This is a genomic window from Plesiomonas sp. ISS29 (assembly GCF_056522795.1).
The window spans coordinates 2941249-2996845 of sequence record NZ_JAWRZQ010000001.1; the positions used below are offsets into that span (position 1 = coordinate 2941249).

A 55597-nucleotide genomic window follows, 5' to 3' on the forward strand; every position below is an offset into this window, starting at 1 on the left:
TAGCATCTGCATATCCAGAACCTGCTGGTAAAAGGCAACTGACGCATCGAGTGACTTTACCCGCAGCATAGAATGTAAAATCCGCATGATGACTCCTGTTTAAATGTGTGCTCTTGGTACGCGACAGATTCTACGGATTATTATTTTCACTAAAAGTGAAATATAATGAAGAAGACACTCACCAAAAGTGAACATAATGATGAACAACAGCCAACTAGCCGCTTTTTGTAAAGTCGTCGAATCAGAGAGTGTGACCTCAGCTGCGACTCAGCTATTCTGTGTTCCGTCAAATATCACAAAGAAAATCAAAGAGTTGGAAAGCGAATTTGAAGTTATGCTGTTCACTCGTGACCGCAATCGGCTACTGCTTACCCCTGAAGGGCGCACCTTTTACCAGAAAGCCAAGCAGGCGCTGCAACTCGAAGAGCAGGGGCGACGGTTGTTTACTCGTGATCAGTTACGGGGAACGTTGCACATAGGCGCGCTGGATATCGCCCTCAGCCATTACCTACCGGCGCAGATCGCTGCTTTTCGTACTCAACACCGGGATATTCAGCTAAATATCACCCCTGGCTATTCACTCGATCTCGAGTATCAACTGCTCAAGGGGGAACGCGATATCATCTTCTCTGACGGCCCGATTCAGCACCCGCAGTTACAAAGCCAACTGGCCTTCGCCGAAGAATTGGTACTCATCGGGGCTGAATCTGAACCGACACGGTTGAGCCAGCGCGATCTCTATGTGTTCACTCGCCAGTGCCATTATCGGCATCTCATCGACCGCTGGATCAGCCAGCACGCGGTCATCCCGCAAGCGGTGCTGGAGATTGAATCTTACCCGGTGATTTTTGCCTGTGTCCGTGCGGGTTTGGGTTTTGCCCTAGTGCCCAAAAGTCTGGCCGAGAGCGAACATCTAGCCTACTCAGCTCAGCTAGACAGGATCAATTGTGATATCTATGCCATCTGGCGCAGTGCCCATGCCAGCCCGCTACTACAAGATTTCATCCACTCAATCACGGCGTCCTGACACCACGATATTCAGGCAATAAAAAAAGCCCTGAACATATGTTCAGGGCTTTCTCTATATAGTGGCGGAGCGGACGGGACTCGAACCCGCGACCCCCGGCGTGACAGGCCGGTATTCTAACCGACTGAACTACCGCTCCGCGAAACTGGTTGAAGCTTACGCTTCAATTACTCTGCTCTGTTCATTGGGAAGCAAAATAACTTTAGATAACAAAACAACTTTATATAACAAAGCAATTTTAAATTAATTGGCGGAGCGGACGGGACTCGAACCCGCGACCCCCGGCGTGACAGGCCGGTATTCTAACCGACTGAACTACCGCTCCGCGAAACTGGTGTGAAGCTTTTGCTTCGATTACCCTGCTCTGTTCATGGGAAGCAGAATAATTTTAAATTAAGTGGCGGTGTGGACGGGACTCGAACCCGCGACCCCCGGCGTGACAGGCCGGTATTCTAACCAACTGAACTACCACACCGCTCAAATGCTTGCCGTCGCAAGCGGGGCGAATATTACGATTCAGACGTTACTCCGTCAACCATTTTTTCTAAAAAAAACAATGAATCGCATTATCTGATGATAAAAACAACAAAAGTGGTTACTCACATCACTTTTTCGCTGAAAAATCGCGCTGCCCCATCTGCATCTGTGCTGAGGCCTGCCGTTGCAACGCCAGCAAAGCTTTACGCCGCTGTATCCGCTTACGCCAGCGCACTCCGCCCCAGATACCCAGCGCAGTCAACAAAGCCAGCAACGAGCCGCCCATCAGCACCCACTGCATACGTTGTATCCCCTGCTGCTGTGAAAGGGAAAACGCCTGTTCCTGATCAGTCAACATTTTCTGCCACTCATCCTGATCGGCTTGTTGCTGCGCTATCAGTGCCTGCTGCTGCTCTCGCACCGCAGCATTCGTCATCACCCGAAAGCGCTGCACAGGCAATAATAACGATAACATGCGCTGATCGGGTGTCTGTAAATACACCCAAGTTTGCAAACTGTAATGCCCTAATTGCGCGCGATAAGGCAACCGTACCTGTACTTTGTACGCCTGTTTTTCTGCCTGTGCCCGATAACCGATAGTTACCGGCGCCTCAGGTAAATGCTCTTCTACCCGCGCCTGCAATGACCCCGCCACCACCTCTTTGGGATCAGCGGTCAATGTCAATACATGCTGCTGCTCGGGTACATGCACCTGCGTAAACAGCACTTTCAGTGGTAACGCTTTTACCTCAACCCACTGCCCTGTTTCCGGTAATGCCAACCCTTCTCCGGTACGCAGTTCAACCCAATAGTGCCCGGTTGGCATAGTGAGCGCCAATTGCTGGCTAAACACACCATCACCGGCCACCCTATCTAACCCTTGCCCGTTATCCTTTAAACTGCCAGCATTGATAGGCGATCCCGTCAACAATTCACGCTTTGCTTTACTGTTGTCAGGCAACGATAACCGCTCTTTTTCAGCCGGTGTTAATTCCCCTAACGGAATAAACACCACATGTAGCGCAGTATTTTCAATGAGCTCTGGTACGGCAAGCCACTGATTTTCCTGTACCAAACGAGCGGTAAATGTTAACTGTTCACGCTGATACAGCGTGGTCGGTAAACGGTCGGCTCGAATTTGAATATCCGAAAATGTTTGCACTTTTAGAACTGTTTGCCCTTCGGCCAGCACTTGCCACGGGCCGATCATTGGCGCAGTAATAGTAATCAATTCATGCGTATCAGAGCGCCACCACTGCACATTGTCTACAGGTTGGCGGGCAAACAACTTGCTGCCATCAGGCTGCACCAGTGTCAGTGGTTCAGAATTACTCTTGCGGGTGACCACAATGGTCAAATGTGCCGCATCCGTATCAAGGCGAAACCGGTTCGCCAACATGGAAGCTGATGAGGCAGATACAGAAGGCACGCTCTGCGCCAGCAATACAGCAGGAAAAAGCATCAACAGAATACAGCAAAGGCTTAAAAGCGCTTTTTTTGGGGATCTACAGCAGTACCGGTAAAGTGTCGTGCTAAATGCACCATAGTTATACTGAAATTGCCGATACTGCATACCCTCTCCCATTAGCTACGCCACAAACATGAGCCCCCTTTTTTCTCGACCAGATCCAACCGAGACTCGTGTGCTTGTACTTCATCGGCAGATGCACGGATAACCTTTAATGCCAATTCTGCAGAGATAGTGCGCTGTTTCTCTCCACCAAACTCCGCATTAGCCCCTTCTGTTTCGGCAGAAAATGCGAGCGATGTCTGCCCGCCGGTCATCAGCAAATAGACATCGGCCAAGATCTCGGCATCAAGCAATGCCCCGTGCAGTGTACGGTGGCTATTATCTATACCGTAGCGATCACACAATGCATCAAGGTTATTTCGCTTACCGGGGAATATTTTCCGCGCCATCACCAGCGTATCGGTGATCCGGCAGAAAGTATCGGTTTTGCTGATCCCGCGTTTTAGCAGACCAAACTCATAATCCATAAAGCCGATATCAAACGGCGCGTTATGAATAACCAACTCAGCACCGCGGATAAAATTCAGAAAATCATCCGCAACGGCTGCAAACATCGGTTTATCATGCAAAAAAGCATCAGTAATACCGTGAACCGCAATCGCCTCAGGATCAACCAAGCGATCGGGTTTGATATACGCGTGAAAATGCCGCCCCGTTAAACGGCGGTTCACAATCTCTACCGCACCAATCTCAATAATCTTGTGCCCTTCATAGTGCACACCCAGCTTATTCATACCGGTGGTTTCGGTATCTAGTACAACAATTCGGTTCAAATCTGTGCTCATAGCCGTATTTATGTCAGACTTCTGGTTTATGGAAACAACAACCATTCGGCACGTTGCCGCGTGATCATAATGAGTCTACCCATCATGCAAGAGATACAAAAACAGGTAGCACTGTTTACCGATGGATCATGTCTGGGCAACCCCGGCCCAGGCGGTTACGGTATTGTACTGCGTTACCGTCAGCACGAAAAATATGTGAATGCCGGATACCGGCTCACCACCAACAACCGTATGGAGCTGCTGGCCGCGATTGTCGGGCTTGAAATGCTAACCGAACCGTGTCAGGTTTCGGTGACCACTGACAGCCAGTATGTCCGCCAAGGGATCATGAGCTGGATCCATAACTGGAAAAAGCGCGGCTGGAAAACCGCTGATAAAAAGCCGGTAAAAAATGCCGACCTCTGGCAGCGCCTTGATAAAGCTGCCGCAGTACATCAAGTTGAGTGGCTATGGGTAAAAGGCCATGCCGGACACCGTGAAAACGAAATCTGCGATCAGCTGGCCCGTGAAGCGGCTGAAAACCCTACCCTTGATGATACTCAGTATCAGCCGGAGAAGTGATATTCTGGCAAGCCCCTACCGGATAGATCACCCGTGAAGGCGCTATATTGCGGGTTGATCCGTTCAGCATCAACGGGATCGTTCGTTTACGTGCCACGATCAACCGCAATCCACTGAGCGCCGGTAAATGTCCGTTGCAAAAATCGCTGAAACCGCCCGTTCCGGTGCGCCACGGGAACGGCATAAAGGCCTCAATATGAATCACCTCATAATTGAGCAAATACAGCCAGTCGGTGATTCGAAACGGGGCAAACATCCGGCATTGATAAGGAAAGCGCCGCCGCAATCGGGGTAAACAGTGCCCAACACCCAGTAAACTGAGTGGGTTACAGTCGATCATGATCAGATAGCCATCATCAATCAGCACCCGATCCACTTCCCGTAACAACGCATGCGGATCACTAGCGTAATCGAGCGTAAAGGCCAACAGTGCGGCATCAAACGTTTTTTGCAAAAAGGGTAAACAATCCACCTCAGCCACAACATTAAGATGCGGCGCTTCCGGCGCTAACGCAACCTGATGAGGTAATTGCGCCGCCGAAGTATCTAAATCAGCACTGAGCGTGCCGAGCTTAAGTAAATGCTGCCCAAAAATCTTGCCCCACCAGGGCGCAAGCTGCGTAGAAATTAACTGCCGATAACGCTCGCCCTGCAAGATCATCGACCAGCTCAGAGGCGGTAATATCACACGAGATGTACGAACAGGACGTATCACTCTATTATCCTCTGTTATGCTTGCCCGCGGTAAGGCATTACTGCAGGAAATATCAGGAGAACATACCATGTTAATCAGCATACCCGCGTTGCAGGATAATTACATCTGGCTGTTTTGTGCCGATAACAAGAATGCGATTATCGTTGACCCGGCGGTAGCAGAGCCGGTAATTGAAGCGCTGACAACGCGGCAACTCAACCTGCAGGCAATTTTTCTTACCCACCATCACCATGATCACACCGGTGGGGTTGCCACGCTCACAGCACGTTACCCTGATGCGCAAGTTTATGGCCCGCAGGAAACACAAAGCAAAGGGGCGAAAACGCTGGTGCACGATGGCGATACTGTTTCGCTGCCCGCGGTTTTACTGCCCACTATCTCGCAACCGATAACTGATTTACAGCCCACAACTGAACTGCTGTGGCAAGTAATTGGCACTCCCGGCCACACACTCGGCCACGTTTGTTACTACAATGCCGAACACGGCATTTTATTTAGCGGTGATACCCTCTTTTCAATCGGCTGCGGGCGGCTGTTTGAAGGCACAGCAGAGCAGATGTATCACTCATTACAAACACTCAGTGCCCTTCCAGCGAGCACCTTAATCTGTTGCGCACATGAATATACGCAAGCCAATTTACGTTTTGCCTGTGCCATTGAACCCGAAAATCTTGCACTGCAAGATTACCAAAAGCAGGTTGAACAGAAGCGACTGGCACAGCAACCTAGCCTTCCGGTCAGCTTAAAAACAGAAAAAGAATTAAACCCTTTTTTACGTTGTGATGATGAAAAACTGAGATCTGCACTGCAAAAAAATGAGGAAATAGGCGAAAATAGTCTATTTTTTGCACGATTACGTGCATTAAAAGACCAGTTTTAACCGATAAGGTTGTCAGCCTATGATTAGATAAGTATTATTGCACATCTTTTAATCAACAACCGACCGAGATAACATGAAGATACGAGCACTGATCCTCGTCTCTGTGTTGCTGGCCGGCTGTCAGGCGCCGCATGCGTCGACGCCGTATCCGAACACGAAGACCTCGTCAGTTCGTGAAGCTGATACCCGTCAGCCCAGTGACTCATCGTCGCGATGGGCTGATGCAGGCCTAGCACAGCAACAGGGTGTGTGGGACTACATTGGCAACGAACTCAAACTACCGATACCGAATAACGAACGGATCCGCAGTCAGAAATCACGTTATTTGCGTAATAAGAGTCATCTCCAACGTGTGACCGAGCGTTCAGAACCTTACCTTTACTGGATTGTAGAGGAAGTGAAAAAACGCAACATGCCGATTGAAATCGCATTGTTACCCATGGTGGAGAGTGCTTTTGATCCAAACGCAACCTCAAGCGCAAATGCGGCCGGCTTATGGCAGATAACACCGGCAACCGGCCGTAACTACGGGCTGGATCAAAACTGGTGGTACGATGGCCGCCGAGACATCGGTGCATCAACCCGCGCCGCACTTGATCTGCTACAACGGCTAAACAAAATGTTCGATGGCGATTGGACAATGACACTCGCTGCGTATAACGCGGGTGAAGGCCGTATCCTCAAAGCCATCAAAGCCAATAAAGCGCGCAATAAGAAAACCGATTACTGGTCACTCGATTTACCGCGCGAAACTGCGCTATATGTGCCCAAAGTGCTGGCATTGAGCGAAATTATCCGTAACGCCGACAAATATGCGCTCAAATTACCGCATATTGATAAATCAAGTGCACTGGCTCGAGTCAACGTTGGTCAGCAATTTGATATGAACTCGGCTGCACAAGTGGCTGGCATGTCGGTGGATGAGCTGCAGGCGTTAAACCCGGCCTATACCACCCGTGCAACCGCGCCTACCGGCCCGCACTACTTAATGCTGCCGAAAAAGAAAGCCAAGCAGTTCAAAAAAGCGATACAAGACAGCGAAGACATTTCACTGACAGCGGTACGGCACAAAGTTCAGTCGGGTGAAAGCATTGATATTTTGGCGCGCCGCTACAGCATTTCCGCGCTTGATATCAAACAACTCAATGATCTAAACGGTGCTGGTATCCGGCGCGGTCAGTATGTTTTGCTGCCGATTACCCGCAGCACATACGTAGCCAAAACCTCGGCCAGTGCTCAGCGTGATACCTTTGCCTCGGCAAAAACACCGAGCTCAAAGAGTACGGCATCGCAGTCTTATACCGTACGTAACGGCGATACGCTATCAACCATAGCGAACCGCCATAAAATGAGTACGCGTGACCTGGCCAAGCTCAATAATATAAGCACCAGTGGCCGCTTAAAAGCGGGACAAAAGCTCAAAGTTAACACAAGTACCGGCAAATCAGTTGAGTCAGGCAGCCTTGCCCGCTCTTATAAAGCGAAAAAAGGTGACTCACTTTCTAGTATCGCTCAAAGACATGGCGTAGGTGTTGATGATTTACTGCGCTGGAATGATATGAGCCGTAAAAGCGTACTAAAACCCGGTACAATGCTAAAAGTGAACAATTCCAAGAGCTGATACTGCCATGGCCCGCGCAATACCCGCGGGCCACGGTCTACTGACACTACTGCCTACCGGTACTACTTGCCCATAGGCAGATGAAAAGTGAATTCAGAAGCTTACTACAAGCAAATCAGGTACAGGAAAATCAGCAAGGGTAAACTAAAAGCTGAACGTCACTTCCAGCGGATTATGATCAGAGGCATCAGTTGACATCACTGATGCCTTTTCTACTTTTAACCCGCGATAAAAGACATGATCGAGCGGATATCCAAACGCTTTTTTACGCCGCCCTTGCGGGAACAGCACCTCATCTAGCCCCATCTGTTTAGCCAAAGTACGCAGCAGTGCCAGTCGGGTTACACTCCAGCTGTTAAAATCACCCGCCAAAATCACCGGCCCACGGTGCAGCGCAATCTGTGATAACACCTGATGCAACTGTTGCCGATACGCCTGTACACCCACCGTAAAGTTTACCGCATGCACATTCACCACCATCAACGATTGCCCCGTAGCAAGCGCATACACACTCACCAATGCAGACTTAGGCAACTTAAGCCATGGCTCACGCTCACGCAGCGGGCAATAATATTCGGCATTCACTGCCGACAGTGTCATCACACCGGCCATCTGGTCACGAATAGAGAACGCCGCTACCTGCGCCACTGCGGGATAGCGCTGTGTGGCATACTGCAACAACTCTGGTGTCGCCTGCGCCTCTTGTAACAATACCAGCTGCGCACCGTTCGTATAGTCTGACAACGCGGTTAACCAGTCATTACGCTGTTGCTTATAAATATTCCACACCAGCACCTTGAGCGTATTGCCGCTCAATACCGAAGCCTGATCAGCCTCATAGCGACAAGACTGTTGTATTACAGCTGAAGAGGCAGACTGGTATTGCAGCACCACGCTATCATCTGGAATATCAAACGGCCATTGCCACGCACCGAGCGCCACCAGCGAAGCGGTTGTACCAAACAGTAAACGTTTTTTACCTTTCATGCTGTCTGTCAATGACTCCTCTTGGGTCAAACCGCTGCGCAGAGCAAACGCCCATTATGCAAACTTGCGCGCGCAAGCCACTGTGTGGCATAAGCCAATAAAGTAACAAATATCACGGTAACAACCTAACCTGTGCGGGAAAATCGTGCAACTTTCTGATTATATTGCGTACAAAAATCTGCACACCTCACACATCTAAAACAACAAACAATAATCTGCTGGTATTTATCAGACAAACTTAATATGCATATCTTGTTAACGGCAATCCGCTTTTTTATTTAAAGGGATGCGAGCATGGCTACGCCACCTAACTGACGCATTTGGCGTAAGATCCAGCGCTGACGTTGCAGCACATAGCCTGAGGGTGCTTGAACCTTATACCGAATCGGATTGGGTAATACCGCGGCCAACAGCGCCGCCTCGGCAGCCGTCAGGCGGCTGGCCGGTTTGTGAAAATAGTGCCTAGCCGCAGCCTCAACACCAAAAATCCCCTGACCAAACTCGATACTGTTGAGATACACCGTCAGAATACGGTCTTTGCTCCAGAACAGCTCAATCAGCACGGTGACACCCGCCTCAAACCCCTTACGCAGCCACGAACGATCCCCCCACAAAAACACATTCTTAGCTGTTTGCTGGGAAATCGTAGAGCCACCACGCACCCGTCGGCTATGCTCATTATGTTTTAGAGCTTGTTCGATAGCCTGAAAATCAAAACCAAAACTGTCGGGGAAGCGCTGATCCTCTGCGGCAATCACCGCCAACTTCATTTGCGGTGAAATAGCATCACTGGGTACCCACCAATGGGTGATCGGGTATGCTTCTGCGCCCTCTATCCGCGCAGTAATAATCCGCTCGAGGATCACACTCGGCAGCGCCACCGGCAGCACACTGTACAAAATCACTGACGACAGCAAGATAGAAAAAACTGCCGCTATCATACGCACAGAAGCACGCTTCCCGCGCTGCCAGCAGGTTCTCGGGGCTCTTTTTTGCTCTGACATCAGCGCTGTATTCACTGTCGGTGATTGATGATTGATAATCTGTTATTGATAGTCCGTTATTTACTGCAACAAGCCACTGTCAGCACTCTTTATAAGCGCTTTGTAGCAGTACTTTGTATCCAAGCTTTGTATCAGAGCCTGCATAAATACACGGCGATCACGGCATTGCTATATAAGTGCACTTCTATAACAAGTGCATTGCCATATTAACAACATTGCTTCAATGCACTTTTACACTTCTGCCGGTAATACTTGGTTTTACTGAGCAGGCCACGGCATTACTGGTACAGCGGTTACCGCATTTTTAGGCGAACCTTCTACTACCCGATCAGAATAGGTTAAATAGATCAGTGTATTGCGTTTTGGATCATAAAAACGAACCACTTGCAGCTTTTTAAATACCAGAGACGTGCGTTTTTGGAACACTGACTCACCATCGCCCTTACCCTTTTTAATTTTATCGGATAAGACAATCGGGCCAACTTGTCGACAGGCAATCGAAGCATCAGCGGTATCCTCAGCTAACCCAAGACCACCTTTAATGCCCCCAGTTTTTGCCCGGCTAAGATAACAGGTTACACCCGCAACATCGGGATCATCAAAAGCATCCACCACAATTTTATGATCAGGGCCTAAAAACTTAAACACCGTATCAACCGAACCAATCTCTTCAGCATTGGCCGCCGCACTACCACACAATAACAAGAGTAAAACCCAGCGGTAATATTTTGTAGCCATTATTCTCTCCTTCCTTTTATGCTCAATCACCCAAAATAAAACACCACGACAGCATGCCGGCTATCGGCAAAATTAAGTTGGGTACTGCTCAGATTTATCACAAAAACAGGGTATTAAATGCATTCTGCACAACACAAGCGTATGAAAAAATGACTATCTTGTGGTTTTCTATCCCGTAATTAATAGAAACTACCCAGTAATTAATACAAAATAGTGTACAACGGCTTTGGGTTTACATTGGCTTTTATTTCTGGGGCTGTAATATAGGCTAAAGATCCGTACTTGATGCAATATAATGAGTAAATACATTTATCAGCAGAACACAGATAAATTGAAGTTACTTAATCATAGCGTATAAAACAGAGCAGAGTTGAGGAGCGCTTAATGGCCCAAGAGGCGATAGTTCGGGAGTTATTATACTGGATTGAAACCAATCTCAGTAAACCACTCTCTATCGACGATATTGCAAATCGCGCTGGCTACTCCAAATGGCATCTTCAACGCATGTTTAAAGATATCACTGGTCATGCAATGGGTGCGTATTTACGTGCCAGACGGCTAACTCGCTCGGCACATGACTTACGTGCAACCAACCGATCGATTTTAGATATCGCCCTGCACTACTGTTTTGACTCGCAGCAAACCTTCACTCGGGCATTCAAAAGCCAGTTTGGCCGAACGCCAGCACAATACCGCCGTCTTGAAGAGTGGGATTGCAGTGGTTTACAACCCCCATTATTGAATGTGCACAATAAAAAATTACCTGTACCCGAGTTTGTAGAGCTTCCTGCTATTCCATTACAGGGCAGTACCGTTACCTATTCGGTCTCTTACCGCCGCGATGGCACATTAAAACCGCGTGCTCTACTTCAGCATTGGCAGCGTTTTCGCAGTAAATTTACCGGGGAGATCCCGCCAAACTTTTTTGCGCTGATCTCAGGAAAACAGACTAAAAGTCATGATGATGAACAAGAGCTCTACTGCACCTGCGCGGTAGAGTCAGCATTCGCCCCGCAAGATGCCAAACTAACGCCGTACGAGTTTCCGGCCGGTAAATATGCAAAATTCACCTATTACGGTTCATTTCGCAATTTAACCGAGTTTATTGTGCATCTGTATTGCGATGTCATGCCGCTGTACAAGCTGACCCGCCGTAGCGGTTATGATATAGAGAAGTTCCCGACCGTGCGTGAAGATAATCTGGGTTTTGGCATTATTCGCTGTGATTACTACATTCCGATTAAAGAGATCCCAGAAGAGGCTGTCATCACCCATGGCGCGCAGCATTACGATATTGTCGAAAAACTGATCGCACTGCGCCAACAGGCCGCTGACGCGCTCTGATAACTCTATCATCTAATATCTAATTTGATTTTTACATTGTGCGGGAGCAAAACAGGCCGTTATGTTCTCGTACTCTTCAGCCATACAGGCTTGTTTTGCCATTCAGACACTGATTACAGACAGTTATTTCAGTAACTGACTCTCCAGCCACTGTTTCACCTGGGGTTGTGCGGTTTTTAAGCTGTTTGAGCCGCGGGTGATGGTAGCAATACCCGCCCCCAGCTCAGATTTTATCTCACGCTGGCTTAATGACCCGCGCAACAACTCCTGCACTATCCGCACCCGCGTACCCAGCGCATCGCGCTCATCGAGTGTCAGTAACAGTTGTAGGATCTCGGTTTCACATCCATCAGCAAAAGCCTGACGCAGCAGTTGCATAAAGCCTTGCCAGTCTTGCTCTGATTGGCTGCTGGCCAAAGCCTGATTTTGTAGGGTATTGGGCGTTATACTTGGCACTCTATTGATTCTCTCTTATCAACCCGTGTGATTCACCAACACCACCTAACCGATAAATTCCAATGAGGTGGTGTGAGTGATATCGTTAACCAATACGCTAATGCGTCATCAGTAACGCTGATTTAACTCTGCGGCAGTCAGCACGGGCAGCTGATTTTTCATCTGATAGCGATAGAATACATCATATGCCAGCACATTTTTAACGTAACCTCGGGTCTCGTTAAAAGGAATGCTTTCAATAAAAGCTATCGCATCAAGCTGACCGTTGGCATTATTCAGCCAGCGGTTTACGCGCGAAGGGCCGGCATTATAGGCCGCGGTGGCCAGAATACGGTTACGCCCAAATTGCTGATAAACCTCTTCAAGATAGGCCGTACCGAGCTGAATGTTAGTCTGCGGCTGGAATAACTGGCTCTCTTGTTGCAGCGGAATACTGTTTTTCTTGGCCGTATGCTGCGCGGTTTTCGGCATTAGTTGCATCAATCCGCGCGCGCCAACCGGTGATTGTGCTTCCGGATTCCATGCACTCTCCTGACGGGCAATCGCCATCGCATAGCTTGGGGTGATGGTTTTTGTGCGGGTAGCCAGTGTAAACAGGTTTGGATACGCCAGCGGGAAACGCTCATCTATGTGATCCCAAAGTTTAGCGCGGATAGTTCCCTGTACACTGAGATCACTCCAGCCCTGCCGACGGGCATACGCGGTTAATACCGCCTGCGTACCGGCCGGATAGTGCCCGATTAAGCTACTCCACTCACTGCGAGCAATGTTGTGTAGATCCCAGTATAGCAGTTCACGGATACGAATAATTTCAGGCCAATGGCTGACATCCTGCGTACTGACTTGCCGTGAGTCATTTTTCACTTTGTAGGGCTGTTGTAGCTGCTGGGCAGCAACCATCGGATAAAAACCGCGCCGCTCAGTCAGGCGTTTAAGATCGGCCTGTGCTTGTTGCTTTTTGCCCTGCTGTTGCAGTACACGGGCATGCCAGTATAGCCACTCATCTTTATCTTTGTCGGCAGCCGGTAAACGGGCAATCCAGCGGCCGGTGTCGGTCAGATCATTACGCGACAACGCTAACCGAATACGCCGTTCAATCAATGCTGCGCTTTGACTACGCTGCACTATCCCGTCGCGCCAGCGGATCTGTTCGGCATCAGTGGCATCCATCATGCGGATAGCGACAGCGCTCTCCATCTCACCCACTTGGGTATGGCTCATCGCTTGGGCTTTGGCCAACGGCGCAATCAGGGCGCGGGCATTATCCAGATCACTGCGCACTAGCCGGTTAAAGGCAATCAGGGTGGCCTGACGCGCTATCGGGCTAGCGCCGTGGGTCTGGGCAAAGCTCAATACTTGTGCCGGATTCGCCTGTAAATCAAGCAATCCGTTGGCCATTGAGCGGTATGTTTGCGGTAACTGAGCGGCTAAATGTGCCAACAGGCTGTCATTCCCGGCTTTCATTGCCAGCAACATACGATCCAGCACGTTCAGCGGGGTAAAGGCGCTGCTGCTTTGCCACACATTAAGCAGTGGGTCACAGGCATCCGGCAGTGATTTACCGGTTAACCAGATTTTTTTTGCCCCCTCCCATGCTTGCTGGCGTTTGCCGGTAGCATAGTTGGCATAGTAAAAACGGCACTGACCGGCGACTGATGATGGAGCTTGTGGCATCAGCGTCAGCAGCGTTTTCCAATCTTCACGACGAGTTAATTCAGGGCTAAAACGCTCAGGCAGCCCTTTGGCCAGTGGCATGGTCTGGTAACGTTCAATAAAACTGCGAGCCTGTGCGGCAGTCAGCTGGCTCATATCCCGAGTCAATAAACGGTATTCAATGTAGGGATACAGCGGGTAATTTTTCAGCGCCGGTAAAAGCTGGGCGGCCACATCAGGCTGGTTACTGTCGAGTGCGGCCTTGGCCTGCTGGTAAGTCTGGCGCTCACCGGCGGTTGGCGCGGCCTGAACAAGCATACTGGTGCTGCTGACGCCGATAATACAAAAATTCAATATCCACTGGCGCAATGCCATGTTGTAACTCCTTATGAAACGCACTTCCCTGCGTTGTATTGCTTTAAGGCTCTGCTGTTTTGGTTATCTTTGGTTTGCCATTGTGGCGGTTACTGTGGCGGTTGTTATGCCGCACCTAAGCGTTTACCACACAGTGTATACATTGCCGCAAGCCTTGTGTAAGGCTATCACCTTATCTTTACTATAAGGGATAGCATACCCTTGTAACAGTAGTGATAAATTAGCAATAAATGTGAAGCCGGTTTCTGACTCAGGAAAGGGTTACACTTGGCTACAAGGAACGGCTACAATAGATTTTTATTGGTCAATCAATAGGGTCGATAAAGCGTTATGGCTCAATATGTTTATTCAATGCACCGCGTCGGCAAAGTTGTACCGCCGAAGCGTCATATCCTAAAAAATATCTCTCTGAGTTTTTTCCCGGGTGCCAAAATTGGTGTTCTGGGTCTGAACGGTGCAGGTAAATCAACGCTGCTGCGTATTATGGCTGGAGTTGATACCGATATTGAGGGCGAAGCTCGCCCACAACCGGGGCTGAAAATTGGCTATCTGCCGCAAGAGCCGAAGCTCAATACCGAAAGTACCGTTCGTGAAGCGGTCGAAGAGGCCGTTGCTGAGGTTAAAAGCGCGTTAACCCGTTTAGATGAGGTGTACGCTCTGTACGCTGATCCTGAGGCTGATTTTGATAAATTAGCCAAAGAGCAGGGTGAACTCGAAGCGATTATCCAGACTTATGATGGCCACAATCTGGATAACCAGCTTGAGCGTGCCGCTGATGCACTGCGCCTACCAGCGTGGGATGCAAAAATTGCCAATTTGTCGGGTGGTGAGCGCCGCCGTGTGGCAATTTGCCGCCTGCTGCTCGAAAAGCCAGACATGCTGCTGCTCGACGAACCGACTAACCATTTAGATGCCGAATCGGTTGCATGGCTTGAGCGCTTCCTGCACGACTACGAAGGTACTGTGGTTGCCATTACGCACGACCGTTACTTCCTCGATAATGTGGCCGGCTGGATCTTAGAACTTGACCGCGGTGAAGGTATTCCGTGGGAAGGGAACTACTCTTCTTGGCTGGAACAAAAAGATCAGCGTTTGGCACAAGAGGCCTCTTCTGAAGCGGCGCGTCGCAAGTCTATCGAGAAAGAGCTTGAGTGGGTACGCCAGAACCCGAAAGGGCGTCAGGCCAAAAGCAAAGCGCGTATGGCTCGCTTTGAAGAGCTTAACAACACCGATTACCAAAAACGTAATGAGACCAATGAGCTGTTCATTCCGCCTGGCCCGCGTTTGGGTGATAAGGTGGTGGATGTGGCTAATTTGGTCAAATCCTACGGTGATCGCACGCTGATTAATGATTTGTCATTTAGCCTGCCAAAAGGGGCTATCGTCGGGATCATCGGCCCGAACGGTGCGGGTAAATCGACCCTGTTCCGGATGATGTCAGGCCAAGAGCAACCAGATTCTGGCGCAATTGTGCTGGGTGATACGGTGAAACTGGCTTCTGTCGATCAGTTCCGTGATGCGATGGATGATAAGAAAACTGTGTTTGAAGAGGTGGCCAACGGGCAGGATATTCTGCGCATTGGTAACTTTGAGATCCCAAGCCGTGCCTATATTGGCCGTTTTAACTTTAAAGGTTCAGATCAGCAAAAGCGCGTTGGCGAGCTTTCTGGTGGTGAGCGTGGCCGTTTGCATTTGGCCAAACTGCTGCAAACCGGCGGCAACCTGTTGCTGCTCGATGAGCCAACCAACGACCTTGACGTTGAAACCCTACGCGCACTCGAGAACGCCCTGCTAGAGTTCCCGGGCTGTGCCATGGTTATCTCGCACGACCGCTGGTTCTTAGACCGTATCGCCACTCACATTCTAGATTATCAGGATGAGGGCAAAGTAGAGTTCTTTGAAGGTAACTTTACTGAATACGAAGAGTGGAAGAAAAAAACCTACGGTGCTGATGCTATTCAGCCGCATCGGGCAAAATATACCCGTATGGTGAAGTAAGCCGCAGTTTTATGCTGATAGCGGTTTAAATCGCTATTACTGCGGTACTCACGTTGAGTCATTCTCTTTGAATCATTCCCTTTGAATCAAAAGGCCTGAGAAATCAGGCCTTTTTCTTTGCTGCTGCAATGAACCGCAATGGCTGGCTGCTGCTCTTTTCCCGCAAAATACTTATAACGCAAACCTACCGATTGGTTATTATTTATGCCTATTTTTTCTACAATAAACGATTGATCACGTAACCTGTTGTAGTAAACTTACCAACATAAAGGTGACCAATATCACACAAGATTACGGCGACTTTCAGTCGTTACCCCAGCGCCAAGGAGGCATGTCATGTTTATTTATCCACCGACTGTATACAGTACCAACCGTGCCGACAAGCCTGCTTTCACGGCTTATCAGTCAGTACAACGCCGTTTTTTTGCATTATTCATACGTAAATAACGGCTTGTTATATTGAGTGATCCAATCGGCACACTGAATGCAGACGGTGTTAATTAACTACATTCAGAATCAGCATGAGGTGTGCCATGTTTTTATTCCCACCAACACAATATGTTACCAACCCAATTGATAAGCCTTCTGTAACACACTGGTACAGCCGTTTTTTTGCCCGCAAAAAATAACGCTATATCTGGCTATTAGCTAAAAACAGCGGCGAACTACAAAACCGGTTAGGTTAACGGTGCGATTAAAGATCAATAAACGCTTCGAGCGCATCAGAGAGCTTTTTCACACCGAATACCTGCATTCCCGCCGGAGGCTGCTTTGGCATATTGGCATGCGGAACAATAGCGCGCTTAAAGCCGTGCTTTGCCGCTTCGGTGATACGCTCTTGGCCACTGGGCACAGGGCGAATTTCACCGGCCAACCCCACTTCACCAAAGACCACCACGTCACGCGGTAATGGTCTGTCGCGCAGGCTAGATACCATGGCCAGCACCAGAGCCAAGTCTGCACTGGTTTCGGTCACTTTTACCCCGCCAACCACATTCACAAAGACATCCTGATCGGCCATCTGCAACCCACCATGCCGGTGGAGTACCGCCAGTAAAAGCGATAATCGATTTTGATCCAAGCCCACCGCCACACGGCGCGGATTGCCTAACATTGAGTGATCCACTAAAGCCTGAATTTCAACCAGCAGTGGCCGCGTGCCTTCCCACACCACCATCACCGAACTGCCCGGCGCTTCCTCTTCACCGCGGCTTAAAAAAATCGCCGACGGGTTGCTGACCTCTCGCATGCCCTGCTCGGTCATCGCGAACACGCCCAGTTCGTTGACCGCGCCAAAACGGTTTTTATGGCTGCGCAGCATCCGAAAACGCGAATCAGTATCTCCGTCAAGCAAGACTGAACAGTCAATACAGTGCTCGAGTACTTTTGGGCCAGCCAGTGATCCGTCTTTTGTCACATGGCCGACCATAATAATCGCAACCTGTGTGGTTTTGGCAAAGCGGGTTAGGTAAGCGGCAGTTTCTCGCACCTGCGCCACGCTACCGGGTGCCGACTGAATATCGGCCATGTGCATCACCTGAATTGAGTCGATCACCATAATTTGCGGCTTTTCCTGCTCGGCAATCAGGCAAATCTGCTCAACGCTGGTCTCTGACAGCATTTTCAGTTTGTCGGTCGGCAAGCCAAGGCGATAGGCACGCATGGCAACTTGCTGCAATGACTCTTCCCCTGTCACATACAAGGCTTTCATCTGCTCGGCTAAACGGCACATCACCTGTAACAGCAGGGTACTTTTACCCGCGCCGGGGCTTCCGCCAATCAAAATGGCACTGCCGGGCACGACACCGCCACCGAGCACCCGATCAAACTCTTTAAAACTGGAAGAGAAACGCGGTAACTCTTGTAAACTGATCTCGGCCAGCGTCTGGACTTTATGGTTTCCCGCATGCCCAGCATAACCGCTGGTACGGTCGGTACGCGCAACACTGGCCGCTGCAAGGCGTACTTCAGTAATAGTATTCCATGCCTGACAGGCACTGCACTGCCCCTGCCAGCGCGGGTAATCAGACCCGCACTCATTGCACACAAAGGCACGTTTCACAGCTTTAGCCACTAGAGAGCTCTCCTGCAAAGGCAATTAAGACGCAAAATTAAGCTCTAAATCAGGCTAAAAATCATAGTCTTATCGCAAATTTAATACGAAAATTGGGCTGTATCATCATGTTGTTATACGGTATGCCGATAACCTTGTTGTCATCTTCTGTTTCTGTCGTCTGGCTGTACACTATTTTTTGTTCAATGCTCGCAGCACAGGCCACCTCTATTTTAAGCGCAGCGAAAGACCTATGCACACCACTTTACCGGATGAGTTTACCCAGATCTTGCAGCAACTGATCCCGCTTGGAATGAATGCCGAGCTCGATTCGCTGCTGAAAAAGTTGTTGCCACAAAGCAGTGCCAATGATCGTTTACAGATCAGAATGGCACATCGCCAGTTGCACAGCCCCTGTCATCAACCGATTGATTTACGCAATCGGGTTGATGGGCGCTGCTATGAGCATCAGGTCAACGGTATAACTCACTGGCTCGATGATGTTGCGCTAAACATCTTCCAGCAACAGATTGCGCTCTTTCGCAATGTCTACACACAAGGCGTACATGACGCGGTGATGCAGGCCGATAACAACTACCGCATCATGCATCAGCAAGAATCGCTCGAAAAAGCTGAGCAGAAGGCCAGTAACAACCCAACACCGGCAGCGAAAAAAGAGATACCCCCCGATGTCACGGTAGCCCGTTTTGGCTACCAGTTTATGCGCAATGAAGCGCGCCTGCACTATCACTGCCAAGTGGTAGTCACCTGCCGTGAAACGCAGCAAATTGCACACGGCATTACTATTGATATCTCACTGGCGGGCCTGTGCATTCGGGTACCGCATGCACTGACCTTTAAACTCGGTCAGGAGTTTATCATTCAGTTTGGCTCGCTGAGTGAAAAGCTCGATCAGCCAACACTTGAGCGCGGGTTAAATTACCTGCTAGTGGGTATCGAGCGTCAGGAGCAGCGTCAGTTATTGCGCCTGCACATCAGTCGGCCTGATCCCGCACTGAACCGTCTGATGGGCGCACTGGCGCGTAGCGGCAGCAAGAAAGTGCGCCTGAATGTTGATGGTCTGCTGACGCAGTTACACCTACGTGGGCTGGAACAATCTTACCTGAACGCCACCGCAACACTGCCGCTGCTGATCAGCCAGCAGGGCACGCTGTATGCGCTGCACTCGCAAAATAACCGCGAGAGCTACCAGTATTGGCATGATGAAAACTATCAACCGGTACTTGGGCAGTTTTTTACGCCTGAGCGCCTGCAACGCATCTGTCCGCCGGGAGTCTCTTGCGTCAAAGCTCTGCTGTACAGTTTTATCCACCGGCAAGGCGGGCGCACCTATTTTTATTGTGCGATGAACACCGAACTGACACACGCCGACCAACGTGAGCTATTCTGGCATGTTGGCGCACGCCGCCCCAGCTTTCGAGTGCAGCGGCTTATCATCCGCCAACTGAGCGCCGATGACTTTAGCCCGCACCCTGAACAGCAAGCGCTGATTGCAGAGCATCAGCTTAACGATTTACGCTATCTGGTATTGCTACAAGATCTGAGCAGCCATCAGATACAGGCTGATTATAAGCAAACCCCGCAGCCCAACTTACCGCTCAATCAGCTGAATGTATTTTGCTTGCCTCGCGCCCACAGCCCAACTTTTGAAGTGAACATGTCGCAAGAGCAGCGCCGGCGAGCCCCGCGCTACCGTTACCAAACGGAGGTGCATGTTACCAGCCCTGATCAGCGTACGATTATTGGCTATACCGTTGATTTTTCAGCCGTTGGCCTGCGTATAGTGCTTGGGCAGCCGCTGAGTATAAAACGAAATCAGGTGCTGTTGCTGCACTTTCCGGCATGGCAGGTTCTTGATAAACAGATCCCCCTGCATACCCTGCCGTATCGGGTGCTATACATCAATGCCGAGCAAGATCAGCTCGTACTCACCGCCATTGAGCCGCATGCCGAACACACCGGCGTGCAGTTTATCCAGCGGCTGATCTCTGCTAATTTGCATATTTTACAGGAGGATGCAGAGCAACAGACCCTGCCGGAGATCATCGATATTTTCCGCCAGATCACCGTTCCGCATCTGGCCAGCATACCAATTTTTGTGGTGCAAGACGGGCACAACTACCGGCCTACGGCTGTCGGTATGACACCGGCAACCTACAATTTAAACCGCCGACTCGGACAGGGGCAAGCCAATACCCTACTGCTGACACTGCTCGAAGAGTACTGGTCACAATTAGTCACCCGCCCGCTTAACGAGCCATTCCGCCCGTATCCTGCCGAGCACAAAATTTATCTGTCACTGCACCAAGAGAAGTGGCAATACCAACTACAGGATAAAAAGCTCGATACGGAGTTTGAGGATAAAAGTGCTCTGATGGCATTTATCCGGCAGGCGATGCAACAGGGGGAATTTATTGCACTGCGTTTTCAGCTGACCCGCTATAAGCGCAACACATTGCACCCCAACTTACTGCGCGATTTCGAGCAGCTTATCAGGGCCAATCTCAGCCAGGCAAAAATGCTCGAACAAGAGTTATTAGCCCTAGCAGCCATGATAGAGCTAACCGACTGCACCGAAGAGGTGCTGCTGCGGCTCGAATCCGAGCAGCGCCGGATGGCAGTCGAAACATTAATCGAAACGCTATAAGTTGCGCCCGATGCTGGCCGATAAAATGCACAACACCCCCAGCAAATCGGCATGGCGGATCACAACCTGAGCCTGTGCCTGTACGGTCGGCTTGGCATGAAATGCAATGCCCAATCCGGCCGCATGCAGCATCTTCAGATCATTTGCGCCATCACCAATACCGACCGTATTGGTTAGGGGGATCTGATACTGCTCGGCCAGTTGGCGCAGCACCACCGCTTTACGTTCAGCATCAACAATGTTGCCCTCAACTTCACCGGTCAATTGATTATCACAGATACCCAGCACGTTAGCTTCAACATGGCACAACCCCAGCTGACACTGTAAATGCTCGGCAAAATAGGTAAAACCCCCCGAGGCAATCGCCACCTGCCAACCGAATGTTTGCAACTGCTGTACCAGTGCGGTCAGCCCCGGCATTAATGGCAAATTATCCAACACCTGCTCCAGAATATGGCTATTAGCTCCCTGCAATGTCGCCACCCGCTGACGCAGGCTCTGGGCAAAATCAAGCTCGCCGCGCATTGCGCGCTCGGTAACTTCAGCCACTTGCGGGCCGGTACCGGCAAGTGTGGCTATCTCATCAATGCACTCAATTTGGATAGCGGTGGAATCCATATCCATCACCAATAAGCCAGGAGTGCGCAGTGATGGCAACGCATTCAGTGCGGCAGTATCCCACCCGAGTTTATCGGCAATGTCTGCCGCAGACACTGAACATTGGCCAGCAAACTGCACCACTTGATAATCAGCCACATGCCATGTCCCTTGCACCACTAACGGTGCATTCAGCAGCCCCTGATAACGCACCAAAGCCGCTTTATCTAAATTTTTACCATACAGCAGCCATCCGCCCTCTCCCAAGGTATAATCAAGCGGAATGGCCTCATGACCTTGCAGTAATAAAGGCAAACATGACCACTCAGAGAGACGTGAAGGTAATCGGGTAAAATCATTATCCTTAAGATTCATTCTAACGCTTCCTGCTCACGGTTAATTGCTGATGTAAATTAGCCTATTGAAAGGCATGCTGGCAACTGACAAACCGACAGAAGATAGACAGACAAAAAACAAAAGGGATAACACCAAGCGTCAGAAAACATCATCCGGTCAACACACATTATCGCTGTCAGAGCATAAAAACTGATCTCCCCCTGATTCAGGGGCTACTTTTAGTGCCGTGCGCGCGCTGCAACTGAGTTAATGGTAATGCCCATAATAAAGCTGATTAAATACCACCTGCGCACCTTGCTCATCGCGGCGGTGTGTCTGTCTATTTTTGTTTCCTTGCTGCAAGCGGCCAGTGTGTTTGGTTTAAACGCACAAGCTGCGCGCTCTGATCAGGTCGATCAGCTTGCACGCACGCTAACACGACAGGTGGCTGTCGGGCTGTTTCCGTTACTGAAAATGGATGATGGCTCTGATCAGATAGCACAACAGCTCGATAAGCTGACACAGGAAGCTCGGATCTTAGATGCCAGTGTGTACCGGATGGATGGTTCACTGATCGCACACTCGGGTGATAATGCCAGTGTCAGAGACCGGCTGGGGCTTGATGGTTCACAGCGGCGCGCCATGTTAAACCGCCAGATGGTAGAGATTATTGCGGAAAACAATACCCCACTCGGTTTTCTACGCCTGACACTTGATACACATGTGCAATCCACAGACGATCAGCTGATCGACAATACCACCGGCATGATCCGCTTAATGCTGCTCAGTGCACTGGTAATCGGTATTGCTTTTACGCATGCTTTGCTTACAAACCGAACCTTGCTCAATCGTAATCCTGTTATCGGGAATCAAGCACCACTACGCCCACAGGGTTCAGAATCAGGCATAACAGCACGATTTTCGGATGGAAATGGTACAGAAGTGGCAGAGTTCTCCGAGAGTACGATACATTCCACGCGAAAACAGCGCCGCCGTCGCCGGATGCCCAACCGAAAAACATACTACCGTCGTTAACCGGTACAAAAAGAAAAAGCGATGAATACTCATCGCTTTTTGTCTTTTGGCGTGATTGTTTCGTCTCTATCTGCGGCAGTGCTCTGACGGCGCTGTCGAAAACAGCCGACAGCTTAATCGCCTGATCACTAACACAAAAAGAGCAACAATTACTCTTTATCGCCCAGCAGCACGGATTCAAGGGCAATTTCAATCATGTCGTTAAACGTCAGTTGACGCTCTTCGGCTGATGTCTGCTCATGAGTACGGATATGATCAGAAACCGTACAAATAGTCAGTGCTTTAGCACCAAACTCAGCGGCAACACCGTAAATACCGGCCGCTTCCATCTCAACACCCAGTACACCGTATTTTTCCATCACATCAAACATGCTTGGATCTGGTGTATAGAACAGGTCTGCCGAAAAGATATTACCAACACGCACTTTAGTACCGCGCGCTTTTGCTGCATCAACAGCGTTACGCACCATATCAAAATCAGCGATTGCAGAGAAATCGTGATCTTTAAAACGCAGACGGTTCACTTTGGAATCAGTGCAAGCACCCATACCGATGATCACTTCACGCAATTTCACATCAGTGCTCACCGCACCACATGAACCCACACGGATAATTTTCTTCACGCCATATTCGGTAATCAGCTCTTTAGCATAAATAGAGCAGGATGGAATACCCATACCATGGCCCATTACCGAAACTTTGCGGCCTTTATACGTGCCGGTAAAACCCAGCATGCTGCGCACGTTAGTGACTTCAACTGCATCTTGCAAAAAGGTTTCTGCAATGTATTTTGCACGCAGCGGATCGCCCGGCATCAGAACAACATCAGCAAATGCACCGTTTTCAGCATTAATATGCGGAGTAGCCATGGTTATCGATTCCTTTATCGGTTATTTCTGTTGATCACTGAGCTCGGATCAACAGGATCAGTAAACATCAAAGATCGTACACGAACACAGAATAATCAGCTAATTATTGCCCGTTATCTGGCTCAATTAACTTATCCTGATAGAACATAGGCATACCAAAATCCATTGCCGATGTTCCAAAATAAGCGGCCAGCGTCTGCCCGATATCGGCGAAGGTTTTCCGGCGGCCTAATGAACCAGCGGTAATTTTCGGGCCATACACCAGCACCGGAATGTGCTCACGCGTATGATCAGAGCCCGGCCATGTTGGATCACAACCGTGATCAGCAGTCAGGATCAAAATATCATCCTCACCCACCAGCGAAAGCATTTCCGGTAAACGGCGGTCAAACAACTCCAGTGCAGCAGCATAACCGGCAACATCACGGCGATGGCCGTATGAAGAGTCAAAATCAACAAAGTTGGTGAACACAATGGTGTTATCACCGGCCAGTTTCATCTCTTCGAGCGTGGCATCAAACAGCGCATCAATACCGGTGGCTTTCACTTTTTTGGTGATGCCTACGTGCGCGTAAATATCGGCAATCTTACCCACCGACACCACTTGCCCGTGCTTCTCTTCAACCAGTTTTTGCAGCACTGTAGTTGCCGGTGGCTCAACGGCCAAATCTTTTCGGTTGCCGGTACGCTGAAACTCACCCGGTTTGTTGCCAAGGAATGGGCGTGCAATCACACGGCCAATATTGTAGCCTTCAAGCTCTTCACGCACGATTTTGCAAAGGGTGTAAAGGTTTTCTAAACCGTAGGTCTCTTCATGGCAGGCAATCTGGAACACTGAGTCAGCAGAGGTATAGAAAATCGGCTTGCCGGTTTTCATGTGCTCTTCGCCTAGCTCATCAAGAATTTGTGTTCCGGAAGCGTGGCAATTTCCCAGATAACCGGGCAATTTAGCGCGGGTAACAATTTTCTCTAATAATTCGGCAGGAAAGCTGTTGTCATGCTCAGAGAAATATCCCCAATCAAACAACACAGGAACACCGGCAATTTCCCAGTGGCCTGATGGCGTATCTTTACCTGATGACAGCTCGGCCGCATGGCCATAAGCCCCGATAATCTCAGCGTGCTCATCAAGCCCGACAGGAAATGTACCAGTTGACTCTTGTGCCGCTTTTCCCAGCCCTAAACGGCTAAGGTTAGGCAGAGTCAGCGGCCCTTTACGGCCATGATCAGCCTGACCGTTGGCGCACTCCTGTGCGATATGGCCCAGTGTATCTGCACCCACATCACCAAATTTCACAGCATCTTCTGCTGCACCGATACCGAATGAGTCCAGCACCATTATAAAGGCACGTTTCATATATTCTGGCCTCTGTTTAGATAAGAGAGTCTACGCGAACGCGGCGATACACGGTCGGCGTGGCTGCCGGCGCGTCGCGTTCAATATGGATTGCAGTCTGTACGGCTTGTGCCGCACTCTGCCAGTCTGATTCTGTTCGTGCATGGATCATTGCCAGCGGGCGAGATGAGTCTACTGCATCTCCAAGGCGCAACACGTCGGTCACCCCGACGCTGTAATCAATCAGATCCGCTGCACTGCGGCGGCCTCCACCCATACCCACTACTGCCATACCCAATGCTCGGGTATCCATCGCAGCGATAAAACCGTTATTTAAAGCATAAACCGGTTTGATAATGGAAGCCTGTGGTAAATAAGTATTGTAGCGTTCGATAAAATCAATCGGCCCGCCAAGCTCGGCGATCATCCGGCCAAATACTTCGGCCGCTTTGCCTTTATCCAGCACTGCATTGAGTTTTGACTGTGCCTCGGCATCATCAGCGGCTAAGCCGGAAACCTGCAACATCTCTGAACACAGCGCCATCGTCACCGCATACAAACGCGGGTTACGGTAACGGCCGGTCAAAAACTCAACCGCCTCACGCACCTCCACCGCATTGCCTGCACTCGACGCCAGCACTTGGTTCATGTCAGTCAGCAGCGCAGTCGTTTTACACCCAGCACCGTTGGCCACACCGACAATAGATTGCGCCAGTGCCTCGGAAGCCTCATACGTTGGCATAAACGCACCCGAGCCCACTTTAACATCCATCACTAATGCATCTAAACCGGCCGCCAGTTTTTTTGATAAAATCGAGGCAGTAATCAGCGGAATCGAGTCAACCGTAGCGGTAATATCGCGCGTGGCATAAAAGCGCTTATCGGCCGGCGCAAGATCACCCGTTTGCCCAATAATTGCTACACCAACATCACGGGTAATTCGGCGAAAACGCGCATTATCAGGGTGAATGTCATAGCCGGGAATCGCTTCGAGTTTATCGAGCGTTCCACCGGTATGCCCAAGCCCGCGCCCCGAGATCATCGGCACATACCCACCGCACGCGGCAATCATCGGGCCAAGCATAAGTGAAGTCACATCGCCGACACCGCCGGTCGAGTGTTTATCCACAATCGGGCCGTTAAGGTGCAGATCAGCCCACTGTAACACCATACCGGAATCGCGCATCGCCATGGTGAGCGCCACCCGCTCATCCATGGTCATATCATTAAAATAGATAGCCATGGCCAGAGCGGCTATTTGCCCTTCTGTGATGCTGTTATTGGCAACACCCTGAATAAAAAAACGAATCTCTGCACTGCTCAGCGCAATGCCATCACGCTTTTTGCGGATAATTTCTTGCGGCAGGAACATGGTTCACTCCCAAAGATTGGCGGTAACAGACCGCCTCGCTCGACAACATCACCCCAACGCGTTAACACACTCTTGGCAAGCTGAAAAAACACACAGACAAGAGATCAAACGGGTTACAGCAGTAAACAACGGTGAATCAGTACTGGCTGTTGCTGGTGGCATCGTGGCCCAGCGTGTTGAGCAAGCTAGCCAACAGGCTTGATGCCCCAAAGCGGAAATGGCGTTTATCTGCCCACGTATCACCCAGAATCTCAGCCGCTAAAGCCAGATACTGCGCAGCGTCTTCTGCGGTACGCACACCACCAGCCGGTTTAAAACCAACGCGGTCAGCAACTTGCTTATCACGGATCACTTCCATCATAATGCGGGCAAAATCTAGCGTGGCATTGACAGGCACTTTACCGGTCGAGGTTTTAATAAAATCAGCGCCAGCATCAATAGCAATTTCAGAAGCCTGACGAATCAGTGCCTCCTCTTTTAGTTCACCGGTTTCAATAATCACTTTTAGCAGCACATGTGCGCCACAGGCATCTTTACACGCCTTCACCAGATCAAAACCAACTTGTGCATTACCGGCCATCAGCGCGCGATACGGAAAAACCACATCTACTTCATCAGCACCATATGCCACCGCAGCGCGTGTTTCGGCCACCGCAATGGCAATGTCATCATTACCGTGCGGAAAGTTGGTTACTGTAGCAATACTGATTTCTGGTGTGCCTTGCTCGCGCAAGGTTTTACGGGCGATAGGAATAAAACGCGGATAAATACAGACCGCCGCTGTTTGGCCGGCTGGGCTGTTAGCCTGCTGACACAGCGCAATGACTTTTTCATCGGTATCATTGTCATTTAGCGTGGTCAGATCCATCAAGCTCAGTGCACGTAATGCAGACATTTTGTTCTCAGTCATATAACTCTCCAACTCTACAAATCACTCAACATTTTGGGTATCGAACTTTTTTCGATCACTGCGAGCGTTGGCGAGCGGACTTGGTTCCCTGAAGACTTGTGCGGCATGCTGTATTCAACTTTATAAAGGAAAGCGAAGTACCGCAGCACTGCATCAATTGATATCCCTTTCACCGCACCCACCTGATAATCCTTCAGGTGTTAGGTTCCAGCGGTTTGCACGTACTTACCCACCAATTTCACAACACTGCTAACAGGGTTGCAATGAGAAGAAATTATAACATGAGCCGATTCACAAAATATCGTTCCGTAATCGATTACGTCATGTCATTTTTTTCCAAAAAAAATAACGCCACCGGATAAACGGTGGCGTTATTTTACAAATCAACCCTGTATTGCCTGTATTAAACACGCGATTCAATACAGGCAGTCAGTGCGCTTACAGTGCCAGGAAAAAACCAGCAATCGTTGCACTCATCAGGTTTGACAATGTACCGGCTACAACAGCCAGCAGACCTAAACGTGCGATATCGTGACGACGGCTTGGCGCCATGCTGCCCAATCCACCCAGCAAAATTGCCACGGAAGAGAGGTTAGCAAAACCACACAGGGCAAACGAGATAATCGCTTTGGTCTGTACTGACAGCACTTGCAGACCGGCAGCCGCCACTTCAGCATCCGGCTTCAAGTATGGGGCAAAATTCAGGTAAGCCACAAACTCGTTCACGATCACTTTTTGACCGATGAATGAACCAGCAACCGTTGCTTCAGACCAAGGCACACCGATAACGAAAGCCAGAGGTGAGAACAGGTAACCCAGAATCAGCTCCAGTGACAGTTGTGGATAACCGAACCACCCACCCACTCCGGCAAAAATACCGTTAATCAGCGCAATCAGACCGATAAAGGCCAGCAGCATCGCACCTACGTTCAGCGCCAGTTGCATACCCGATGCCGCACCGGCAGCCGCCGCATCAATCACGTTGGCTGGTTTGTCTTCGCTGTTGGCAGTATCAATTTCGTTAGTATCACGCTCTTGCTCGGTTTCCGGCACAATCAGCTTTGCAAACAGCAGGCCACCTGGAGCTGCCATGAAAGATGCCGCAATCAGATACTCAAGCGGTACACCCATAGAGGCGTAACCAGCCAGCACTGAACCTGCCACTGATGCCAGACCACCACACATCACAGCAAACAGCTCAGATTTGGTCATCGTGCTGATATACGGGCGAACCACCAGCGGAGCTTCTGTCTGGCCAACAAAGATGTTTGCTGTTGCAGAGAGTGATTCAGTACGTGATGTACCCAGCGCTTTTTGCAAACCACCACCGAGGATCTTAATCACCCACTGCATGATGCCTAAGTAGTACAGCACCGCAATCAGTGAAGAGAAGAAAACGATAACTGGCAGAACACGCAGCGCAAAAACAAAACCGCCGCCGCCAAAAACTTCAAACATCTTGTCAGAGGTTAAACCACCGAACAGGAAGTTGATCCCCTCATTACCATAAGCAATCACATTCGCAACGGCTTCAGACATACCCAGCAGAACGGTACGGCCGGCCGGAACATACAGAACAAACGCACCAATACAGACTTGGATAGCAAAAGCGCCACCGACTGTACGTAATTTAATGGCTTTACGGTTGCTGGAAAGCAGAACTGCGATTCCAATCAATACCGCCATACCGACGAGGCTCATAATCAATTGCATGGAAGGAGATCCCTATGGTCTGGACGCTGCAAATAATCGTATCGAAATACTTCAGGTGAATAAAAAGTGTAAACCACCTTGAAAACGGGGCACATTATACATACGGGAGGGTCATCTTTCTTTACTCTCATCACAAAAGTTATGGTCTTCGAGAAACAATTATCATAAACACTAGATCTCGATCACACTTAATCTTGCGCGTTCCAGTGCTGACGCGCGGTTAATCGCTTGCGCTCACTGTGATTTCAAACAATTTTTCGCTGTTTTTATACACAGTTTCTGCTATTTCTTGCGGGCTTTCTGAGCGTAACCCACACAAGGCAGTAAAAATATAGGTTAAGTATTCAGGACGATTAGGTTCACCCTGCCGACCATTCACCGGCATATAAGGTGCATCCGTTTCCAGCACGAGGGCCGATAACGGTAATGCAGCTATTGCTGAACGGGTTTTATTGGCTCGTGGGTAAGTAATCACTCCGCCGACACCAATAGCATAACCGAGCCTTACAAAAGCTTGTGCCTGCTCACGCGAACCGGAAAACGCATGCAACACACCAGCACGCTCAACCGGATTCTGACGCAGCTCACGCAGCAACAAATCATGGGTTTGCCGTGAATGCAAAATGACCGGCAATTCAAACTGCTTTGCCAACTGCAACTGCTGGCGTAAAAGCAGATACTGCGCATCCATATCCTGATTCAGCACCACCGCATCCAAACCAATCTCTCCTAATGCCACCACCTTGCGTGGAATCGGCAACTCTGCCGCCAACAGCGATTGTTGCTGTAATAACTGCTGTAACTGCGCCAATGCCGTATCAAGATTTGATACCCGCGTATGCGGATGAATACCCAGCGCTGCATAAATATGCAAATTTCGCGTCAGTGCCAACACCGCAGAAAAATTGTCAGGTCCGGTACTCGGCACCACTATTTTACTGACACCCGCCGCCTGCGCCGATTGCCATGCCGCCACCGTATCAACCGCAAAAGGCGCGGCATCAAAGTGGCAATGCGTATCAAAAAAACGGGGACTGTATTGATGCGCACTGTGTTGATGCGGACTATGCTGATTAAGCAGGGTAATGTTATTTATCATGATATTGCTCTCCACCATCAACTAACCTGTTGCCTTGCTGCGGGTCTCTATACTGAATAGCGCATACTGACTTAATCGCTCACAACGCGTTAACCTAAGCGCCACCGATCACTTTTTTTAACCACTTTTCTCATCCCTTTCTCTTGGTGGTTTTGGCCGCCTGCTTTACTCTGTCAACAGCCGATTTATATGACGAAAGGATCGCCTATCATGTCAATCATCAATAAAGTACGCTGCGCGCTGACAATGGGTCAGGGTGTCGCGCTACCCGAGCACTCCCCCAAAGAGCAAGATAACCCTATCAACCTGTTTCACAAATGGTATAACGATGCCAAAGAAGCCGGCATTATTTTACCCGAATCAATGACACTCGCGACCGTAGATGCCTCAGGCCAGCCCTCTGCACGCATCGTTCTGATGAAAGATTTCACCGAGCAGGGCATCACTTTTTACACCAACTATGACAGCCGCAAAGGCCATGAGCTTGAGCAAAACCCAAAAGTTGCCTTGGTCTTTCACTGGAATATTCTGCAACGTCAGGTGCGCATTGAAGGCACAGTCGAGCGCGTCAGCACCGAAACCTCCAATGCCTATTTTCACAGCCGGGCACGCGGCAGCCAAATCGGTGCGTGGGCATCCCACCAATCCCAGCCGCTGACTAACCGCCAAGAGCTTGAAGCACGGGAAGCTGAATTTGCCCAAAAATTTGCCAACGGTGAAATCCCGCTGCCACCTTACTGGGGCGGTTTTTTAGTTCGCCCGCATGCCATTGAATTATGGCAGGGTAAAGCCAGCCGGCTGCACGACCGTATCCGCTTTGAACAGCATCAGGGTACATGGCAACCGCAGCGTCTTAACCCGTAAAACCGGCCCTGTATCACCGGCACTGTATTGTAGTAACAAGGCTCTGCTCTGTTGTTTTTCAACCAGCAAAAGCAAAGAAAAGAGCCTCTTTTTTGCAAGATGAGAACGGCTTTCCCAACCCAACTGCTTCACATATATCCTGTCTATACCCTATCGCGTAATGCCTCACACTCTATCTATGCTTAGATTGCATATATACATAAAACTGAATCGGCATAACCTGCATTCACGGTTTTTTATTACCACCGCTTATACTTAACCCGCGGCTGAAAATAAGAATAAATAATCACACTAAGCTACATATTTAGTGATTAAAGCCAAAAGTGTGATCAGTGACAGATGTTCATACATTAAGCGGTTGACAACTTTCCTTACAATGTGAAATATCAGATAACGGTGTCTGCATGTGAAATGCGTGGAATATCCATACCACACGTTAGCTCACGCACACCTTCCCGCGTATTTAATCGTTTATTAGGTAATCAAGGAGTAAGTCATGCAAGAGTCAACCCGAGCACGTGTCGCGGCCATTATCGGTGCGTCAGCGTGTAATAAACGGGTGTTATCTGTCTATGATTATCAAGCGGGCCGCTACAAAAACACCCAGGTAAAAATCAGTGAAGGGCGCATCAGCGGTTATGATCTGAATAGCCACAGTGGTTTTCAGACCCATAACAGTCGGGCAGGTAAACTCGATTTTTATGATGCACAAACCCACGCCAAAGTGCAGCTTGAACTCAGTGGTAATCGATTTAAGGGTTATGACTTCCATACCGGAAAGTATTTCCATGGCAGCATTAACGGGCGCAACATCGGTCTTTACGACACCGAAACCGGTCGCCAGCACCACTACTCTGCCCGCTAGACAGCAACACGTTCTCTGTTAAACCGAGAAAACAACCGATTTATCGGCCGGTTATTATCTGTTAACGATAAAATCCCGTACCGCCATAAAGATCAACCATAAAAAAAGCGCCTTTCGGCGCTTTTTCATTATTGGGCATATGAAAAATCAGTACTTCTGAGCATAAACCACAATAAATATACAAACATGCGTAAATTAATGCTCACGCGTTTTGCGGAACTGCACATCAGGGTAGCGCTCTTGGCTCAAGTTCAAATTGACCATCGTCGGCGCAATATAGGTCAAGTTATCACCGCCATCGAGTGCCAGATTGACTTCATTCTTACGCTGGAATTCATCAAACTTCTTCACATCAGCACACTCAACCCAACGAGCAGTTGATACGTTAACCGACTCATACAAGGCATCAACGTTGTACTCTGATTTCAGGCGAGCAACCACCACATCAAACTGCAACACTCCTACCGCACCCACAATCAGATCATTACTAATCAGTGGGCGGAATACCTGTACCGCACCCTCTTCAGACAACTGAACCAACCCTTTGAGCAGCTGCTTTTGCTTCAACGGATCACGCAGACGAATGCGGCGGAACAGCTCAGGCGCAAAGTTAGGGATACCGCTAAAACGCATATCCTCACCCTGTGTAAACGTATCACCAATCTGAATCGTGCCATGGTTATGCAGACCGATAATATCGCCCGCATACGCCACTTCTGCATGCTCACGATCACCGGCCATAAAGGTCAACGCATCAGAGATCACCACCTCTTTGCCCAGACGCACATGGCGCAGCTTCATGCCTTTTTCATATTTACCAGAAACAATACGCATAAAGGCCACACGGTCACGGTGCTTCGGATCCATATTCGCCTGGATCTTAAACACAAAACCGGTGAATTTCTCTTCTGTAGCAGCCACTTCACGGCTGTCTGTTTTACGCGGCATTGGTGTTGGTGCCCACTCAACCAAACCGTCGAGCATATGATCAACACCAAAGTTACCCAGTGCTGTACCAAAAAATACCGGCGTTAAGCTGCCATCTAAAAATGCCTGTTGATCAAACTCATTCGACGCACCCTGCACCAGCTCTAACTCTTCACGCAGTTGTGCCGCCAAATCTTCGCCGACTGCATTATCAAGCTCTGCCGTGTGCAACCCTTTGATAATGCGCACTTCCTGAATCGTATGGCCCATACCGGTTTGATACAGATACGCTTCATCTTTATACAGGTGATACACACCCTTAAATAACTTACCGCAGCCAATCGGCCAGGTAATCGGCGCACAGGCGATCTTCAGCTCGCTCTCAACTTCATCAAGCAGCTCAAGTGGATCACGAATATCACGGTCAAGTTTGTTCATAAACGTGAGGATCGGGGTATCACGCAGACGGGTCACTTCCATCAGCTTACGGGTACGATCTTCAACACCCTTTGCCGCATCAATCACCATCAGGCAGCAGTCTACTGCGGTCAAAGTACGGTAGGTATCTTCAGAGAAATCCTCATGCCCTGGAGTATCAAGCAAGTTTACCAGCATCTCTTTATACGGAAACTGCATCACCGACGTGGTAATTGAGATCCCGCGCTGCTTCTCCATCTCCATCCAGTCAGATTTTGCATGCTGGTTTGAACCGCGCCCTTTCACCGTACCGGCAGTTTGAATCGCCTGCCCGAATAACAGCACTTTTTCAGTGATGGTTGTTTTACCGGCATCCGGGTGAGAGATAATTGCAAACGTGCGGCGAGTCGCCACTTCCTCTAGATATGACATAAAACTTGGCAAATCCTGTGATCAATTTAAGGGATACAAAGCCGTTATCTCTTGCTGCACCCTTTCTATATAGGCAATAAACAGCCTCACCGCTGTGTGGTGATCTTCACACACAGCCATGACGCATATATCCGCATAGAGATTCAGTTCAGAGACAGCGCATCAGAAATAGCGCAGAGGCGTTTCACTTTAACAACGCAACACACCAAACGCTCAGAAGGGCGAAATTATAGCCGAAAAGCTGTGCGCCGTCAGCCTAATGGCAATGCCATAATCACCGCATTTTCACGGCCCTGCGCACACGGGTAGTAATTACGACGAATAGTCACCTCATTAAAGCCTTCTCGCTCATACAACGCACGAGCGCGCAGATTTGACTCGCGAACTTCCAACCACAATGTCACCACATCCTGAGTCGCTAATGATTCCCCCAAATGGCGCAATAGCTGCAAACCCAATCCTTGGCCTTGCCACTGTGGGGCTATCGCAATATTAAACAGCGTAGCTTCATCCAAAATAACCTGCGTGATGGCAAAACCCACCAGCTGGCCATCTTTTACCAACTTCACATTGACATAACGCTCGCCAAAATTATCTTGGAACGTCTTTTCACTCCACGGAAACGCATGTGCCGCCACTTCAATAGTATAGGCCTGCGGCCACTCATCGGCCTCTAACGTGGTAATCTGAACACTCATTTGGTTTATCCGTTACGGGTCATTATTTATGCCTGATAGCCAGACTTACGCAGAAGCCGATTGACGCTCATAGCCCACAATCTGCTGCCATAGCTGCTTTTTCGCCACATCGCTGGTCATCAGTGCAGACAACTCCGCTGAGTACAACTGCCGACAGCCACTCAACGGCACACCTTCACAGCCCATCAGCCACAGCCAGCATGCATGCTCTACATGCACAAAATCATACTGTTCAGGCCGTACATGGCAAACCTGCTCAGGGGCAACCTGCAGCGTCCGCAGTACATCTTCAAACACTTTGCCCGTCGGTAGCACGGTAGCCACTACAATCAGTTGAATCTGCGTATCAACACGCACGGCAGCATCACCTTGCAATGCCGCCGGCTGACTCAATTGCCACTGCGTGATCCCGATCTGTTGTAAGATCCAGTCGCGTCTTTCGCTCATACCGCCCTCTTACACACCCAATCGCAGTAATAATATGGTATCAGACCGACAGAAGCAGTCACAGCCACGTGAAGATCCTTTATAATCGCTTTTTATCTTATAACATTGAGAAAACGCCATGCTGTGCCCTGCCAGTGAAGTTTTGCTACGCCACGAAGATGAGTTTTCATCTCGCCACATTCTGTTTGCCGGAGATCTGCAAGATGAATACCCTTTGCAAATCAGTGCAGCACACGTGCAAGTGCACACCGCACACTTTGGCCGCTGGCTGACGTTACAACCGAAACTGGGTCAAGCAGCAACCTTTGGTCTGACGTTGGATTCAGAGCAACTGCGTGGTATTGATACCCTGATCTACTACTGGCCAAAAACCAAACAAGAAGCCCTGATGCAGATGACACAACTGCTCAGCGTACTGCCCATTGGTATTGATATTTTCGTAATTGGTGAAAACCGTAGCGGTGTTCGCTCGGCAGAAACACTGCTCGCCCCGTTTGGTGCGGTACATAAAATTGACTCTGCCCGTCGCTGTGGTTTATACCACTTCACTTTGCAACAACAAGCCCACTATTCACTGGCGGATTGGTGGCACACCTATACCCTCAACGATCTGCAAATCCACGCCCTTGCCGGTGTCTTTAGCAGCAATGAACTCGATGTCGGCTCGCGTATTTTATTGTCGTCCGTCACAACTCCAGTCAGCGGGAATGTGCTTGATCTCGGCTGCGGTGCCGGTGTCATTGGTACACAATTGGCGCGTAACAATCCTGATATCACACTGACATTTAGTGATATCAACGCTATGGCATTGGAATCCGCACGCATCACGGCAGAAAAAAACCAAATCAGCGCCACTGTCGTTGCCAGCGATGTTTTCTCTGCGTTTAGCACGCAAACTCAAGGTGCACAGCCACTGTTTGATCTGATTATCTCAAATCCACCGTTCCACGATGGCTTGAGCACCTCGTATCTCGCCACCGAAACACTGATCAAGCAAGCACCACAATATTTGCGTGAAGGTGGAGAGTTACGGATCGTTGCCAACGCATTTTTACCCTACCCTGATTTGCTCGATAGCGTATTTGGCAGCCATCAAGTTATTGCCCAAACCGGTAAGTTCAAAGTTTACCGTGCGGTAAAACAGACCAAACGTGGAAAGTGATGTATTTTCCAGCAAACGTGGCTTTATTTGTCTGTTTTAATAATTAATGATTGACGCAACGGGGGAAATCGCTAAAAATGCGCCCCCGTAGTTGATCTGATTTACAGATAAAGTTCAACTCGGCAAAGCAACAAAATCGCAGTGATAATAACGCGATAGCAGAATTAACATGCAGTATGCGAAGGTGGCGGAATCGGTAGACGCGCTAGCTTCAGGTGTTAGTGTCTTAACGGACGTGAGGGTTCAAGTCCCTCTCTTCGCACCACATCTTGTTATTCGGTTATCGATACTCGCTCGGTTTACAGCTTTGACAGTCAGTGAAAATGCAATGCGAAGGTGGCGGAATCGGTAGACGCGCTAGCTTCAGGTGTTAGTGTCCTAACGGACGTGAGGGTTCAAGTCCCTCTTTTCGCACCAAATTCCTGACAAATTTCTGATGATATATGCGAAGGTGGCGGAATCGGTAGACGCGCTAGCTTCAGGTGTTAGTGTCTTAACGGACGTGAGGGTTCAAGTCCCTCTCTTCGCACCACACATCAGAATTGTGCAATCAATACCGTTCAATAAATGGAACGGCAATCTGTGTATAGACGGCAATCTGTGTATAGATAGATAGATAAATAGATTGTGCAAAAGTAACAAGCAAGACCAAGCAACATACCAGTGCGAAGGTGGCGGAATCGGTAGACGCGCTAGCTTCAGGTGTTAGTGTCCTAACGGACGTGAGGGTTCAAGTCCCTCTCTTCGCACCAACAATTAACGGCGAGAGCCGTTTTTTTGTGCCTAAATTTCAGCAAACTAATCATTTCAGTGTCTTATTTACCTCTACACATCCAGCCAAATAGCCTATTGCCTCTCTACCTACGCATTAACACTCCCGTAAAAACCGTCAAATTATATACACAGTATAACTGCACTTTTCATGCTCTTTATTCACAATTTTTGCGCAGAGAAGCACACTATTTGGCCTCTTTGATTGCAGACATCTTGTCATTCACGTTAAAACAGCACATCCCTATTTTTCCGGATACGAGATAATTTAACGAGCAATGGCATTAAAATCCCTCTTTTATAAAAAACTACAGCCTAAGCTGATGTTGGCATTTTTGCTCATCGGTACGATCCCATTTAGCCTTACGGCATGGTTTTTATTAAAAGTGCATGCCACTGATCTGACCGAACAGACCAATAACTACCTCGTTGCCGTTCGTGATATTAAAAAAAACCAATTAAATGATTACTTTCACTCCCTTGAAGAGCAAGTTCTCGGTTTTGTAAATACCGAGCTTGCCTCGGCAGCCGGAGGGCGTTTCTATGGCCTCGTAAATGCCTTTCAAATGCTCGGTGATAATGATGAACAAGCCAGAATTAATGCTCAAAATCGTTACATTCCCGGCAGCGGCGATAAACCGAGCGCCCTACTGAGTGCTGAAACCCCACAAGGGTATGGGGCATATGTCGGCAGTGAGCGCTATCGGTTACTGCACAGCCGCTTTCACCCTTCATTTGTCGAAAAACTGCGTTTTTCTGATTTTTCAGATATTTTAATTGCCAATACACAGGGCGATATTGTCTATTCGGTGATGAAAAACCGTAACTTTGGCACCAACTTACTGCAAGGCCCGTGGAAAAACAGCGCGTTATCCGATGCCTTTAAGCGGACTCTTTTAGCCACTGAACAACACACTGCCCAAGCCAGTAAAGTGAAAAAAACACCGCTGATATTTATCGATTTTGCCGTAGACCCTATCAGCAAAGAGCATGTGGCCTACCTTGCCGCACCGGTTGAGCAAAATGGCTATTTACACTCTATTTTCATCTTCCAGTTAACAAAACGTAAATTAAACAGCATCTTAAGTGATGCTCAACTGCTCGGTAAAACCAGCTCTATTATTCTAGTCGGGCACGATAATATCGCCCGAGGCGTCACGCCGATGTATGCCCAGCAAACAGCACAACCTCAGCCGTTAACCAGCCCATTAATTCAACAGGTTACTGCGGGAAAAACCGGTAATGGCAACAGCACATCTATTAACGGCGCACCGGTGATCGCCGCCTTTACGCCACTCTCAGTCTTCGAACAATCATGGGGGCTGATTACCGAGACCAAAGCGGAAGAGGCATTTGCACGGATAGAGTCGGCCAAAAAGCTCTTTTTAGCCATTATGATGCTTACCCTCGCAGCTGTTATTTTGGTCTCTCACTGGTTATCGAACTCAATTACCGCCCCAATTAAACAGTTAATGGATGCCGCCAAAGAGGTTTCCGATGGCAATCTTGACCACCCAATTGCCGGGCAAAATCGTGATGACGAGCTCGGCAGTCTGGCCAAAAGCTTTGCCTTTATGCAGGCCTCTATCCGCGATCAGCTCGACTTGATTAAAGCGCAAAATGATGAATTAGCCCAAAAAGTGGCGGTCATTGAAATTCAAAACACCGAACTGCAGGCTGCCGATAAACTCAAAGATGAGTTTCTGGCCAATACCTCACATGAGCTTCGCACCCCTTTGCACGGCATGCTGGGTATTGCAGAATCTATGCTGGCCGGTGCTGTTGGCGTACTCACGCCACAGCAAGAGCATCAACTAGCCATGATAGCCAAAAGCGGCCACCGCCTCTCTAAACTGGTCAACGAACTGCTCGACTACCATAAAATGCGCTATGGCGATCTCTCACTGCACGTACAACCGGTTGATATCAGTGCCGCCGCCAGTGTCGTTATCGAGCTATCACAACATCTGTTAACAGATAAGCCGGTCAAAATTATTAACCGCATATCCGCACAAACCCCGCATGTTATTGCTGACGAACAGCGGCTAGAACAGATTTTGTATAATCTGCTCGGCAACGCCATCAAATTTACCAGCGAAGGTAAAATCATTCTCTCCGCCGAACAACACGATGACTCACTGGTCATATCGGTTCGTGATACCGGGCAGGGTATTCAGCCAGAGATGGTTCAGGCCATTTTCGAACCGCTGGTTCAAGCAAATCGGCAAAGTATCGGGTCAGGCCTCGGTCTTGGGCTGAGCATCAGCCGGCAATTGGTCGAACTCATGCAAGGTTCACTCAGCGTACAAACCGAGCCCATGATAGGCTCAACATTCCAATTTACCCTGCCCTTGTCCCACGCAGCATTATCGGAAAAACTGCCGCTAAATGCAGAAACTACGGCAGATTCAACCAACTCAGCAAACACCATGACCGAGCCTGCAGACATTACTGCAGTACGTTTAGCAGCTACACTACACACCGCAATAATTCCCACGCAGCTCACCACTCACCCCGTGAATGATCCGCTAGCACCACGTATCCTGATTGTTGATGACGAACCGATTAATATCCAGATCCTCTATAACTACCTTAGCTTGTCAGGTTTTAACCTGTGCAGTGTCACCCACGGGGAAGACGCTATTCGCTACTGCCTCGAGCACGAGCCCGATCTGGTATTGCTCGATGTCATGATGCCAGAGATCACCGGTTATGATGTCTGTAAAGCGCTACGCGAACACTTTGATCGCGTACAACTGCCGATTATTATGCTAACGGCTCTCAGTCAGCCGGAAGAGATAGTCCGAGGTTTCAGTGCCGGTGCCAATGATTACCTGACCAAGCCCTTCTGCCAAGATGAGTTGCTGGCTCGTATCCATACTCAGCTTGATACCCAGAAAATTGCCGGAATTCAGCAAGAAAATCGGCAACTGCAACAAACCCTCAAACAAGAACAGACACTGATCAGTAGCTTAAAAGGTCTACAGCAACGCCTGCTCACCCTGCTTGAACACAGCATAGAGCCTATTTTGCTGACCGATATCAACGGCAATATCAAACTGGCAAACAAAGCAGCACAACTGCTGCTGCACACTCCAGATAACGAGCTAACACAGCACTCACTCAATGATTGGCTTCACCAACCACTGTCGACACTCCTGCCCGCATCGCATGAGTTTTATCAGGGCGAAATTACCCTGACAATTAATGGTGAGCCACGGGAACATGCCATCCAGCTATCACGTTTACCGGCCAGTACCGAGCTCGGTTATCTGGTTATTTTCAAACACGGGGCAACCTTACCCAATCAGCGCGTACAAACTCTTGAGAATGCACTGGAGTCTTTGGCAACCTTTGCACACAACGGAAATCAGGCCGATCTTGAGCAACTGCGCGCCTTAGGCAGTGAGTTTGCAGAACTCGCCGAGCGTCTACAGGGCAGCGAAGAGCGTGATGCAAAATTGCGCGAAGTTATTGTCAATGCAATGAAAATAACCCTAACTTACTGGGAAGAGAGTAGCGGGAAAGGGAAATTTGATCTGGCCGAACAGAGCGGATTATGGCGGGTCTATATTGACCGTGGCACACTACAGACACGTACCCTAGATAAATACTTGCAAATTGAAACGCTGCCCAAAACACCGCGCTGGCGTACGGTCTTAAGTACCCTTGATTTTGTCTTACAGCACAGTAAAAAACGAAATGATAATCGAACGATACTTGAAAACCTGCGTCAGCAACTGCAACAGTTATTAAAATAGCGCACCTTTGTCGGCAGACCCCACGCTGCCGACACTTGGCTGTCCGCACAATAGTTACCCTACTGCCATTTAGTACTCTGGTAACTCAATAAAAACCAAGTCAGCTAAACGGTATATTACTCACCTAATTACTGCCCTAAATCCCCTTCAAAACTACGCTCTTATCCCAATGAATAGCGCTATAAACCGGTAATAATGGCTGATAAAACACACAGAGCACAACTAGATGACGGGATTGAGATACTAATCACACGATTTCACGCTGACAGTTTTTTACGCTAGCGAAAAAACAAATAGCATTTATTCGTTACATTAATTTACAATTTAAAATAAATTAATAACTATAAAATCAATATGTTAAGTAAAATGAATTGTATTAATAATTACATTTTTCAGTAATAAATTCGGAATTAAAATCACACATCGATGTGGGCATACTTCGGCCATCACAATATTTTTGCCGTTTTTAACGTAAAAACCACTAAGTTTTACGATATTAACGAAACCGCAGATTGACGCATTTAGCAAAGAAGCGTTTCCTTAGATTGCTGAAGCAGGAAATGCCATCGTTACTACGGGGAGAGAAATAGGAGATGTATAACGATGGCCGACAGCAAGTAAGACAGTTTAGTTTCACTTTTTTGATAACTTCTGTACTTACCACTGCATCAAAACTAATAAGCAAATAGTAAGGAACAGCTATGCTTAGGAAGACAAAAATTGCGGTAGCACTGTTAGCAGCGGTAACCTCTGGCCTCTCTGCAACTGCAACTGTTGCGGCAGAAAAATCAATGGTCACCATTGTCCCAGACTTCTTCACTGCATTTGTTAGAAACTTCAACCCGTACCTGAATACAGCTCTGCGTACTACCACTGACTTTATTTACGAGCCATTAGTGGTATTTAACGAAATGAAGGGTAACGAACCTGTTTTCCGTTTGGCAACAGGCTTCACTATGTCACCTGATCTGAAGAGCGTCACCTTTGACATCCGTGATGGTGTTAAGTGGTCTGATGGTCAACCATTCAGCGCCGATGACGTTGTTTTCTCATTCGATATGGTGAAAAAACACCCAGAGCTGGATACTGTCGGTATTTACAAATGGATTTCTAAAGCCGAGAAAGTAGGCACAAACCAAGTTAAATTTGATTTGGTTGAAGTCAACACTGCGGTTGCTAACGAAATCGTTAAAGTCCCTGTTGTTGCAAAACACGTATGGGAAAAAGTGAAAGACCCAGTCACTTTCACTAACGAAAATCCAGTCGGTAGCGGCCCGTATACCCAAATCGACACCTTCACACCACAACTGTACGTGCAGTGTGAAAACCCAAATTACTGGGAAAAAGACAAAGTCAAAGTTGACTGTCTACGTATGCCACAAATCGCAAACAACGATCAGCTACTGGCTAAAATCGTTAACAGCGAGCTGGACTGGACCTCTTCGTTCATTCCTGACATCGACCGTACTTATGCAGCAGCATCACCAACGCATAAATATTGGTACACCCCAGCAGGCTCTACTGCATTCCTGCTGAACTTCAAGAGCCCGAATGCGGCTACCAATGAAGCCGTTAACAACGTTGATTTCCGTCGTGCATTCTCAATGGCACTTGATCGCCAAGCTATCATTGATATCGCCGCATACGGTAACGGTGTCGTGAACGACTATGCATCTGGTATCGGTGCAGCATTCAAAAACTGGGCAAGCGAAGGTACACACAACAAATACAAGCCATTCATGACACATGATGTGAAAGGCGCGAAAGAGTTGTTGGCAAAAGCTGGCTTTAAAGACACTAACGGCGATGGCTTTGTTGAAACACCAACCGGTAAGAAACTTGAGCTGACCATTATCAGCCCGAACGGTTGGACTGACTTTAACAACGTCGTACAGCTGGGTGTTGAACAACTCGCTGATGTGGGTATCAAAGCGAAATCTGCAACACCTGAATTTGCCGTGCTGAACACAAAAATGGCAAAAGGTGACTACGATGCGGCCTTCACCAACTACTTCCACGGCCCAACACCGTTCAAATACTTTGATACTGCGTTTAACTCTAAGTATCAAGGTGGCGAACAATTCGGCCGTTTCGCCATGCACCACTACAAAGATGCTCAGCTAGACAAACTGTTGGACTCTTTCAACAAAACTGCAGATAAAAAAGAGCAGCACGAAATCATGAACCAGATCCAAGAGCGCGTTGCGTCTCAACAGATCACCGTTCCTGTATACAGTGGTGTTGAATTCTTCCAGTACAACACCAAGCGTTTCGACGGCTGGTTTAATGAGAAGAATCCGGTTGCTCGTCCACAAATTTGGGCCGGTTACCCAGAGCGTTTACTGCAAGTTCTGTCTTTAACACCGAAACAGTCTTAACAGACCTGAGGCCTGGGGTTGGCTCAGGCCTCCATTAATCTTCAACCCCCTGTATATCCGCCAAGCAAGCTGGCCGAACGGAGCCAGGGGGTTTTCTTTACCCTAATAATTATAAAAAGCGGTGCCTGACAAGGAATCCAAGGACACAAATTCTTAAGGAAAGGTGTGAGTTATGGGCTTTTTTATTAGACGTTTATCTTTTTATCTCGTCGCATTTATGGTCGCCGCGACGATTAATTTTGCACTGCCGCGTGCTATGCCCGGTGATCCCGTCACTATGATGTTTGCTTCGGCAACAGCACAAGTGACACCAGAAAAAATCGAAGCACTGAAAAAAATGTTCGGGTTTGTTGATGCCCCAATGTGGCAACAATATTTAACGTACATCAAAAGTATTTTCAGTGGCCAATTAGGGATATCTACTCAGTTCTTCCCTGCTACCGTCAATGATGTTTTAGCCTCCGCATTTGGCTGGTCACTGTTTCTTGCCGGTACTGCTATTATCGTCGCCTTTGCCATTGGTTCAGTGATGGGTATTTTTGCGGCATGGTTCCGCGGAAGCCGCTACGACTCCATCGCCTCCCCACTGATGATGGTCTTCCAAGCAGTTCCTCCGGTAGTCGTCGCTCTACTGGCACTATTTACCTTTGGTGTCGGTCTGCAATGGTTCCCTACCAGTTATGCATTCACCCCCGGTACAGAGCCTGCGTTTAGCTGGGAATTTATCAGTGATGTGCTGTATCACGCCATCATGCCAGTCGGTTGTGCTGCGCTGATTCAAGTCGGTGGTTTTTTGATCACCATGCGTAACAACATGATTAACCTACTAAACGAAGACTTTATCACCATGGCAAAAGCCAAAGGCTTGAGCCAAAACCGAGTGGTCTTTAACTACGCGGCCCGTAACGCCATTCTGCCAACCGTTACCGCACTCTCGATGGCATTAGGTACAGCAATTGGTGGTCAGTTAATTATCGAAATCGTCTTTAACTACCCAGGTCTTGGCACCGTACTTTATAAAGCAATTCTGGCGCGTGATTATCAGGTAATTCAAGGCCAGCTGCTGTTGATGTGTGTCTTTATGCTGACGTTCAACTTCATTGCTGACTTGCTGTATGTCGTTCTAGATCCACGTCTACGCAAGGGAGGGAAATAATCATGCGTATGCCTAGTTTTGTCAAAATTCTGCTCGGAAACCCCAAGGCGTTGGTGGGTTCAGGCATTATTGTTGCCTTTATTTTACTGGCACTGTCAGCCTCAATGGTCACCACCCATGTGCCTGATAAACGTGTTGGCCGCCCACATGAAGCACCGAGTGCAGAGCATGTAATGGGCACAACCCGTATGGGCCGTGATGTGATGAGCCAAGTTATTCATGGCGGGCGTATCTCACTAGCGGTTGGTTTTGGTGCCGGCATTATCGTCTGTACTTTAGCTGTCGCGATGGGCGTTACTGCCGGTTACTTCGGTGGCAAAATTGATGAAGTTCTGACCTTTTTCATGAACGTTATGTTGGTTATCCCACAACTCCCGCTGCTGTTTGTGCTAGCGGCATTCATAGGTCAAGCGAGCCCTCTAGTCATCACACTCATTATCGGCCTCACGTCATGGGCGTGGGGAGCAAGGGTTGTCAGAGCGCAAACAATGTCATTACGGGAAAAAGAGTTTGTTAAAGCAGCCGAACTACTGGGTGAACCCTCTTGGCGGATCATTTTAGTCGAGATCCTACCTAACCTAATGTCAATCATTGGTGCATCGTTTATCGGCTCTGTGATGTACGCCATCATGACTGAAGCAACACTTGAGTATCTGGGCTTAGGCGATCCAAACGTCGTTAGCTGGGGCATCATGCTCTACAACGTACAAACCTCATCTTCTATTTTGGTGGGTGCATGGTGGGAAGTTATCGCACCTTGTGTGGCACTGATGATTTTAGTCGTAGGCCTTGCTCTGCTGAACTTTGCTGTCGATGAAATTGCCAACCCACAACTACGCTCACACAAAGGCATGCAACGCTGGAAATTACTGTCCAATAAAAAACAACAGCCGGAGGGAACCGCATGAGTCAGGATATTCAGTTAGAAGTCCGTAACCTTTGTGTCGACTACATCACTGATGCTGGTGATATCCGTGCGGTAAATAACGTCAGTTTCGACATCAAAAAGGGTGAAATTTTTGGTCTGGCCGGAGAGTCTGGTTGCGGTAAAAGTACCGTCGCCTTCTCTGCCATGCGTCTGCATAAGCCGCCGGCATTCATCACCGGTGGCCAGATCCTGTTTGATGGCCGTGATATTTTAAAATTCAGCGAAAATGAAATGGCTAAATTTCGCTGGAGTAATATCAGCATGGTCTTCCAAAGTGCCATGAATGCGCTCAATCCGGTACTTACGCTCGAAGAGCAATTTTGTGATGTATTGATGGCACACACCAACATGACCCGTCAGCAGGCCGTACGCCGTGCTGAAGGTCTGCTGGAGATTGTCGATATTCATCCAAGTCGCCTCAATGACTATCCGCATCAGTTCTCAGGCGGGATGCGTCAGCGTTTAGTCATTGCCATTGCGCTGGCACTCAACCCTAAATTGATCATCATGGATGAACCTACTACCGCACTCGATGTGGTTGTTCAGCGCGAGATCCTGCAAAAGATCTATGCACTGAAAGAAGAGTTCGGCTTCTCTATTTTGTTCATCACCCATGACTTGAGCTTAATGGTCGAATTTACTGACCGTATCGGCATCATGTACGCCGGTGAGTTAGCAGAAGTTGCTCCATCAAAAGCCATTTTGACTTCACCGTATCACCCTTATACCGAAGGGCTGGCCAGCTCATTCCCACCAATGTTTGGGCCGAAAACCAAACTGGCGGGAATTCCCGGAAATCCACTCAATATGCTGGATATACCGGTGGGCTGTCGTTTCCAAGCTCGTTGCCCGAAAGCAACCTCGCAGTGCTTTACCGAGTACACCAAACTGCATGAAGTTGAATCACAGCGCTTTACTAACTGCCATCTGTTTACCCAGCAGGCAGAACAGAAGCTGGTTATCGGATAAGGAGTTAAGCCATGACCAATATTGTCGATCTACCAATTATTGAAGGAAAAGGGATAGTCAAAGACTTCCCGATTAATAGCCACGCACTGGCAAAGCCGATGATGCGGGCGCTCAATGATGTGTCATTTAAATTATACCGTGGCCGTGCGCTGGCCGTAGTAGGTGAATCGGGTTCAGGTAAAAGTACAACAGCCCGCATCATCTCAAAAATGTATACCCAAACAGCCGGTAAAATCACCTATAAAGGGCGTGATATTAAAGAGATTAAATCACGCTCCGAGATGCTTGAGTACCGAGCGGGTATTCAAATGGTATGGCAAGATCCGTTTGGATCACTAAACCCAACACACAACATTTACCACCATATTGCCCGCCCTTTGCTGCTACATAAAAAAGTGCATGGTGAGAAGGAGTGCCGTGAGCGTGTATACCAACTGCTCGAGCAAGTTGGGTTAGTGCCGGCAAAAGCCACTGCAGAGAAATACCCCCACCAGCTCTCTGGTGGGCAGCGTCAGCGGGTCAATATCGCCCGTAACCTTGCTGTCGAAGCCGATGTGGTTCTGGCTGATGAGCCAACCTCCATGCTCGATGTCTCCATTCGCGCCGGTGTTCTAAACCTGCTCGAAGAAATGAAACATGAAAATCAGATGGCCATGATGTACATCACCCACGATATCGCCACAGCCCGTTATTTGGCAGAGGATATCGCCGTTATGTATGTCGGCCATATGGTTGAATGGGGTGATACCGAAGAAGTGATCCATCATCCTCAACACCCATATACCCGATTGCTCATCTCTGCTGTGCCTGATCCGAGCAAGAGTATTCACGCCCAACTCGAAGGTGAGAAAGGCGAAATACCACTCTGGACGCCAGACAGCATCGGTTGCCCATTTGCCGCCCGCTGTACCCATGCAACAGCAAAATGTACAGATGCGTTGCCGGAAGTTACTCAACTTGGCACTAACCACTTTGTCCGTTGCCACCTTTTCGCATAAGGAATGTCCATGCTGCTAGTAAACCATCTCGGCTACGAGCGGCACGGCGCAAAACAGGCGGTGCTACAAGCACCGTCTGGTCTGCGCGGCCAGCAAGCCTGTCTTCACCGAGCTGAAGACAATGTTGTGGTATGTCAGGTCGCCATTGAACAGCAAGGCTCAGTTCAGGGGTGGAAAGATCGCTATTTCTATACCCTCAATTTCTCTGATTATCAGTGTAATGGGCATTTTTACCTGTCACTGGGATCGTTCAGATCACACACTTTTGAGATTGGTGAAGGCCTTTACCTGCAAAATACCCTGTCTGATGTGCTGAACTATTTTAAATCCCAGCGTTGCAGTGGGCGTTACGATCAGCAAGATCAACAGGCCGTTTTCTTTGATCATCCTGAAAAAGCCCCCGTTGATCTGCATGGTGGTTGGTACGATGCCTCTGGTGATGTTAGCAAGTATCTCAGCCACCTCTCTTTTGCTAACCACATGAATCCACAACAGATCCCTCTGGTTGCCTGGAACATGTTTCGTGCCGCAGAAATTGTGGCCGATGATAACCGCTTAAAAATTCAAAACCTGTATCACCGCATGCTTGATGAAGCCCTGTATGGCGCTGATTTTCTGGTCAGAATGCAAGCACCGGAAGGTTACTTCTACATGACACTGTTTGATCGCTGGAGTAAGCAACCGGAACAGCGCCACATTTGCAGTTACGCAACACAAGGCGGGCATAAATCAGATCAGTGGCAAGCCGGTTTCCGCCAAGGTGGTGGAATGGCGATTGCCGCACTGGCAGAAGCGGCACGGCAAACACGACACGGAGAATATGACCAGGGCACTTATCTACGTACCGCTTTGATCGGGTACTGGCATTTGCGTGAATACAATACCCGCTACCTTGATGATGGGCAGGAAAACATCATCGATGAGTATTGTGCACTGCTAGCGGCAACCGCACTCTACCGGGCAACAAGTGATCAACGCATCCAACAAGAGTGCCATTATTGGGCTGAACGTTTGTCAGCTCGGCAAAAAAACGATCATCTTCAGTCTCACTTTTGGTCTTCTGACGAACACGGCGAACGGCCGTTTTATCACGCGTCTGATGCAGGTCTGCCGGTTATTGCTCTCACTTACCATTTACAGCACAGCGCATTGCCAGCTCAAACCGTTCAGTTACAACAGGTGATCAAACAGGCAATACAGAGCGAACTGGCATTAACACAGCAAATTTTTAACCCATTTGGTTACCCGCGCCAATATGTAAAAGGGGTTCAGAGCGCCAAACGCAGCAGCTTTTTTATCCCACATGATAATGAAAGTGGCTATTGGTGGCAGGGCGAAAATGCCCGTTTAGGCTCATTAAGTTGTATGGCTATGCTCGCGCGGCCTTATCTCAATACTGAGAGCAACCCGCAACTGACGCATGCAATTAAACAGTATGCTACCCATGCATTAGATTGGATTTTAGGATTAAACCCTTTTGATATCTGTATGTTAGAGGGAGTTGGCCACAATAACCCAACCTATATCGATGCCTACCCGAGCGCCAAAGGTGGAATTTGTAACGGGATCACCGCAGGGTTTGATGACGAAGCAGATCTCGATTTTAAACCTGCCGCTTATGCTGACGATATCATGCAAAACTGGCGCTGGGGCGAGCAGTGGATCCCTCATGCCAGCTGGTATCTCTTTGCTATCACCGTAATGTTTAAGGAGTCTTCGCATGTCTGATATTTTGTTTGTCGGCGTAGATGGCGGCGGCACCAGTTGCCGCGCACGGATCCGTGATCAGCAGGGAAATACACTGGGCGAAGGTCATGCCGGCAGCGCCAATATTCTGCTGGGTGCTGAAATTGCAATGCAATCTGTTCAGCATGCCATTGGCGATGCCACCCAGCAAGCGGGGCTCTCTGTACGCGACTACCAACGTATGCACGTTTGCTTTGCGCTGGCAGGCGCAGAACATAAATCAGCACAAGACATCTTTAACCGCCTGCCAACCTCATACGCACGCCAAGTGCTGATTACCGATGCTCTGGCCGCCTGTTTAGGTGCTTGGGGTGGCAATGATGGTGCAGTGCTGATTGCCGGAACAGGCTCTTGTGGCTTGATTTATCAACACCACCAAATAACCACTCTCGGCGGACATGAGTTCCCCATCTCTGATCAGGGAAGTGGTGCACGTCTTGGTTTAGCCTGTATCCAACAAGCCCTGCTTTCGATTGAGGGAATTACCGCAGCCTCAACACTGGCCGAGGCTATTTTTAGCCAGTTTGATCTCGACATTGATAGCATCGTTAGCTGGTCAAAAACAGCTAGACCGCGTGACTATGCAGCATTCTCACCGATGATTTTCCAGTTTGCCGCACAAGGTGATTATCTGGCCCATCAACTGCTTAACAGTACAGCCCGTGATATTGAAATGTTACTCGATGCTTTGCGCAAAAAAGGGGCCGATAACGTGGCACTGATGGGCAGCATAGGTAAATACATTCAACCGTGGTTGCAATCAAGCTATCAGGCGCGCTTACAGACACCAAAACAAGATGCTATTGATGGTGCAATTCTGTATGCGCAGCAACATTTAGCGCAATCGGCAGTTATGTCGAACTAAGACGGTATTTATCATGAACTTACAACTTGAGCTTGCTACTGTTTACGTAAACCCGCCCTATTGCGGGTTTCGGGCGACTATTTTCAATCATTCAGAGCACCCTATAACGCATTGGAACTGCTGCTTTTCTATTTGCCGTTTAATCAACCCTGCTACCGTACAATATGGAAAGATCGAGCAAATCGGCAGCTTTTGTTGCTTTACCCCTAATGGTAATCCGACCCTAGCTGCCGGTGGAATGTTTAGTTTTGAATTTGAATTAGGTACAGCCCCACTTCACTACAGCAGTGATGGTTTTGGTGATGCCTACCTACAACTGACCCAAATAGATGACAAGATAGATGGCAAGATAGATGATAATAACGCTATCACGAAAACACGCTATCCCATCCACATTGGCGCATTTGATCTTGCACTCGCTGAAGCACCATTGGCTGATACACTACCAGAGGTAAATGCTAAACAAGGCATTATTCCCGCACCACAGCACTGCGTATCGGGACAGTCTACATTCATGCTGGGCGAGCTGAGCGCCATTGGGCAATCTGACACACTCGCTGACATAGCCATACAGTGGTTGCAAGAAGAGGTCTCCGCACGCTGCGGATTGCCTTTGCCGATAAAAACAGAAGGACAGATCGTTTTTCTGCGTGATATGACCCTGCCTGATGCCGCATACACTTTGATTGTTGAAGCATCAAGCATCACTCTGAGCGCAAACTCTGGTGCGGGCTTTATCCACGCTACGGCAAGCTTATTACAGTGCATTCCCGCTATGCCGGCGCACAGTAAGCAGCATGTTTACCCCGTCCACGCTGTTGAAATTCATGACCAGCCCCGCTTTGCATACCGCGGAATGATGCTTGATTGTGGCCGCCACTTTCACACTATTAGCACCATCAAACGCCTGATTAACCAGCTCGCTTATTACAAATTTAATACCTTTCACTGGCACTTAACTGATGATGAAGGCTGGCGAATTGAGATTAAAGCCTATCCGGAATTAACTAATATCGGTGCATGGCGTGGGCCAGATGAGATCATTGCCCCGCAATACACACAGCTATCTACCCGCCATGGCGGTTTTTATACCCAAGCAGAAATCCGCGATGTCATCGCCTATGCGCAGGCTCGTGGCATCATGATCATTCCAGAAATTGATATTCCTGGACACTGTCGGGCAGCTATTTTAGCGCTGCCTGAACTGCTGCGCGATCCAACAGACCACTCACAGTATCGCAGTATTCAATACTATAACGACAATATCCTCTCCCCAGCACTGCAAAGTACCTATACATTTTTAGATGCAGTCTTTGCTGAGGTATGTGATCTGTTTCCAGCCCCGTATGTTCATATCGGCGCTGATGAAGTGCCAGAAGGTGTGTGGACTAACAGCACGGCATGTCTAGCCATGATGCAACAACATAACTATCAATCCCCCAAAGAGTTACAAGGGCATCTGCTGCGTTACGTCGAACAGCAACTCAACGCGCATGGAAAACGCATGATGGGCTGGGAAGAGGCCACAGACGGTAACAAGGTCAGCAAGCAAACCATTATTTTTTCATGGCGTGGCGAAGCGGCCGGTGCTGAATGCATAACACAGGGGTATGACGTCATCATGCAACCTGCACCTTATACCTATCTTGACTTTGCACAGAGTAAAGACCCTTCTGAATCCGGAGTAGATTGGGCCGGCAATCTAAATTTGGAACAAGCTTATCATTATGAACCTCTGTCAGATCTTCCTTCTGACTCGCCATTACGTGAACATGTACTAGGCCTTCAAGCCGCTTTATGGTGCGAGCAAATTAATAATCAAAACCGCATCGATTACATGCTTTATCCACGGTTACTGGCTCTGTCCGAAGCGGCATGGAGTCAGAAACATATCCGTAACTGGCACGATTTTTTGCAACGACTACAAGCTCATCGGCCTTTGCTCGATAGACATGGCATTAATTACCGCCAATTTTAGGTGTGAGAGAACGTTACTTTAAAGGATGGTTTTTACATGAAATACGGTTACTTTGATAATGACAACAGGGAATATGTCATCACCCGTCCCGATGTGCCTGCACCGTGGACTAACTATCTAGGGGTGAACGATTTCTGTACGGTAATTTCTCACAATGCCGGTGGTTATTCTTTCTATAAATCACCTGAATATCACCGAGTCACCAAATTCCGCCCGAATGCAACCTTTGATCGTCCAGGCCACTATGTTTATCTGCGAGATGATCAGAGCGGTGATTATTGGTCTATTTCGTGGCAACCGGTAGGCAAAGACTTAGAACAAGCACAATATGAGTGCCGCCATGGTCTTTCCTATTCAAAGTTCTCTTGTCAATACAACGGGATTGATGCAAAAAAAACACTGTTTGTTCCGGTTCATGACAACGTTGAGTTGTGGGATATCACCCTTAAAAATACCGGTACAACACCGCGAACCCTAAGCGCATTCTCATTTGTCGAGTTCTCTTTTAGCCACATCACCTCTGATAATCAGAACCATCAAATGAGCCTCTATTCAGCAGGTACACGTTATGATTCCGGCGTGCTCGAGTACGATTTATTCTACAATCCAAGCAAAGAAACCGGTTATTACTTCTTTGCCTCTAGCTTTACCCCAGATAGCTTTGATGGGCTACGTGACAAATTCCTCGGTGCGTACCGTGATGAATCTAAACCGATTGCAGTAGAGCGCGGATATTGCTCTAACAGCTTTGAAAAAACCGGCAACCACTGTGGTTCACTACACAAAGCCTTTACTCTGCAACCAGGCGAAGAAGTACGCTTTGTCTATATGCTCGGTATCGGTGATATGGAAGCCGGCCAGCAATTGAAAGAGAAATACAGTAATTTAGCTAACGTTGATGCCGCTTTTGCCGAAATCAAACAACACTGGGCACAACGTGTCGAAAAATTCCAGTGTCAAACACCGCATGAAGGCCTTGATACCATGTTAAACACATGGACTCTCTATCAGGCTGAAACCTGTGTGGTATGGTCACGCTTTGCCTCATTCATAGAGGTCGGCGGGCGTACCGGATTAGGGTATCGTGATACCGCACAAGATGCGATGGCCGTTCCACACACTAACCCAGTCAAAACTAAACAACGCTTGATTGAGCTATTGCGCGGCCAAGTCAAAGAGGGTTACGGCCTGCACTTATTTGATCCGGCTTGGTTTGATCCCAATAAGAGCGATGCACCAGCGTATAAATCACCAACAGTTGTCCCGACCCCGAATGCCGATGACATGATCCACGGCTTAGAAGATACCTGTTCGGATGATGCCCTTTGGTTAGTTCCAACCGTTTGCCGTTATGTCATGGAAACCGGTGAAACCGCATTCTTTGATGAAGTGGTCAATTATGCTGATGGTGGCTCAGGTACTGTGTATGAACACCTCACTAAAATCCTTGATTTTTCAGCTAAATATGTCGGCAGCACCGGTATTTGTAAAGGCTTGCGCGCCGACTGGAATGATTGCCTAAACTTAGGTGGCGGTGAAAGTGCCATGGTATCGTTCCTGCATTACTGGGCACTTGATGCATTCATTGACGCAGCTAAATTCCTTGGCCGTGCAGGTGATGCAGAGCGTTACAGCCAAATGGCAGAAGATGTCCGAATTGCCTGCGAAGAAAATTTGTGGGATGGCGAATGGTATATTCGTGGTATCACCAAAACAGGTGAAAAGATCGGCACTCAAGAGCAAATAGAGGGTAAAGTACATCTAGAGTCCAATACTTGGGCGGTCGTTTCAGGTGTCGCGAACACTGAGCGTGCCACCAAAGCCATGGATGCCGTAGATGAGTACCTCTACTCCCCGTGGGGTTTACACCTAAATGCGCCCTCTTTTGCCACACCTAATGATGATATTGGCTTTGTCACCCGAGTTTATCAGGGCGTAAAAGAGAATGGCGCGATATTCTCACATCCAAACCCTTGGGCATGGGTTGCAGAAGCTAAACTTGGCCGCGGCGATCAAGCCATGAAATATTATGATGCCTTGTTGCCTTACAACCAAAACGATCAGATTGAAACTCGTATTGCCGAGCCTTACTCCTATGTCCAATTTGTCATGGGGAAAGATCACACATCACACGGTAAAGCCAATCATCCTTGGTTAACCGGTTCATCCGGCTGGGCCTATTTTGCTGCCACTAACTGGATTTTAGGTGTTCGTTTAAGCTTTGATGGCCTGATTATCGATCCATGCATTCCAACAAGCTGGCCTGAATTCCGTATTCAACGCCAGTGGCGAGGTGCGACCTTTAACATTCACGTTCAAAACCCAGAGCATGTCAGTAAAGGGATTAAATCAATCACACTCAACGGTAACAGCATCAACGGTGCAATTCCGGCACAAGCTGAAGGCTCAGTGCATGATGTCATTGTCATAATGGGATAATTTCAAGGGGTGATCATAAGGTCACCCCTTACTACTTTCACGGACAGAGGAGTACCATCATGATCCATTTTGGAACCGGTGGCTGGCGTGCATTTATTGGTGAAGAATTTACCAAAGCCAACGTTGAGCGGGTTAGTCAAGCGTTAGCAAATATGATTAAAGAGCAAGGCCAGCAAGATAAAGGCTTTGTTGTCGGTTTTGATCGTCGGTTTTTATCCGATAAAGCCTCAAAATGGATGGCGCAAGTTGTTGCGGCAAATGGCATCAAAGTCTATTTTGTCAAAAAATATGCGCCAACTCCAATGATCATGTTTGCAGCCAAACAACTTAAAACGGCGTTAAGTGCATGTATCACAGCAAGTCATAACCCAGCCGATTATAACGGTGTAAAAGTATTTGCTCTTGGCGGGCGTGATGCAAATGAAATAGAAACTCAACAAGTAGAACTGTTGGCCAATCAATTAACGGCTGATGATGTTCAAACCATTGATTTTGATGAAGCGGTGGCACAAGGCATCATTGAGTTATTTGACCCTACCAATGACTTTATTGACTCGATTATTAATGCCATTGATATGGAAGCTATCAAAAATAGCCATCTAAAAGTTCTGCTTGATCCCATGCATGGTGTTTCTAAAACCTGCTTACAAACGGTTCTCATCAGTGCCCGCTGTGATTTAGATGTCATCAATGATCGGCATGACACCCTTTTTGGTGGAAAACTGCCATCACCAAGTGCGCATACATTGAGCCGTTTAACCGAAATGGTTGTTGAACAAGGCTATGATATCGGTATCGGTACAGATGGAGATGCCGATAGACTCGGTATTATTGATGAGAAAGGCAATTTTATTCATCCTAATGAGATCCTAGCGCTCTTATATTACTACATGCTCAAATATAAAGGCTGGAAAGGGTCTGTGGTGCGTAACGTAGCAACTACCCACTTATTGGATAAAATAGCAGCAAGTTTTGGTGAGCAGTGTTATGAAGTCCCTGTAGGGTTTAAACATATCAGTGCCAAAATGGAAGAACAAGACTCTCTGATTGGCGGAGAAAGCAGTGGCGGCTTAACCATTCGGGGTCATATAAAAGGCAAGGATGGTATTTTTGCGGCAAGCCTTTTAGTTGAATTAATGAGTGTGAGCGGTAAAAAACTCTCTGAGTTACTCAGTGAGATTTACCATGAATACGGTTATTGCTATACCGCTGAAGGTGACTGTACATTCAAAGCTGCCGATAAACAGCGTTTATATACCAAAATCTATACCGATAAAGCGCTACCAGAGTTTAAATATGAGATAGATAAAGTCAGCTATGCTGATGGAGCAAAAGTTTACTTTAAAAATGGTGGTTGGATTATCGCCCGTTTCTCGGGTACAGAGCCGCTATTACGTATTTTTGCAGAAATGGATTGTAAAGAACGTGCAGAAGAAGTCCTCAATCAAATGAAAGACTTTTTACAGATCTAAACTGTTATTACAAACATTACAAATCATGTTATTAAATCCCTTAGCTTGCTGAGGGATTTTTTTATGCGATATAAACAATACTAAATATCTGTTTGAAATATTTAACAAGAATAGAATAACGTCAATGTGGATAAAACAGGTTATTTAGTTTGTTCAATAAATCCAAAATACCCAAACGCAACAA

The 55597-nt window shown here is 48.4% G+C and carries 42 protein-coding genes and 7 tRNA genes (1 of these 49 cut by a window edge); 26 read left to right on the forward strand and 23 right to left on the reverse strand.

Annotation, left to right across the window (positions count from 1 at the left end; translation table 11 throughout):
* Positions 1–87: the 5' portion of a lactoylglutathione lyase gene (gene gloA, locus AC1HDJ_RS13170; RefSeq protein WP_479536177.1), read on the reverse strand. 330 nt of this gene lie to the left of the window's left edge; 87 of the gene's 417 nt are visible here — the first part of the coding sequence; the start codon lies at positions 85–87; its stop codon lies beyond the left edge, outside the window.
* A 109-nt stretch (positions 88–196) separates the two neighbouring features.
* Here gloA and AC1HDJ_RS13175 point away from each other — a divergent pair, with 109 nt between their 5' ends.
* Positions 197–1027 carry a LysR family transcriptional regulator gene (locus AC1HDJ_RS13175; RefSeq protein ID WP_479536178.1) on the forward strand — a complete coding sequence of 277 codons (831 nt, stop codon included), beginning with the start codon at positions 197–199 and terminating at the stop codon, positions 1025–1027.
* Positions 1028–1089: 62 nt separating this feature from the next.
* On the opposite strand, the gene AC1HDJ_RS13180 is transcribed toward AC1HDJ_RS13175, so the two are convergent.
* The 5 genes from AC1HDJ_RS13180 to dnaQ all read right to left on the reverse strand — a co-directional run bounded on the left by AC1HDJ_RS13180 (position 1090) and on the right by dnaQ (position 3820).
* Positions 1090–1166: transfer RNA gene (locus AC1HDJ_RS13180), tRNA-Asp, on the reverse strand.
* 109 nt (positions 1167–1275) lie between these two features.
* Positions 1276–1352 (reverse strand) — tRNA-Asp (locus AC1HDJ_RS13185).
* Positions 1353–1425: 73 nt separating this feature from the next.
* Positions 1426–1502 (reverse strand) — tRNA-Asp (locus AC1HDJ_RS13190).
* Between the two features lie 129 nt (positions 1503–1631).
* Positions 1632–2966 (reverse strand): choice-of-anchor X domain-containing protein, encoded by a 1335-nt coding sequence (locus AC1HDJ_RS13195; RefSeq protein ID WP_479537929.1) that lies wholly within the window; start codon positions 2964–2966, stop codon positions 1632–1634.
* 122 nt (positions 2967–3088) lie between these two features.
* Entirely contained in the window at positions 3089–3820 is a 732-nt protein-coding gene (gene dnaQ, locus AC1HDJ_RS13200) for a DNA polymerase III subunit epsilon (protein ID WP_438630441.1), read from the reverse strand.
* A gap of 93 nt (positions 3821–3913) precedes the next feature.
* On the opposite strand from dnaQ, the gene rnhA reads away from it, so the two are divergent.
* Entirely contained in the window at positions 3914–4381 is a 468-nt protein-coding gene (rnhA, locus tag AC1HDJ_RS13205; RefSeq protein ID WP_479537152.1) for a ribonuclease HI, read from the forward strand.
* Here rnhA and AC1HDJ_RS13210 read toward each other — a convergent pair.
* Positions 4344–5096 (reverse strand): class I SAM-dependent methyltransferase, encoded by a 753-nt coding sequence (locus tag AC1HDJ_RS13210; RefSeq protein WP_479536181.1) that lies wholly within the window; start codon positions 5094–5096, stop codon positions 4344–4346. The genes rnhA and AC1HDJ_RS13210 overlap by 38 nt on opposite strands.
* Positions 5097–5163: 67 nt before the next feature.
* Here AC1HDJ_RS13210 and gloB point away from each other — a divergent pair, with 67 nt between their 5' ends.
* Positions 5164–5976, forward strand: coding sequence for a hydroxyacylglutathione hydrolase (gene gloB, locus AC1HDJ_RS13215; RefSeq protein ID WP_479536182.1), 813 nt, complete (start codon positions 5164–5166; stop codon positions 5974–5976).
* A gap of 73 nt (positions 5977–6049) precedes the next feature.
* A complete protein-coding gene (locus AC1HDJ_RS13220; RefSeq protein WP_479536183.1) occupies positions 6050–7597 on the forward strand; it encodes a LysM peptidoglycan-binding domain-containing protein in 1548 nt (515 codons plus the stop codon).
* Positions 7598–7741: 144 nt separating this feature from the next.
* Here the strand turns inward: AC1HDJ_RS13220 and AC1HDJ_RS13225 are convergent, their stop codons facing one another.
* The 3 genes from AC1HDJ_RS13225 to creA form a co-directional block, all read right to left on the reverse strand.
* Positions 7742–8584, reverse strand: coding sequence for an endonuclease/exonuclease/phosphatase family protein (locus AC1HDJ_RS13225; protein ID WP_479536184.1), 843 nt, complete (start codon positions 8582–8584; stop codon positions 7742–7744).
* 278 nt (positions 8585–8862) lie between these two features.
* A complete protein-coding gene (gene mtgA, locus AC1HDJ_RS13230) occupies positions 8863–9588 on the reverse strand; it encodes a monofunctional biosynthetic peptidoglycan transglycosylase (protein ID WP_479536185.1) in 726 nt (241 codons plus the stop codon).
* Between the two features lie 258 nt (positions 9589–9846).
* Positions 9847–10326, reverse strand: coding sequence for a protein CreA (gene creA, locus AC1HDJ_RS13235; RefSeq protein ID WP_479536186.1), 480 nt, complete (start codon positions 10324–10326; stop codon positions 9847–9849).
* Between the two features lie 384 nt (positions 10327–10710).
* Here creA and AC1HDJ_RS13240 point away from each other — a divergent pair, with 384 nt between their 5' ends.
* Positions 10711–11670: a helix-turn-helix domain-containing protein gene (locus AC1HDJ_RS13240; RefSeq protein WP_479536187.1), complete on the forward strand. Its 960-nt coding sequence runs from the start codon at positions 10711–10713 to the stop codon at positions 11668–11670.
* A 123-nt stretch (positions 11671–11793) separates the two neighbouring features.
* Here the strand turns inward: AC1HDJ_RS13240 and trpR are convergent, their stop codons facing one another.
* Entirely contained in the window at positions 11794–12117 is a 324-nt protein-coding gene (trpR, locus tag AC1HDJ_RS13245) for a trp operon repressor (protein WP_479537154.1), read from the reverse strand.
* Between the two features lie 117 nt (positions 12118–12234).
* Entirely contained in the window at positions 12235–14148 is a 1914-nt protein-coding gene (sltY, locus tag AC1HDJ_RS13250; protein ID WP_479537156.1) for a murein transglycosylase, read from the reverse strand.
* Positions 14149–14484: 336 nt separating this feature from the next.
* Here sltY and ettA point away from each other — a divergent pair, with 336 nt between their 5' ends.
* On the forward strand, positions 14485–16152 hold the full coding sequence (gene ettA, locus AC1HDJ_RS13255) for an energy-dependent translational throttle protein EttA (RefSeq protein WP_438622414.1): 1668 nt from the start codon (positions 14485–14487) through the stop codon (positions 16150–16152).
* A 694-nt stretch (positions 16153–16846) separates the two neighbouring features.
* Here the strand turns inward: ettA and radA are convergent.
* Entirely contained in the window at positions 16847–18226 is a 1380-nt protein-coding gene (gene radA / locus AC1HDJ_RS13260) for a DNA repair protein RadA (protein WP_438622415.1), read from the reverse strand.
* Positions 18227–18458: 232 nt separating this feature from the next.
* On the opposite strand from radA, the gene AC1HDJ_RS13265 reads away from it, so the two are divergent.
* Positions 18459–20873, forward strand: coding sequence for a PilZ domain-containing protein (locus tag AC1HDJ_RS13265; RefSeq protein ID WP_479536188.1), 2415 nt, complete (start codon positions 18459–18461; stop codon positions 20871–20873).
* On the opposite strand, the gene serB is transcribed toward AC1HDJ_RS13265, so the two are convergent.
* Positions 20868–21845: a phosphoserine phosphatase gene (gene serB / locus AC1HDJ_RS13270; protein ID WP_479536189.1), complete on the reverse strand. Its 978-nt coding sequence runs from the start codon at positions 21843–21845 to the stop codon at positions 20868–20870. The genes AC1HDJ_RS13265 and serB overlap by 6 nt on opposite strands.
* Before the next feature lie 237 nt (positions 21846–22082).
* Between serB and AC1HDJ_RS13275 the strand changes: the two genes are divergently transcribed.
* Positions 22083–22841 (forward strand): AhpA/YtjB family protein, encoded by a 759-nt coding sequence (locus tag AC1HDJ_RS13275; protein WP_479536190.1) that lies wholly within the window; start codon positions 22083–22085, stop codon positions 22839–22841.
* Between the two features lie 149 nt (positions 22842–22990).
* Here AC1HDJ_RS13275 and deoD read toward each other — a convergent pair whose 3' ends face one another.
* From deoD to AC1HDJ_RS13305, 6 genes are all read right to left on the reverse strand, one after another.
* Positions 22991–23710, reverse strand: coding sequence for a purine-nucleoside phosphorylase (gene deoD, locus AC1HDJ_RS13280; protein ID WP_479536191.1), 720 nt, complete (start codon positions 23708–23710; stop codon positions 22991–22993).
* Between the two features lie 103 nt (positions 23711–23813).
* Complete coding sequence (deoB, locus tag AC1HDJ_RS13285) at positions 23814–25067, reverse strand: phosphopentomutase (protein ID WP_479536192.1); 1254 nt, start codon at positions 25065–25067, stop codon at positions 23814–23816.
* A 16-nt stretch (positions 25068–25083) separates the two neighbouring features.
* Complete coding sequence (gene deoA, locus AC1HDJ_RS13290) at positions 25084–26418, reverse strand: thymidine phosphorylase (RefSeq protein WP_479536193.1); 1335 nt, start codon at positions 26416–26418, stop codon at positions 25084–25086.
* Positions 26419–26554: 136 nt separating this feature from the next.
* Positions 26555–27328 (reverse strand): deoxyribose-phosphate aldolase, encoded by a 774-nt coding sequence (gene deoC / locus AC1HDJ_RS13295; protein ID WP_479536194.1) that lies wholly within the window; start codon positions 27326–27328, stop codon positions 26555–26557.
* A gap of 438 nt (positions 27329–27766) precedes the next feature.
* Complete coding sequence (locus AC1HDJ_RS13300; protein ID WP_479536195.1) at positions 27767–29041, reverse strand: NupC/NupG family nucleoside CNT transporter; 1275 nt, start codon at positions 29039–29041, stop codon at positions 27767–27769.
* 220 nt (positions 29042–29261) lie between these two features.
* On the reverse strand, positions 29262–30140 hold the full coding sequence (locus tag AC1HDJ_RS13305) for a TatD family hydrolase (protein ID WP_479536196.1): 879 nt from the start codon (positions 30138–30140) through the stop codon (positions 29262–29264).
* A 210-nt stretch (positions 30141–30350) separates the two neighbouring features.
* On the opposite strand from AC1HDJ_RS13305, the gene pdxH reads away from it, so the two are divergent.
* Positions 30351–31004 (forward strand): pyridoxamine 5'-phosphate oxidase, encoded by a 654-nt coding sequence (gene pdxH, locus AC1HDJ_RS13310; protein WP_479536197.1) that lies wholly within the window; start codon positions 30351–30353, stop codon positions 31002–31004.
* A 496-nt stretch (positions 31005–31500) separates the two neighbouring features.
* Positions 31501–31869 carry a hypothetical protein gene (locus AC1HDJ_RS13315; RefSeq protein ID WP_479536198.1) on the forward strand — a complete coding sequence of 123 codons (369 nt, stop codon included), beginning with the start codon at positions 31501–31503 and terminating at the stop codon, positions 31867–31869.
* Positions 31870–32064: 195 nt separating this feature from the next.
* On the opposite strand, the gene prfC is transcribed toward AC1HDJ_RS13315, so the two are convergent.
* The 3 genes from prfC to AC1HDJ_RS13330 all read right to left on the reverse strand — a co-directional run bounded on the left by prfC (position 32065) and on the right by AC1HDJ_RS13330 (position 34790).
* Positions 32065–33645 (reverse strand): peptide chain release factor 3, encoded by a 1581-nt coding sequence (gene prfC / locus AC1HDJ_RS13320; protein WP_479536199.1) that lies wholly within the window; start codon positions 33643–33645, stop codon positions 32065–32067.
* Between the two features lie 251 nt (positions 33646–33896).
* Entirely contained in the window at positions 33897–34343 is a 447-nt protein-coding gene (gene rimI, locus AC1HDJ_RS13325) for a ribosomal protein S18-alanine N-acetyltransferase (protein ID WP_479536200.1), read from the reverse strand.
* A gap of 45 nt (positions 34344–34388) precedes the next feature.
* Positions 34389–34790 carry a DNA polymerase III subunit psi gene (locus AC1HDJ_RS13330; protein WP_479536201.1) on the reverse strand — a complete coding sequence of 134 codons (402 nt, stop codon included), beginning with the start codon at positions 34788–34790 and terminating at the stop codon, positions 34389–34391.
* 118 nt (positions 34791–34908) lie between these two features.
* Between AC1HDJ_RS13330 and rsmC the strand changes: the two genes are divergently transcribed.
* From rsmC to AC1HDJ_RS13410, 16 genes are all read left to right on the forward strand, one after another.
* Positions 34909–35952: a 16S rRNA (guanine(1207)-N(2))-methyltransferase RsmC gene (gene rsmC, locus AC1HDJ_RS13335; RefSeq protein WP_479536202.1), complete on the forward strand. Its 1044-nt coding sequence runs from the start codon at positions 34909–34911 to the stop codon at positions 35950–35952.
* 178 nt (positions 35953–36130) lie between these two features.
* A tRNA-Leu gene (locus tag AC1HDJ_RS13340) sits at positions 36131–36217 on the forward strand.
* Positions 36218–36282: 65 nt separating this feature from the next.
* Positions 36283–36369: transfer RNA gene (locus AC1HDJ_RS13345), tRNA-Leu, on the forward strand.
* A gap of 28 nt (positions 36370–36397) precedes the next feature.
* Positions 36398–36484 (forward strand) — tRNA-Leu (locus AC1HDJ_RS13350).
* Between the two features lie 133 nt (positions 36485–36617).
* Positions 36618–36704 (forward strand) — tRNA-Leu (locus AC1HDJ_RS13355).
* Between the two features lie 297 nt (positions 36705–37001).
* Positions 37002–40484, forward strand: a complete 3483-nt coding sequence (locus AC1HDJ_RS13360) for a response regulator (protein ID WP_479536203.1) — start codon at positions 37002–37004, stop codon at positions 40482–40484.
* A 701-nt stretch (positions 40485–41185) separates the two neighbouring features.
* A complete protein-coding gene (locus tag AC1HDJ_RS13365) occupies positions 41186–42862 on the forward strand; it encodes an ABC transporter substrate-binding protein (RefSeq protein WP_438622432.1) in 1677 nt (558 codons plus the stop codon).
* Positions 42863–43034: 172 nt separating this feature from the next.
* Entirely contained in the window at positions 43035–44018 is a 984-nt protein-coding gene (locus tag AC1HDJ_RS13370; protein ID WP_438622433.1) for an ABC transporter permease, read from the forward strand.
* Between the two features lie 2 nt (positions 44019–44020).
* On the forward strand, positions 44021–44926 hold the full coding sequence (locus AC1HDJ_RS13375) for an ABC transporter permease (RefSeq protein WP_479536204.1): 906 nt from the start codon (positions 44021–44023) through the stop codon (positions 44924–44926).
* Positions 44923–45915 carry an ABC transporter ATP-binding protein gene (locus AC1HDJ_RS13380; RefSeq protein WP_479536205.1) on the forward strand — a complete coding sequence of 331 codons (993 nt, stop codon included), beginning with the start codon at positions 44923–44925 and terminating at the stop codon, positions 45913–45915. Before AC1HDJ_RS13375 ends, AC1HDJ_RS13380 begins: the two co-directional genes overlap by 4 nt.
* An 11-nt stretch (positions 45916–45926) precedes the next feature.
* A complete protein-coding gene (locus AC1HDJ_RS13385; protein ID WP_479536206.1) occupies positions 45927–46913 on the forward strand; it encodes an ABC transporter ATP-binding protein in 987 nt (328 codons plus the stop codon).
* Positions 46914–46922: 9 nt separating this feature from the next.
* Positions 46923–48641, forward strand: a complete 1719-nt coding sequence (locus AC1HDJ_RS13390) for a glycoside hydrolase family 9 protein (protein WP_479536207.1) — start codon at positions 46923–46925, stop codon at positions 48639–48641.
* Complete coding sequence (locus tag AC1HDJ_RS13395) at positions 48634–49524, forward strand: glucosamine kinase nucleotide-binding domain-containing protein (protein WP_479536209.1); 891 nt, start codon at positions 48634–48636, stop codon at positions 49522–49524. The genes AC1HDJ_RS13390 and AC1HDJ_RS13395 overlap by 8 nt, the downstream gene beginning before the upstream one ends.
* A gap of 13 nt (positions 49525–49537) precedes the next feature.
* On the forward strand, positions 49538–51502 hold the full coding sequence (locus AC1HDJ_RS13400; RefSeq protein ID WP_479536211.1) for a beta-N-acetylhexosaminidase: 1965 nt from the start codon (positions 49538–49540) through the stop codon (positions 51500–51502).
* A 36-nt stretch (positions 51503–51538) separates the two neighbouring features.
* Positions 51539–53941, forward strand: a complete 2403-nt coding sequence (locus AC1HDJ_RS13405; protein ID WP_479536214.1) for a glycoside hydrolase family 94 protein — start codon at positions 51539–51541, stop codon at positions 53939–53941.
* Between the two features lie 59 nt (positions 53942–54000).
* Positions 54001–55413, forward strand: a complete 1413-nt coding sequence (locus tag AC1HDJ_RS13410) for a phosphoglucomutase/phosphomannomutase family protein (protein ID WP_479536216.1) — start codon at positions 54001–54003, stop codon at positions 55411–55413.
* Positions 55414–55597: the final 184 nt, after the last annotated feature.

Bases quoted from the DNA above. Each gene is read 5' to 3' on its own strand.
- AC1HDJ_RS13175 (WP_479536178.1), top strand. From the start codon at position 197: ATGATGAACAACAGCCAACTAGCCGCTTTTTGTAAAGTCGTCGAATCA.
- AC1HDJ_RS13195 (WP_479537929.1), bottom strand. From the start codon at position 2,966: ATGCTTTTTCCTGCTGTATTGCTGGCGCAGAGCGTGCCTTCTGTATCT.
- dnaQ (WP_438630441.1), bottom strand. From the start codon at position 3,820: ATGAGCACAGATTTGAACCGAATTGTTGTACTAGATACCGAAACCACC.
- gloB (WP_479536182.1), top strand. From the start codon at position 5,164: ATGTTAATCAGCATACCCGCGTTGCAGGATAATTACATCTGGCTGTTT.
- AC1HDJ_RS13220 (WP_479536183.1), top strand. From the start codon at position 6,050: ATGAAGATACGAGCACTGATCCTCGTCTCTGTGTTGCTGGCCGGCTGT.
- AC1HDJ_RS13225 (WP_479536184.1), bottom strand. From the start codon at position 8,584: ATGAAAGGTAAAAAACGTTTACTGTTTGGTACAACCGCTTCGCTGGTG.
- mtgA (WP_479536185.1), bottom strand. From the start codon at position 9,588: ATGTCAGAGCAAAAAAGAGCCCCGAGAACCTGCTGGCAGCGCGGGAAG.
- creA (WP_479536186.1), bottom strand. From the start codon at position 10,326: ATGGCTACAAAATATTACCGCTGGGTTTTACTCTTGTTATTGTGTGGT.
- AC1HDJ_RS13240 (WP_479536187.1), top strand. From the start codon at position 10,711: ATGGCCCAAGAGGCGATAGTTCGGGAGTTATTATACTGGATTGAAACC.
- ettA (WP_438622414.1), top strand. From the start codon at position 14,485: ATGGCTCAATATGTTTATTCAATGCACCGCGTCGGCAAAGTTGTACCG.
- AC1HDJ_RS13265 (WP_479536188.1), top strand. From the start codon at position 18,459: ATGCACACCACTTTACCGGATGAGTTTACCCAGATCTTGCAGCAACTG.
- serB (WP_479536189.1), bottom strand. From the start codon at position 21,845: ATGAATCTTAAGGATAATGATTTTACCCGATTACCTTCACGTCTCTCT.
- AC1HDJ_RS13275 (WP_479536190.1), top strand. From the start codon at position 22,083: ATGCCCATAATAAAGCTGATTAAATACCACCTGCGCACCTTGCTCATC.
- deoD (WP_479536191.1), bottom strand. From the start codon at position 23,710: ATGGCTACTCCGCATATTAATGCTGAAAACGGTGCATTTGCTGATGTT.
- deoB (WP_479536192.1), bottom strand. From the start codon at position 25,067: ATGAAACGTGCCTTTATAATGGTGCTGGACTCATTCGGTATCGGTGCA.
- deoA (WP_479536193.1), bottom strand. From the start codon at position 26,418: ATGTTCCTGCCGCAAGAAATTATCCGCAAAAAGCGTGATGGCATTGCG.
- deoC (WP_479536194.1), bottom strand. From the start codon at position 27,328: ATGACTGAGAACAAAATGTCTGCATTACGTGCACTGAGCTTGATGGAT.
- AC1HDJ_RS13300 (WP_479536195.1), bottom strand. From the start codon at position 29,041: ATGCAATTGATTATGAGCCTCGTCGGTATGGCGGTATTGATTGGAATC.
- AC1HDJ_RS13305 (WP_479536196.1), bottom strand. From the start codon at position 30,140: ATGATAAATAACATTACCCTGCTTAATCAGCATAGTCCGCATCAACAC.
- pdxH (WP_479536197.1), top strand. From the start codon at position 30,351: ATGTCAATCATCAATAAAGTACGCTGCGCGCTGACAATGGGTCAGGGT.
- AC1HDJ_RS13315 (WP_479536198.1), top strand. From the start codon at position 31,501: ATGCAAGAGTCAACCCGAGCACGTGTCGCGGCCATTATCGGTGCGTCA.
- prfC (WP_479536199.1), bottom strand. From the start codon at position 33,645: ATGTCATATCTAGAGGAAGTGGCGACTCGCCGCACGTTTGCAATTATC.
- rimI (WP_479536200.1), bottom strand. From the start codon at position 34,343: ATGAGTGTTCAGATTACCACGTTAGAGGCCGATGAGTGGCCGCAGGCC.
- AC1HDJ_RS13330 (WP_479536201.1), bottom strand. From the start codon at position 34,790: ATGAGCGAAAGACGCGACTGGATCTTACAACAGATCGGGATCACGCAG.
- rsmC (WP_479536202.1), top strand. From the start codon at position 34,909: ATGCTGTGCCCTGCCAGTGAAGTTTTGCTACGCCACGAAGATGAGTTT.
- AC1HDJ_RS13360 (WP_479536203.1), top strand. From the start codon at position 37,002: ATGGCATTAAAATCCCTCTTTTATAAAAAACTACAGCCTAAGCTGATG.
- AC1HDJ_RS13365 (WP_438622432.1), top strand. From the start codon at position 41,186: ATGCTTAGGAAGACAAAAATTGCGGTAGCACTGTTAGCAGCGGTAACC.
- AC1HDJ_RS13370 (WP_438622433.1), top strand. From the start codon at position 43,035: ATGGGCTTTTTTATTAGACGTTTATCTTTTTATCTCGTCGCATTTATG.
- AC1HDJ_RS13375 (WP_479536204.1), top strand. From the start codon at position 44,021: ATGCGTATGCCTAGTTTTGTCAAAATTCTGCTCGGAAACCCCAAGGCG.
- AC1HDJ_RS13380 (WP_479536205.1), top strand. From the start codon at position 44,923: ATGAGTCAGGATATTCAGTTAGAAGTCCGTAACCTTTGTGTCGACTAC.
- AC1HDJ_RS13385 (WP_479536206.1), top strand. From the start codon at position 45,927: ATGACCAATATTGTCGATCTACCAATTATTGAAGGAAAAGGGATAGTC.
- AC1HDJ_RS13390 (WP_479536207.1), top strand. From the start codon at position 46,923: ATGCTGCTAGTAAACCATCTCGGCTACGAGCGGCACGGCGCAAAACAG.
- AC1HDJ_RS13395 (WP_479536209.1), top strand. From the start codon at position 48,634: ATGTCTGATATTTTGTTTGTCGGCGTAGATGGCGGCGGCACCAGTTGC.
- AC1HDJ_RS13400 (WP_479536211.1), top strand. From the start codon at position 49,538: ATGAACTTACAACTTGAGCTTGCTACTGTTTACGTAAACCCGCCCTAT.
- AC1HDJ_RS13405 (WP_479536214.1), top strand. From the start codon at position 51,539: ATGAAATACGGTTACTTTGATAATGACAACAGGGAATATGTCATCACC.
- AC1HDJ_RS13410 (WP_479536216.1), top strand. From the start codon at position 54,001: ATGATCCATTTTGGAACCGGTGGCTGGCGTGCATTTATTGGTGAAGAA.